We start from the raw sequence: 57,181 nt of genomic DNA, 5'->3' as shown, positions 1-57,181 counted from the left end.
TCGCTCGTATTTTTTCTTTTGAAGAAAATTTAGCCATAAAAAAGTGCACCTCCAATTGTTAGACTGTGTCTAACAATCGGGGTGCACTTCAGTTGGGCGGCTTTTTTCTTATTTATTTTCCTAATGAAATAATAATGAAGTTTCATTTCATATTGCGGTAGATGATAAAGAAGCGATACAAGGTCTTCCTTTGGAACGCAATGCGTGGGCTTGTGGTGATGGAAATGGTTCAGGTAATCGTAAATCCATTAGTGTGGAAATCTGTTACTCTCTAAGCGGTGGTAATAGATATTATAAAGCAGAAGATAATGCAGCTATCGTTGTAGCTCAATTAATGAAACAATACAATATTCCAATTAGTAAGGTTCGCACACACCAATCATGGAATGGAAAGTACTGTCCTCATCGTATGTTAGCTGAAGGACGCTGGAATAATTTTATTGAAAGAGTACAAAATTCATATAATGGGGGAGGAAGTAACGTGAGTGTTGATAATGGAGTTCGCGTGAAAACAGGAGGATTCTCAGATATTGAAGCTTCTAAAAAGCTACTAGAATATGCATTAGCTCGTAAATGGTGGGTAGAACCATTCGTAAATAATGGTGAGTTTTACTACATCACTGGTGGATTATACGAACCACAGCTTTCTGAATTTGAGAAATGGATGAAGGATAATGGTTGGTGGTGTACGAGGATATAAAGTACACCATAGCAGAGGCACAACATACTTATATTACGGATAGTAATACGTACGTGAATATGAAGTAATACGAAGAAAAGACCGCCTATTACGGGCGGTCGATTTTTACTAATTATTTTTTAATGCTTGTTTTAACGTTTCAACTGTTTGTTCAAGCCATTCTATAGGAGTAAGTTTTAAAGAAGGAAAATAAACTTCAGTATAATCTTTAATGAACTCTTCTTTTTCTTGTGTAGATAAATCACTTTTTAAAAATTCAGTTATGTACTTTATAGTATTTTCTATACACACTTTATGAGCTTCTTCTATAAATTCATTTAATGCTTTTTCTGCTGTTCCCATATCTTGATGAAATGTTCCATCTAAAAAATCACTTAATTCTTCATACATATAATCTTTATCATTCATAAGTATCCTCCTAAATTTCTATTTTACGGGATATCCTGTTCGAATATAATTTCCTTGCCCGTCTTTTTTTAAGATAATTTTAGCATTAGTTACTGCAATACAAAGTACACAATAGTAAAGGTAAAACATACTATGTTACTGTAAATGAAGCCTATGTAAACGTCTATTAACCTAGCAACAGCATGACGAAGAAACCGATTCCCACTAAAGAGTCGGTTTCTTACAATTATTATGTCAAACGTGTAATGCTGATACATATTATACGATAAACTCGAAATATTCCGGGAAATCAATGTTATTCATATTTTCTATACCACCATTTTCTTCTATGTGAGCATATATTTTGTGAATGCATTTATATAATAAGGAAATATGTTTCTCAGGCATATCATCTAGTAAAATAAATGCTTCCACACGGTTAGTTGCATTCTTTGCAACTTTAAAATTCCATCTACTATAAAGCTCTGGATTTAACATACAAGATTCAGTATCTGGACCGAAACTGTAAATCACATTTTCTTTATCCTCATTTTCTTTCATTATTGCTATTAGTGGATATCTCCCCATTGTTCTCAACACTCCTTAATCAAAAACTTTATCAAGAGGAACTTTTAAATGCTCATCAAAAGGTATCATTGGCTCAGTTTCAGGTGAATCCCATGGCCGTCCTGAATCAACTGTCTTACGATGTGCTGTTACATAATCAGTTTTAAAAATTCCTTCGAATCGAGATTCAAAGTATTCATGTTTAAGTAATTTTATATCATTTTCATGATGAATACCTTTTTCTAAACGCTGCCAAGCTCTTGCGATTCCATAATCAGGGTCAAATCTATCTATTCCTCGACTAAGAATATGTTCCTTCATAAAAACATGTTCTTTAATACGGTTGATTCTTTCCTCTTTCCAACCAGTATTTTTAGTGATTGCTGCAACGTCAGAATTTGAAGCCCTAATTTCATCATACATTTTTTCTACATGGCGAACACCATCATCATATTGGGTTAGATAATCTCTTGCTCCAGATTGAAGTAATTTTGCATCCTCAGCCATTTTTACTTCTGTAGATAAATCATGTGCTTTATCAGCCGTTTTAGCTACTTTGCGGTCTATGACAACAACCCTGGCACTACCCCCATACACTGGAATCTAAAACATTTGTAAAAAATAGCATAGTTATTACAAAACCTATATCGTTACCAATAAAAGACCTTGAAAGGCAAGCCAATCAAGGTTTCTAAATTTTTTTAAATGTCTAATAAAGTATTCACACCTACATTATTTACTAATAATTCGGTTAGCGAAGGTGCAATTTTCACTGCCTCCTCAACATCCAAATCTGCGAATCTGTTATAGTATATTCCAAAACCATCTTTACCCTGTAGATAGATTAATGCACCACCTCCTTCATCATCACCAATTGCGAGTGAATTCGGGAGATATTTCTGCACTTCATAAGTTTCATTCATTTCAATGCACCCCGAAGCTCCCCAAATTCGAATATAAATTTGGTCGTTAACATTAATTTCAATGTCTGAAGTTAGCTGAATTATTTCTATATATTCTGTAGGTACATCTATTGTCGAAAAATCCTGAAGCGCTTTAATTTCTTCTTCTTTCGAAGGAGATTTTTTGGCATCAATTCTATACACACTACTGATATTATCTAATCTGTTCATTAATAATCAATCCTTTCATATTTAACTCCTAGTTTATTTAGCATCTTGTATTGGTGTTCAAGAAATTGGCTAGTAGTATCACGTGAAAAACCAGCTTTAGTTAAATCGCCTACCATGATTATCTTATCAAAAAAAGTGCTAACAAGTTTGCAAACGAACTTGCTAACACCAATACGAAATAGACATAAAATATCGCTGATATGTCATCTTCAATAATAGCCATAATCAATTAGAACACACTAATCAGAAGTACTCATAAAATCATTAGCAATACATATCATATTATTGGAAAAGATATTGATGTTATAGGAAGTGAAAAGCTGAGCATTCTATTAAAAAGGATGTTCTTTTTTTGAAAGCAAATTATAAATAAAAATAGGATGAATGTTTTTAGACTTATTAGCTACTAGATTATAAAGTTAACTTGGGGGAGAGTATATGAAGGTTATCTTTAAGAGAGAAGGCGGAGGGAAAATATTTGAATCATCAGATGAAAATATAAGCGATCTATTAGCTGTATTAAAGGAAACAAAAGGGATTAAGATTGGGGTGGTTGAGTATAAAGTATTAGAATATAAATTGGAGTATTATCGGCATCCGAAAAAAGGAGAAACAGAGAGGGAGTTACATATTATAATGCAGCCTATACATATTAATTAAATGGTAGTGACAATAGTCGATTATATATCTTGTAGAGTAATATATACAGATTGGATTTAATGAATTTTAATAAAATTATGTATGAAAAAAGAGCGCCAAAAGCGCTTCTTTTTCATAGTAAACTATGAGGAATAAAGTGTTTTACATCATAAGCTTTTTAAGATTTGTGAGTTTGTTCATAATAAAAGTATATGCTTAAGTTGTTGGGGTGGTGATGAAGATAAGGAAAAAAGTAGGGGGATTGAAATTAAAAATAAATCATTTTGATATAGATGAAATTTGTATTCCGGAAAGAACGTTAGTCAGGATAGAAAAGTAAAGTTAGAAATATATTTTATTAGAAAAAAGCGACTTCACTTCAGGTGAAGTCGTTTTTGTAGTTGCTACACGTATTTTGTCTTGCGATAGGAAGTGTAAAAAACTTAATTGGTCAGGGTGAATAATCAATGGGAATGGACAAACTATATTGATTTAAGTTTCATTTTGTTAAAAAAATATGCATGTTCCTCTTTCTTAAGAACGTTAGTTCGTGTATAATTAGAACAAACGTTCTTTAGTTGGGGAGTCATAATTAATACCTACAATTCATGAATAATTGTAAGTTTGAACACTACTTATAAATAAGAGATGGACAGAGTGTATTTAAAAGTGAAATTTCTTTTTATATAGAATCGATAGATATAAAAAATCGAGGGGATAAAGAAAATGAATCAAGTAAAGATGCAGACAAAAGGAAGAGAGTGGGTTCCGTTTACAGTAATGTCGGAACAATTGCTTAGTATACGAGAGGGGATTAGAGAGAAATTAAGAGTAAAGAGACCGATATTAACGAATGAAGCGAAAGAGAGAATTTCTGATAAATTGTTAACTTCATTATTGTCTGAAGAAGAGATGTTAGTGACATATTTTGAAGAAGGGTACATACTTACAAGTTATATGACAGTGGTTCATATAAATCCAATTCAGCAGGATGTAGTTTGTACAGATGCTTTTTATAAAACGTATGTATTTTCTATTGTGGACATAATTGATGTAACATAAAAGAAGCTGGATTTTGAAATTTAGCTTCTTTTATTTTTCTTAGTAGAGATGAATAAGGAAATAGCCACATGAAAAAGCAGCTAGATACAAGCTAGCTGCTTAGCCCCAGGGAAAGGGAGAAAGAGATTGGTACTCAAAAAATCAACGATAGCTGTTTAACAGCCTGTGTATAGTATGGACAAATCTAAATATGTTATACAAAAAAGATTGAAGAATTGTTTAGGCCGTACCAACTTGGTTTTGATCTGCAAGGTCAGAATCGAATGTATTCGTTGCACTAACACCACTAAAAGTATTAACTACAAAACCAACGTTAGATGCGCCAGAGCCGTTATAAGCTTTCGTATTCTCTTTTGGAGAAACATTGTAGAAATCACCTAAGTTGAAAGATCCGTTACTATTTTGTACAACTAAATTGCCTACAACTGAGGGCATGATTTTCACCTACTTTTTAAGTAATTGTTAACACTACTATATGACGTTTTAGTCCAAAGGGTTCATTTAACAAATATTACGGAGTAGAAAAACGTTTGAGGCTTTGTTTAATCAACTTATCAAAAAGTATGTTAAAATTAACGAAGAGTTGAACATTAAAAAGAATAAATTTGTATAATTGATATATACGAAAAAAGAAGGAGGCAAAATGTTATAAATAATGTTATGAAAAAAGTAGATTTAACAGATGCAAAATCAAGTAATCTTGTTGCACTTATTTATAGTAATGATGTTACATTGGTTGAAAAAGCATTTTGTCCTAATGAAATAAAATTAAAGTTAAATGAAATAGCAATTTTATCGGCAATTAAAACAGCACATATTACGAAAGTATCTATAAGGAAAGAACTCGAAGTGATTTTTCATGATACCGGTGTTTTGTTAGTAAAACACAACGCGGATAATAATAGTAGTCAGTCTATAACAATGCATTTTGAACAATTTAAAAAGTTGCAAAATGAAATTGAGAATTTACATAAAAGTATGCAATTAGACTAAGTGAAAATTCTTCGATAGGGTAGGTTATATTATGTTGAAAAAGTGGATTGGAAAATATTTAGATGAATCGAACTGTAAACATAAATATAGCTTCATTAGGATGCAGGATAATGAAGATTATAAAAATGGTAAATTGGGTGTAGCCTATATTTATCGGTGTGAGAAATGCGGGAAAGAGAAAATAAAATTTAAAAATAATAATGATTTAAACATTGATTTTTTTGATTGATAAACAAAAAGAGAAAGTAAAATAGTATTCACTGTTTTGAAGGACAAGCATATATTAAAGTATATAAGAAGCATTTGCTAATTACATCTTCATCGAAAAACTCCTTGCCAAAAAAGAGCGCCTGAAAGGTGCTCTTTTTGTATCACCCTGCTATTTGTGGGCAGTAAGACTGGAAGCAAAGAAGTTAGGTAGGAGTAGGTCTGCCGATAAAAGTCCGATTGGTGAGGGCTAATAATCAGCGGGGGATGGGCAAAAACACCACTGATTAAAGTTTCACTATAGTAGCACATTATGTGATGCACAAAATTACATATGTAAAATAAAATAATGAATTAAAGGTGATATTTACTTATTTTAATTGCACAAGAAAATTTTATTATAGGTGATGGGAAATGAATCCACGCGGTTTAGAATTGACAGGGGCATGGTTTCAAGTAGGAGGAAATCTTACGGCAGCTATTGGAACAACAAGAGGATTTATAGGAGAAGAAAAGATTGAATCGGATCTGGTTATTGTAGGGAGTTCATTACAAGCCCTCGGCTATATATTACAAATTGTAGCATATATTAATACAAAAGATGAAGGTAAACGAGGGAATCAAGATGAACGTATGGATAATAAAAGTAAAGAGTTAGGGGAAACGGGGATTGAGCTATTAGCTTTAGGTAATATTTCAAATGTAATAGGAACGTATTTTAATGTAAATGAACAAACGCAAGAAAATGATTATCTTATAATTACAGGGAACAGTTTACAATCGATTGGAGCTTTTTTAGGAGTAGAAGTAGCCTTGCGTGAGGTGAATGCAATTCAGCGAGTCATTGTACTAGGGAATTCTATGCAAAGTTTAGGAGCGGGATTACAAGCGTATCAAGGTATTTACAATATATCAAAAGAAGAAAAGGATAATGAAGACTTCGGTAAAGATAAAGAGAATCAGCGCATAATAGGACTTATTGGTATTTGGATACAAGCAATAGGAACTGTTATTTCAGCAATTGGATTAACCGAAATAATAGAAGAAGAAAGATTAGAATCTAAGAAAAGACGTTGAGATACTCATTTCATTGTAATTTGGAGTATTTCAATTTTATAAGTGGGACAAGATTGATGTGATAATTCTTTTTGTAGGCTTTTTCATATGGGTGTAGAATATGTAAATAGAAGAAAAGGTGAATATTGCTACTGGATGTTAGTGAATGGTTTCTCATCTATTTGTACTTATATATCTGATATTCGTAATAATGAATTCTAATTTGCACTTGTGGAAATAAAATGATTTTGTAGGTTTGAAAGTGCAGGAAATGAATGGGTGAAAATTGAAAAATAAACATTAAGGGGGTTTTTAAGGCATGATGTACTTATTGGCAATTCTTCTTCCGCCGGTAGCTGTTTTATTGTGCGGAAAGCCGTTTCAAGCGATTATTAATTTCATTTTAACCCTAATATTCTGGGTTCCAGGAGCTATACACGCAGTTCTTGTTGTACATGATAAAAAAGCCGATCGGCGCCTAAAAAGACAAATTCAGGCGTATGATGAAATTAATAAGAGAAATAGAAGGTAAATGGATATTGAAAATATTAAAAAAGAAAGGGGAGTTTCCCTCCTTTCTTTTTTGTATGTTACTCAAGTTTAAATTTTAGTGTAGCGGAAAGAATTTTTAATATAAGTATTATGGTAATAACTTTTAGATTGCGCGTTTAAAAAGCCGGTGTAAATGCTTTCTGGTACGTTAAAGAAATCATACATACCATTCTTTAGTTGGATTCTTAAAATCATAGAAAAAGGGTTATAGCCAACAGCAACTATATTTTTTGATATAACGGGAGATAATTTCATCATTACGCAACTCCTTACTTTTCATTTAAGGTGTTTTCTTGTAGATAAGGGGATTGTGGTATTGAAATCCTTATAATTAAAGAGGTATTATACTTATATGTAAGATATTAAATGTTCGTTATGCGTAATTATAAGGAAGTTCACACGAAGTACATATAGTTGTGCTATTTTTATTTCACCTTTGATTTATTAATAAGAAAATATTGACCATTTGAAAAAAAGGTATATTATTTATACGAGGTATTAAAATTCACTTCTTACATTCTATGCTTAAAGGGGCAGTATTATTAGAAAAAATAGAGGTGAATATAGTTTGTATAAGAAGTATTCCAAAATTTATAATCTGTGAATTGGGAAAATATTGAATGCTTCCGGTTAAGAAACTTTCTAAATATAAGTATATTTGTGAAGGTGATCTCAATATTTTATGTAAATCAACGGGAGAATTGAAAGGCAGGAGAAAGTAACATGTCAGAAAATTATCGTTCTCGAGAGGAGCGACGACAAGTTCAAAAGAAAAAACAGCCAGCTTCTAAAGAAACAAAACCAAAAGGTAAAACATCGTTTTTTCGTAAGTTTTTAATCAGTTGTTTACTACTTGGTATTGTAGGTTTAGTGGCAGGGGTTGCTACCTTTTTCGTTATGATAAAGGATGCGCCAAAACTTGAGAAAGCAAAACTTGTTAATCCGTTATCCTCAAAAATTTATGATAAAGACGGGGAATTGGTATATGAATATGGGAAAGAAAAACGAACGAATGTTACGTATGATCAAATTCCTAAATTAGTAGAAAATGCATTTTTAGCGACAGAAGACGCACGTTTTTACGAGCATAGCGGGGTAGACTTTAAAGGTACTGCCCGTGCGGTTTTAGTCAGTCTTAAAGGAGATTATGGCTCTCAAGGTGGAAGTACGATAACGCAGCAAGTTATAAAAAACTACTTCTTATCGATGGACAAAACGCCAAAGCGTAAGGCTCAGGAAATATATTTAGCTTATAAGCTTGAACAACAGTATTCAAAACATGAAATATTAGAGATGTATTTAAATAAAATTAATTTAGGTAACCGTTCATATGGAATCGCAACAGCAGCGCAAAACTACTACGGTAAAGAATTGAAAGAATTAACATTACCAGAAGTTGCGATGCTTGCCGGTTTACCGAAAGCACCGAATAACTATGATCCAACGAAAAAAGAAAATGTTGAAAAGGCAACAGAAAGAAGAAATGTTGTACTAGGATTAATGAATCGACATGGTTATATTACAAAGGCAGAAATGGAAGAAGCATCAAAAGTTCCAGTAACAGAGGGGCTTAAGCCTGCAACTGCACTACAAGCGATGCCACATACTGCATTTATGGATGCAGTTGTGAAGGAAGTTGAAAAAGAAATACCTGATGTTAATATTGGATCTGACGGTTTAGAAATTTATACGACATTAGATCGGAAAGCACAGGATTATGCTGATCAGCTTTTAAATGCAAATATTATTAATTATCCAAATGAGAACTTCCAAGGGGCCTTCACATTTATGGATACGAAAACAGGAGAAGTACGCGCTATAGGTAGTGGTCGTGGGGAAAATAAAGCTGTATTTAAAGGACATAATATGGCAATTGAATTAGATCGCTCAGCAGGTTCTACGATGAAACCAATCTTTGATTACGCTCCTGCGATTGAATATTTAAAATGGGCTACTTATCATCAAATTGATGACTCTCCATTTAAATACTCAACTGGTCAAGAAGTAAGAAATGCAGATAGAAAATATTTAGGACAGGTTACAATGCGTGATGCATTAAAAATGTCGCGTAATATTCCAGCGATTAAAACTGCAAAAGAAGTGGGAATTAGTAAATCGAAAGACTTCTCTGAAAAATTAGGAATTACATTTAATTCGGCACCGACTGAATCAACAGCGATTGGTACAAATGAAGTGTCACCAACTGAAATGGCAGGTGCTTATGCGGCATTTGGTAATGATGGAAAGTATACAAAACCGCATTTTGTTAAGAAAGTTGTTTATCCAGACGGTAAATCAAAAAGCTTTGAGCAAAAGTCAAAACGAGTTATGGCAGATTCTACAGCATATATGATTACTGATATGCTTCGTTCTGTTGTTAATTCTGGTACGGGTACATCTGCAAATATAGATTCTTTAGATGTAGCTGGTAAAACAGGTACAACAAACTATTCTTCTAAACAAATAGCGCAGTATAATCTACCAGAAAGTGCAACTCGTGATAGTTGGTTTGCAGGATATACGCCGCAATATACGATGGCAGTATGGACTGGATATATGAAAGATAGTAAAGACGATTATATTAGTAGTAAAAATACAAAAATTGCTCAATTAATCTTTAAACAAATGATGAGCGAGTATGCTACAGATACATCGCGCTTTAAAATGCCAAGTAGTGTTATTCAAGAAGGTAGTGAGCTACGTATAAAAGGTGAAAAACGTGATTCATCTCCAAATACGAGCGTACCGGATACAACGGAACAACCAAAACAGGACCAACAGCAAAAAACTGAAGAAGAGAAAAATCAAGAGGAACTAAAGAAACAGGAAGAACTTAAGAAACAAGAAGAGCAAAAGAAGCAAGATGAACTTAAGAAGCAGGAAGAGCAAAAGAAACAAGAGGAACAGAATAAGCAAAATGAACAAAACAATGGAAATGGTCAAGGAACTCCAACCCCACCAACTAGTGGAGGTGGCCAAGGAACTCCAACCCCACCAACTAGTGGAGGTGGCCAAGGAACTCCAACCCCACCAACTAGTGGAGGTGGTCAAGGAACTCCAACCCCACCAACTACCGGCGGGAACACAGGAGAGGCTCCTTCCAATAATGGACAATAAATAATGTATTTAAAAAGCACCAAAGGTACCGGAAAAACGGTTCCTTTGGTGCTTTTTGTATTATAAAGAGTAATATTATTTTTAAATGTTAAAAGTACCATAGAAATTTTGAAAGTAAATTGACGGGAAATGATAAAAAATTTGAGTCGGAGGTATTGGATGGCTAGGGCTATAAAAAGTAGTACTACTAGGATGTGTACCATGATGCCAAAATGAAGGGGTGACTTGGTCAGTCGATTGATATTGTTGCCAAGCGGCAGGAAGTTCGATACCAACATCAGAACTAGCTGTATGAACGGCAGGAACATGTATTGAGGGAACTGATGGGACCGTAGCAGTTATTCTTGGTGATACCCACATGAAAACGATCACTCCTAAGTTTCAATGATAAAGTAGTATATTCTTTTAATACTTATAAAGGTACTTACATATAGGACTTTCGGTTAAAACATACGTACAAAGTCGTAAGACCAATGTGAATTGATGGTGGACTATTTATTATGAAAAGATACGTCTAATAGCGGAGGGAAAAGGAATATGAAAAATATACAATGGATGTGTTGATCGTAGTATTTTACGTGTTTATGGAGGGATTTTAATGGAACGATTATGGACGAAATCATTTATCCAAATGACTGTCGCGATGTTATTTTTATTTACAGGGTTTTATTTGCTTGTTCCAACGCTCCCGCTCTTTATTAAAGAAATAGGTGGGAATGAATCTCAAGTTGGACTGATGATGGGAATGTTTACGATAGCCGCAGTTGTAATTCGCCCGATTATTGGAGGTATGTTAGATAAATATGGTAGGAAATCTTTTATTATTTGGGGCCTTATCTTTTTTGGACTAACAATGTTTTCCTATAATTTAGCATCAACTATTTTATTCTTAGCGTTTTTACGTGTTATTCATGGGGTAACATGGGCCGTTTCTACAACGGCTGTTGGAACAGCAATAACTGATATTATTCCAGATTCACGCCGCGGAGAAGGAATGGGCTGGTATGGAATGTCGATGACAATTGCAATGGCGATCGGCCCGATGATTGGATTATGGGTTGTACAAAAGTATTCATTTCATGGTCTATTCTTATTAGCAACTCTTTTATCTTTTATGGCGGTCGTATTATCATTAATAACAAAGATGCCGTTTGCACCACAAAAAGAAAAAGGGAAAATTCAGCTGTTTGAAAAATCCGTTTTATCAATTACGATTGTTGTTTTCTTTTTATCTTTTGCATATGGAGGAATTACAACGTTTTTACCGTTATTTGCATCATCAATTGATGTGAATCCTGGCACATTCTTTCTTGTATATGCAATTGCCTTAACAATTGTAAGGCCAATTTCAGGTAAATTATTAGATAAATATGGAGAAGTATTTATCATACTCCCAACATTATGTATTACCATTTTAGCTATAGTTGTACTAACGATTTCAAATAGTGTAATGGGTGTAATTGTCGCAGCGGCATTATATGGTGTTGGATTCGGTTCAGCACAGCCCGCTTTGCAAGCAGCGATGCTTACAATTGTTGCTCCTAGTAAAAGAGGAGTTGCTAACGCTTCATTCTTTACCGCATTTGATTTAGGTATTGGATTAGGTGCGATTTTACTTGGATTTGTTTCACAAATATTTGGTTACCGCTTTTTATTCGCAGGTAGTGCAATTTCAGGATTAATAGCTTTAATTATATTTGTCATTTTTGTAAAACAGCGATTAGGAAAAAAAGAATTGGCGTAAAGATGAAAATTTCAATTGATCATGAAGCTCTACAATTGTTTAAGGAAGAATTGCGTATAAAGCATGATGAATCTATTCTATTTATCCCGCATTAACGAGCAGTAAGACCTCCACCTCAAAATTCTGCAAATGCAAGAAAGTTAGGCAGGAGATCAACTGCTCGTAAAAGCCCGATTGGTTCAACTAATAATCAGTGGGGGAGGGACAAAACCCCCACTGATTAAAGTTTCACTTTATTGTAAGATACGGAGGGAATAGCTCAATTCAGCCCGGATATTCTTTAGGGATTGCTACTGAGAAACCAGATGGGGATGTAGTATCAATTGAAATAGATGGTATTCGATTTTTTGTAGATTTTGATGACCTTTGGTATTTTCAAAACTATGATTTAGTTGTAAGTTATCATATAGAAACGGAAGAAATTCAATTTAATTATGTAAAATAATAACTTTATTAAAAATAAATAAATTTTATATAAGAATTATATTTAGGGAATTGTGAAATAAATATCATATGGAAACGAGCTGTATATGTGTACAGCTCGTTTTTTATTTGAAAAAGAAAATAGGGGGTAAAGCTATATTTTGTGGGATTTTATGGAATATCGTTATATTTTGGTTCAGAAAAAATAGTACAAAGTCGGTCCTTTCGTTATAAAATATAAAAATTATTTTTGGAAAATTGTATTATTACAGCAATAAAAGTATAGGAAACTTATCATTATAAAATAAATTGAAATCTTCTAAAAACTCTGATACATTGAAATAGAAATGTAGTTCCACAGTATTGTAAAGGCTTACAGTTATGTGCACGAAGATCTATTAGGATTGGAGGAAATAATGATGAAAGCTGAAGAAAAATTTTCCCCGGGATTAGATGGTGTAGTAGCAGCGGAGACGAAAATTTCGTTTCTTGACACAGTAAAAGGTGAAATTGTAATTCAAGGGTATGATTTAATCGAACTCTCAAAAACAAAAGAGTATTTAGACATTGTGCACCTATTATTAGAAGAACATCTACCAAATGAGGATGAGAAAGCAACACTTGAAAAGAAATTAAAAGAAGAATATGCAGTACCAGAAGGTGTATTCAACGTGCTAAAGGCATTGCCTAAAGAAACGCATCCCATGGATGGATTACGTACAGGTGTGTCTGCATTAGCTGGCTACGATAATGATATCGAAAACCGCTCGTTAGAAGTGAATAAAAGTAGAGGGTACAAGCTTTTAAGTAAGGTGCCTAACATTGTGGCGAATAGCTATCATATTTTAAATAATGAGGAGCCTATCGAACCTCTTCAGGAATTATCATACAGTGCGAATTTCTACTATATGTTAACTGGGAAAAAACCAACTGAACTTGAGGAGAAGATCTTTGATCGTTCCCTTGTTTTATATAGCGAACATGAAATGCCAAACTCTACATTTACCGCTCGCGTAATTGCATCAACACAATCAGATTTATATGGTGCTTTAACAGGTGCAGTTGCATCTTTAAAAGGAAGTTTACATGGTGGTGCGAATGAAGCCGTTATGTACATGCTATTAGAAGCTGGTAATGTTGAGAAATTTGAAGAGTTATTACAGAAAAAACTTTATAACAAAGAAAAAATCATGGGCTTTGGACATCGCGTGTATATGAAGAAGATAGATCCAAGAGCGCTTATGATGAAGGAAGCTTTAAAGCAGTTATGTGATGTAAAAGGTGATTATACACTATATGAAATGTGTGAAGCTGGAGAGAAGATTATGGAGAAGGAAAAAGGAATTTATCCGAATCTTGATTATTATGCTGCTCCAGTATATTGGATGCTTGGTATTCCGATTCAACTTTACACACCAATTTTCTTTAGTTCTAGAACAGTAGGACTATGTGCGCACGTTATTGAGCAACATGCGAACAACCGATTGTTCCGTCCGCGTGTAAACTACATTGGCGAGCGACATGTGCTTAGTAAATAAGAACAACTGGGGAGTTGTTAGCGCCGCCCGCCAGATGGGTGTTTGACCGACACCCATCATTAATAATAACGAATTTTCGACAGAAAGGGAAGAATAGCATGATTAAAACAAACGAAATTAAACAAAAAGATGCATTATTAGAAGAAATTACGGATTATGTATTAAATAAAGAGGTTACAAGTGCAGAAGCATTCAGTACTGCTCGCTACGTATTACTTGATACGCTTGGATGCGGAATTTTGGCACTACAATATCCAGAGTGTACGAAATTACTAGGACCAGTTGTACCAGGAACTATCGTGCCAAACGGTACACGTGTACCAGGTACGTCTTATGTGCTAGATCCAGTAAAAGGTGCCTTTAATATCGGATGTATGATCCGTTGGTTAGATTATAACGATACATGGCTTGCAGCAGAATGGGGACATCCATCTGATAACTTAGGCGGAATTTTAGCAGTTGCAGATTATATTAGTCGCGTTCGTATTTCAGAAGGAAAAGAACCTTTAAAAGTACGTGAAGTATTAGAAATGATGATTAAAGCACATGAAATTCAAGGTGTACTTGCTTTAGAAAATAGTTTAAACCGTGTTGGTCTTGACCACGTATTATACGTAAAAGTAGCAACAACTGCTGTAGTTGCGAAAATGCTTGGTGGAACACGTGAAGAAATCTTTAATGCATTATCACATGCATGGATTGATAATTCTAGTCTTCGTACATATCGTCATGCTCCAAATACTGGCTCACGTAAATCATGGGCAGCAGGTGATGCGACGAGCCGCGGTGTTCATCTTGCAATGACTGCTCTAAAAGGTGAAATGGGTTACCCAACAGCATTATCTGCGCCAGGATGGGGATTCCAAGATGTATTATTTAACAAGCAAGAATTAAAATTAGCTAGACCACTAGAGTCATATGTAATGGAAAATGTATTATTTAAAGTGTCATATCCAGCAGAATTCCATGCACAAACAGCTGCAGAATGTGCAGTGAAGTTGCACCCGGAAATTAAAGAAAGATTAGATGAAATTGATCGTATTACAATTACAACTCATGAATCAGCAATTCGTATTATCGATAAAGAAGGTCCATTAAATAACCCAGCTGATCGTGATCATTGCTTACAATACATTACGGCAATCGGTTTATTAAAAGGTGATATCGTTGCGGACGATTATGAGGATGCAGTAGCAAACGATCCACGTGTAGATGAATTACGTAATAAGATGGTTGTTGTTGAAAATAAACAGTACAGTTTAGATTACCTTGACCCGAACAAGCGCTCAATCGCCAACGCTGTTCAAGTTCACTTTAAAGATGGTACTGTAACAGAAAATGTGGAATGTGAATATCCACTTGGCCACCGTTTCCGTAGAGACGAAGCAATTCCAAAAGTTGTTCAAAAATTCACTGCAAATATGGCAGGTCATTATTCTAGTAAGCAGCAAGAACAAATTCATGAAGCTTGTTTAAATGAAGAGAAACTAGAAAATATGAATGTCAACGAATTTGTAGATCTATTCTTAATTTAATAATAGGGGGAATATAGAATGGCTTGGGTTGTGAATAAACAGTCAACACAAGAGGAGCTTGCGAATCGCTTCCGAGCTTTAGTAGAAGCAAATGAAATTTTGCAAATTCCAGGTGCTCATGATGCAATGGCTGCTCTTGTTGCGAAAAATACAGGTTTTTCAGCTCTTTATTTATCTGGAGCTGCTTATACTGCAAGTAAAGGACTACCAGATTTAGGAATCGTGACGTCTACTGAAGTAGCAGAGAGAGCAAGGGATCTAGTAAGAGCTACAGATTTACCAGTTCTTGTTGACATAGATACAGGATTTGGTGGAGTACTAAACGTAGCGAGAACAGCTGTAGAAATGGTGGAAGCGAAAGTTGCGGCTGTTCAAATTGAAGATCAACAATTACCAAAGAAATGTGGACATTTAAATGGTAAGAAACTTGTTACTACAGAAGAATTAGTTCAAAAAATTAAAGCGATTAAAGAAGTTGCACCAAGCTTATATATTGTAGCGCGCACAGATGCTCGCGGAGTAGAAGGATTAGATGCAGCGATTGAAAGAGCGAACGCATATGTAAAAGCAGGAGCAGATGCAATTTTCCCAGAAGCGCTTCAATCGGAAGAAGAATTCCGATTATTTACTAGCAAAGTGAATGCACCTTTACTAGCAAATATGACTGAGTTCGGCAAAACACCATATTATAGTGCGGAGGAATTCGCAAATATGGGCTTCCAAATGGTGATTTACCCTGTAACTTCACTTCGCGTTGCTGCAAAAGCATATGAGAATGTATTTACATTAATTAAAGAGACTGGCTCACAAAAAGATGCACTTTCTAATATGCAAACGAGAAGTGAGTTATATGAAACAATTTCATATCATGACTTTGAAGAATTAGATACTGGAATTGCAAAAACAGTATTATCTGAAGATCAATAGGTAGAAGGACTAAGGCGATGAGAATACATCTTTGGCAAAACGAAATGCTTGATGTGAAAATTCATCGCCTTCTGTTTTCAATAATAAGATATTCCACTCATCGTAGACGAGCATATGCAAAAAGCAATGAAGGCCGAAATGATAGGGGGATTCAGATGGAGAAAACGAAGTTACCATGGAATGAATTTTTTTCACTCAATAAAGATGTGAATAATACTTTCTTTACACCAGAAGATTTTTCAGGGGATGAAGATTTAATCGCAAAAACGACAGAACAATTCGTTAAGCAAGAAATTGTTCCGCAAGTTGAGAACATTGAACAACATAACTATAAAGTTTCTCGTCAATTATTTGAGAAAGCTGGGGAACTTGGATTGTTGAGTATCGAGGTCCCGGAAGAATACGGCGGGTTTGAGTTAGGAAAGGCAGTCTCAGGGCTTGTAGCAGAGAAAATGGGTTACGCTGGTGCATTTAGTGTTTCTTTTAATATACACGCAGGTGTAGGTACATTGCCTTACATATATTACGGAACGAAAGAACAGAAAGAAAAATATTTACCAAAAATTGCGTCAGGAGAATGGATTGGGGCTTATGCTTTAACTGAGCCAAATGCTGGCTCTGATGCATTAAGTGCAAAAACGAGTGCAGTATTGAATGAAGATGGTACAGCTTGGAAGTTAAATGGTGAGAAGCAGTGGATTACGAACGCTCATATGGCTGATGTATACGTTGTTTTTGCGAAGACAAATAAAGGAATGACAGCGTTTATTGTCGAAAGAACATGTGAAGGTGTATCAATTGGATTAGAAGAAAAGAAAATGGGGATTAAAGGTTCTTCAACGGCGACGCTTATATTAGAAGATGTTGTCATCCCTGCTGAAAATGTTTTAGGGGAAGTTGGAAAAGGGCATCACGTAGCTCTTAATATTCTTAACTTCGCTAGACTAAAACTTGCTTTTGGAAATATTGGAACAGCAAAACAAGCAATTGGCTTGTCAGTACAATATGGAAAAGAACGAAAACAGTTTCAAACTGAATTAGTGGACTTTACGATGATTCAAGAGAAAATTGCAAATATGATCATTGCTACATATGGAGCAGAAAGTGCAGCCTACCGTACAGCAGGTGTAATTGATGATGCAATTCATGAGAGTGATGAGGATCTTATGAAGAAAATGTCTCAATTTGCAATTGAATGTGCACTTAATAAAGTAAACGCTTCTGAAACACTTGGTCATATCGTAGATGAAGCTGTACAAATTCATGGTGGTTACGGTTATATGCAGGAATACGAAGTAGAACGATTGTATCGTGATGCTAGAATTAGTCGTATTTTTGAAGGAACGAACGAAATTAACAGATTAACAGTAGCTAAAATGTTAATGAAGCAAATCGAACAAATAGAAGATACTGAAATAGAACTTGATGTAGCAAATGTAGAAAGAAACCATCGTTACATTTTATTAGCGAAAAAATTGTTGAAACAATCTTTGAAAACGCTCTCTAAAACTCCAGGCTTAAAAATTGATCAAGAGCAAGAATATTCACGTGTATTATCAAATATGTTGACGGACGTGTACGTCATGGAATCAGCATTTTTACGTACGAGTAAAGCAATTAGTAAAAATGGTGAAGAAAAAGAGCGTACGAAACAAATGATAACTGATGTTATTTGTGAAGAAGGCTATCGTAAAGTAGAAGAAGCGGCGATTTCTATACTTTCAGCGGCTGTCACAGAAGAACAACATAGACACGTAATTTTAGCTGAAATCCGTCAATTATTAGTGCCTTTATACACGAACTTATTTACGAAAAAGAGAGATATTGCGAAAGTCATTATTAATCGCGGGAAATATATTGTGTAAATAGGAGGAAAGCGATATGAAAAAGATTGGTTTTATAGGTTTAGGTAACATGGGTCTTCCTATGTCTAAAAATTTAGTTAAATCAAGTTATACAGTATACGGAGTGGACTTGAATAAGGAGGCGGAAGCTTCTTTTGAACAAGAAGGCGGAATTATCGGTTTATCAATCTCAAAACTAGCAGAGACATGTGATGTGATTTTTACAAGTTTACCATCACCTCGTGCGGTTGAAGCGGTATATTTCGGAGCAGAAGGATTATTTGAAAATAGCCACCCTAATGTAGTTTTAATTGATACTAGTACAGTATCTCCACAATTAAACAAACAGTTAGAAGAGGCTGCAAAGGAAAAGAAAGTAGACTTTTTAGCAGCGCCTGTTAGTGGAGGGGTAATTGGAGCAGAAAACCGTACATTAACGTTTATGGTTGGTGGATCAAAAGAGGTATATGAGAAAACTGAATCTGTCATGGAAGTGTTAGGAGCGAATATCTTCCACGTTAGTGAACAAATTGATAGTGGTACAACTGTTAAATTAATTAACAATCTATTAATTGGTTTTTATACAGCTGGTGTGAGTGAAGCTTTAACATTAGCGAAAAAGAGCAATATGGACTTAGATAAAATGTTTGATATTTTAAATGTAAGTTACGGTCAAAGTAGAATTTATGAGCGCAATTATAAAAGTTTCATTGCAACAGAAAACTACGAGCCAGGATTTACTGTAAATCTATTAAAAAAAGATTTAGGCTTTGCAGTTGATTTAGCTAAGGAAAGCGAACTTCACTTGCCAGTAAGCGAAATGCTATTAAACGTATATGAAGAAGCGAGTGAGGCAGGATATGGTGAAAACGACATGGCTGCTTTATATAAGAAAGTTAGCGAACAATTAATTTCTAATCAAAAATAGTAGACTTATAAAAATCATAAAAAAGGAGAGAATATAATGATTACAACTGAAATTAAACGAGTAAAAAATCATATTAATGGCGAATGGGTAGAATCTACTGGTACTGAAGTAGAAGCAGTTCCGAATCCGGCAACTGGAAAAATCATCGCTTACGTTCCACTTTCTCCAAAAGAAGATGTAGAAAAAGCTGTTGAAGCGGCAAAAGCGGCATACGAAAAATGGTCTAAAGTACCAGTTCCGAATCGTTCAAGACAATTATATAAATATTTACAGCTTTTACAAGAAAACAAAGATGAGCTTGCAAAAATTATTACGCTAGAAAACGGTAAAACGCTAACGGATGCAACGGGCGAAGTACAGCGTGGTATTGAAGCGGTAGAATTAGCAACATCGGCACCAAATTTAATGATGGGACAAGCTCTTCCGAATATTGCTAGCGGAATTGATGGGTCGATATGGCGCTACCCAATCGGTGTTGTTGCTGGGATTACACCGTTTAACTTCCCAATGATGATTCCATTATGGATGTTCCCACTTGCAATTGCTTGCGGTAATACGTTCGTATTAAAAACATCTGAAAGAACGCCACTTTTAGCAGAGCGACTTGTAGAGTTATTCTATGAAGCTGGTTTTCCAAAAGGTGTATTAAATTTAGTACAAGGCGGAAAAGATGTTGTAAATAGTATTTTAGAGAATAAAGATATTCAAGCAGTTTCGTTCGTTGGTTCTGAGCCGGTGGCGCGTTACGTATATGAAACAGGAACGAAACATGGAAAACGTGTTCAAGCGTTAGCAGGTGCGAAAAATCATGCGGTTGTTATGCCAGATTGTAACCTTGAGAAAACGGTACAAGGTGTAATTGGATCTGCGTTTGCAAGTAGTGGAGAGCGCTGCATGGCATGCTCTGTCGTAGCAGTAGTAGACGAAATCGCTGATGAATTCATTGACGTACTAGTAGCAGAGACGAAAAAATTAAAAGTGGGTGATGGTTTCCACGAAGATAATTACGTTGGACCATTAATCCGTGAATCTCATAAAGAACGTGTTTTAGGCTATATTAATAGCGGGGTGGCAGATGGAGCAACTTTATTAGTAGATGGCCGCAAGATTAATGAAGAAGTAGGAGAAGGTTACTTTGTTGGTGCAACGATCTTTGATGGCGTAAATCAAGAAATGAAAATTTGGCAAGATGAAATCTTTGCTCCAGTATTAAGTATTGTGAGAGTAAAAGATTTAGAAGAAGGTATTAAACTTACAAATCAATCGAAATTTGCGAATGGTGCTGTTATTTATACGTCAAATGGTAAGCACGCACAAACATTCCGTGACAATATTGATGCTGGTATGATTGGTGTAAACGTAAATGTTCCGGCACCAATGGCATTCTTTGCATTTGCAGGAAACAAAGCTTCTTTCTTTGGAGATCTTGGTACAAATGGTACGGATGGCGTTCAATTTTATACACGCAAAAAAGTTGTAACTGAGCGCTGGTTTTAATAAAGTGCAACTTTAATCAGTGGGGATTTTCTCCGTCCCCCACTGATTATTAGTTGATCCAATCGGGCTTTTATGGTCAGCCCGACTCCCACCTAACTCCTTCGCATTCGCCGAATTTTGAGGTGGGAGTCATACTGCCCGCAAATAGCGGGATAAATAGTGTGTAAGTTGTTACATAAAAAACCACTCTTTTTAGAGTGGTTTTTTTATTGTGTATTAATTACTTTTTTCAAATGCTAATTTAATACCAAACCCAATTAAGACAATCCCTGTAATCCCTTGAATATAACGCTGTGTCTTCGGTTTTTTCATAAAAGCACTAATTTTATCAATTAAAAATATATAAAAAGCAAACCAAATGACTGTTAAAACGAGATAGGTAAGGCCCATTACGAGAAGTTGTATAAATGTATTATGATTTGGGTTTAAAAACTGAGGTAAAAAAGTTAAAAAGAACACTGCGACCTTAGGGTTTAATAAATTTGTAAGAAACCCTTGGCGAAAGCAAGATGTATGTTCATTGCCATTAATCATAGGGATCTCATTTTTATTTGCATCTTCTTTGTTTCTTACTGCTAAAAGGGCTTTTATACCAATATAGATTAAATATACAGCACCAACATATTTAAAAATAGAAAATAAAAGAGCAGACTTTACTATAAGTGCTGAAAGACCAATTACAGCTGCTAAAGTATGAATTAAAAGCGCAACACATGTACCGAGAACTGTTTTTACACCGCCGATTTTTCCAGCAACCAATGTGTTTTTTGTAGCCATTGCTGTATCAGGGCCGGGTAAAATAATAAGACAAATGGACATAATGATAAAAAGAAAATAATTTTCCATAAAGTATCCGCCTTTCTTTTTATTTTTAGAAAATTCGATTAACGTTAGTTTAGCACACATTGTATTTAAATAAAATTAAATTTTGTTTAAATATACTTAACAAAAAGAAGAGACCTTATACAGTAGCTGAGAATAAGCTACCATATAAGGTCTCTTTGTTTAAGCTTTAAGCAAGTTAAAGAAACGATTTACATCTTCTTCTGAAACATCACTTAATTGTTTATATTTATAATTTGGATTTTGATCTTTATCAACTACAACGGAGCGTACTCCTTCAAAGAAATCTTCATGTCTCATGAAGTTTTTAGCTAGTATAAGATCTGTTGCGAAACATTCTTCAACAGACTTATCTTGTCCATCAATAAATTGTTTTAATGTTACTTTTAGTGAAACAGGGGATTTTGATAATAGCGTTTCTTTCGTTTTTAGAGCAAATGAACTTTGATCTTTCTCTAATGATTGGATGATTTCTTCAATTGTATCGAATGCAAAATGTGAATTGATTACCTCTAATGAAGGAGAAAGCTCGCTTTCTAAGTTTGGAGCAGTTGCAAATGTACGAATGACTTCTTTTAAATTAGTATGTACATCTTCTTTATGCCAATTTACACTTTCAAGTTCAGTAAGGAAATTTGGTAATGTATCTGATGTCATAAAGTAGTCAGCAGCGTTTATAAATAATACGTCAGGACCTTTCAATAAAGATGCTGTTAAAGCAACATATCGGCCAGTATATCCAGGTGCTTTATTTAAGAAATAAGCAGCACCGACATCTGGGAAAAAGCCGATGTTCATCTCTGGCATTGCCCATTTTGTACGCTCTGTAACAATTCTATATGTAGCACCATTCGTCAGCCCGACACCACCGCCCATAACGATTCCGTCTAAACAAGCGATAATTGGTTTTTTGTATTGATAAATATATGTATCAATTTCATATTCCTCTTCAAAAAACTGCTCTGCATGTTGTAATGCAACTTCATTTGAACGTGCTTCATATAGCGTTTTAATATCACCACCTGCACAAAAACCTTTCGTTCCAGCTCCTTTTAAAACGATGAGTGCAATACGCTCATCTTGCTCCCATTCTTTAAGTTTTTGTCCAATTGGTTTTAACATGTCGTAGGATAAAGAATTGAGTGCTTTTGGACGGTTTAAAGTAATAGATGCAACGCCGTTTTCGCTAACAGAAAATAAAACGTGTTCAGTCATTATAAATCCTCCCTTATATATCTTCCTATTCTTATTTCTTGATACATACTGAAATGTCCTTTATAAAGTGAAACTTTAATCGGTAGAGGTTTTTCCATCACACTTATTATTAGCCCTCACCAATCGGATTTTTTACGGGCAATCTATCCCCCGCCTACTTATTTACCTCCTTCGAATTTTTAGGTGGGAGTATAGTTGCTTGCAAATATCGGGACAAATTTTGTCTAAAGCTGGTACTAAGTGTTTATATGTATCTCGCATATTTTGACGAGTTATATTTGCAGGATTTCAGTAGTGGAAGAGGAATATTACAACATTACTGTAAGTGCAATTATTTGAAAACATGGTGTTAAAGGCGCTATTATATGTATAACTTATATGGAGTTATTGCACCTGGCATAACAAACAATTGAAGAGTAGATGTAGAAAAAGTAGAAATAGCTGAATTGTCTAACTTTTAAAGGGTGGGAAGTTTGTATATAATTAGAAATAGAGAAAGGGGAGATCGGAATGCCAGGACCTTTACTGTTGTCGGTTATTATTTTGTCTTCTCTTATGGTAGGAATTACACAGTATTTTCATCATACAGATACGACAGAAGAAGTGAAGGATAAGGTGCGTCTCGTATTTCCGATTTTTATAGTATCTATTTCCATATGCTTTTTACTGAATAAAGATGGGTATATTGTGGCCGTATTCGCGTTTTTTGTAGCGATTGTTTTAATAACTGTATTGTACTATGTAATGAAAGAGTACTTACAAAAATAAGGATGCTTGAAAGAGCATTTTTATTTTTGTAAGTATAAAAATTTCACATACCGTATTTTATATAAAAAAATTAAAATATTTATAATTAAAAAAGTATGTACATCGCATTGTATAGACTTGTCAATCTTGCATAGCCACTATACTATTAAAATGTAGAGATTAGAAAAAAGGGGTTGTATCTAGAATGAAATTTGAGATGCACACGAAAATTATTTCGAATGAAAAAGAAATCAGATTACATATAGAAGAAAATCTATTTCAATTAATATTAGATGGTTATCATCTATTTACAGTTCAAGAAATATTACCTTTATATAAATCAAATCAGGAAAGAATAGGTAGTGCAATTGTTCAAAAGTTAGAGTGGGAGAACGGAAAAACTACACTAAACTATCAGCTTGTTTCACTACAATCAGTAAATTAAAAGGAGAAGGGAAATATGAAGTTTTTTCATACAGCGGATTGGCATTTAGGAAAGCTTGTTCATGGTGTGTATATGACTGAAGATCAAAAAATTGTGTTAGATCAGTTTGTACAAGCTGTTGAAGAAGAAAAACCGGATGCTGTAATTATTGCAGGAGATTTATATGACCGAGCAATTCCACCTACAGAAGCAGTAGACTTATTAAATGATGTATTACAGAAGATAGTTATTGATTTACAAACACCAGTAATCGCAGTGGCAGGTAACCATGATAGTCCGGACCGCATACATTTTGGTAGTAATTTAATGAAAAAACAAGGATTACATATTGTTGGACAATTTCAATTTCCATATAATCCAGTTGTTTTAAATGATAAATACGGCGAGGTTCATTTCCATCTCGTTCCGTATGCAGATCCAAGTATTGTTAGACATGTATTGAAAAATGAAGATGTTCGTTCTCATGATGATGCGATGCGTATTTTTATGAACGAACTTTCAGAAACGATGGATAAAGAAGCGAGACACATATTTGTAGGTCATGCATTTGTAACTTCTTCAGGAGAGGCAGAGGAAAATACGAGTGATGCGGAACGCCCACTTTCAATTGGTGGTGCTGAATATGTAAATAGCCATTATTTTGATAAGTTTCATTACACGGCGCTTGGCCATTTACATCAAGCGCATTTTGTACGTAATGAGACAATTCGTTATTCAGGTTCGCCACTTGCATATTCTATTTCTGAAGAAAAACATAAAAAAGGATATTATATTGTGGAACTGGATGAAAAAGGTGAAGCAACAATTGAAAAACGTTTACTTACACCGCGTCGTAAAATGCGTACTGTAGAAGCAAAAATAGACGATTTATTGCATCATCCAGTAAATGAAGATTATGTATTTGTGAAATTATTAGATGAAAATCCTGTCTTGCAGCCGATGGAAAAAATACGTTCTGTATACCCAAATGCAATGCATGTTGAAAGATCTATTCAAAGACGAGAGTTCACAGATGAAAATGAAGTAACTGTTTCAAGACATAAAACGGATGATTTATCTCTTTTAAAAGCTTTTTATAAAGAAATGAAAGGGCTAGAGTTATCAGAAGAGAAAGAACGTCTATTTTTAGATGTGTTGCAAACAGTGCAAGAACGGGAAGGTGAGCGAGGATGAGACCGATTCAGCTTATTATGACGGCATTTGGTCCATATAAACAGAAAGAAGTAATTGATTTTAACGACCTTGGAGAGCATCGTATTTTCGCTATTTCTGGTAATACTGGAGCCGGAAAAACAACGATTTTTGATGCGATTTGTTATGTGTTATATGGAGAAGCTAGTGGAGAAGAGCGTAGTGATACAAGCATGCTTCGTAGTCAATTCGCTGATGACAATGTTTATACAAGTGTGGAATTAACCTTTCAATTAAAAGGGAAAAGATATGAAATAAAACGACAATTGGGTCATAAAAAACAAGGAAATAAAACAATTACAGGACATGCAGTCGAATTATATGAAGTAATTAATGAAGAAAAGGTTCCTTGCGTCGATCGTTTCCATGTAACGGATGTAAATAAAAAAGTTGAAGATTTAATTGGATTAAGTAAACATCAATTTAGCCAAATAGTAATGTTACCGCAAGGAGAGTTCCGAAAACTATTAACATCTGAAACAGAAAACAAAGAAGAGATTTTACGTCGCATTTTTAAAACAGATCGTTATAAGTTAATGCGTGACTTACTTGATCAAAAACGCAAACAATGGAAAGACGTCTTACAAGAAAAACAAAAAGAACGAGAGCTATATTTCCGTAATGTCTTTAAATTACCAATACGTGATGGAGCATTATTAGAGACGTTAGCAGAGCAAGAGCATGTTAATACACATCAAGTAATAGAGGCATTAGAGCAAGAAACAACTGTGTATAAAGCGGAAGTTGAGCAATTACAAGTAGAACAAAATACTCAAACGAAGCAATTAAAAGAAGCAGAGACACGTTTTCATGCAGCAAAATCTGTTAATGAGAAATTTAACGATTTAGAACAAAAGAATGAGAAATATAACAATTTACAAGAAAACCGTACAGTAATCGAAATGAAAGAAAAGTCTTTTAAACGTGCGGAGCAGGCGAAGCGATTATTACCATTTGAGCAATGGTATGAGGAAGCGATGCAAAATGAGCAAAAATCTGAAAGCATATTGAAACAAATACTAGCAAATAAAGAACAAATTATGAAAAACTTCAAACTCGCCCAGGAGAAATATGAGGCGTTAAAGTATAAGGAATCTGAGCGAGAAGATGCGAAAAAGCAAGTTCAAAGATTAGAAGAGTTACAATCAATTATTGCATCATTATCTGAGAAAAAGTTGAATTTACAAAATGCTGAAATCCAAATAGGAAAATTAAAAGAAGGTATGCAGAAGCTAGATCAACAACTAGAAGAGCATACGAATAAAAAACAAATAATGTCTGGCGAATTACAGCAATTAGAAGCGGCGCTAGAGCAATATGTAGCTAAAGTAGAAGAACTAACGAATATGCGAGAAGATGCAAAAGTATTAAAGCAAGCATACGATGTTTGGCAAGAAAAACAAAAATATGGACAAGAAAAAGAAACTGCTTATAATAGCAGGCAAATGGTAGTTAGTTCATATGAAATTATGGAACGCCGGTGGCTAAATGAACAAGCTGGTATATTAGCTCATCACTTACATGATGGTGAGTCTTGTCCGGTATGTGGTAGTATAAATCACCCGAAAAAGGCTACAGAGCAAGGTGATACAATCGATGAAAAAGAATTAGACGTTTTAAGAGAAAAGAAAAATGTCGCAGAGAAATTGCATGTTCAATTAGAAGAGAAATGGAATTTCTATCGATCACAATATGAACAAGTGATAGAAGAGGTACTGAAGCGTGGATACCAATCAGAAAAATTAGTTGAAACATACAGTGCACTCGTGCAAAAAGGAAAGCAATTAGCAGCGGAAGTAAATACGTTAAAAGCAAGTGAAGAAGCGCGGAAGCAATTAGCAGCGAATATAAAAAGTGTAGAAGAAAAAATCGACAAATTGCAAGTTCAAAAACGTGAAGCAGAAACAATGATGCACCGCACAGAAATGGAATGTTTACAACTTCGTACGTCTTATGAACATGATAAGAAAAGTATTCCTGAAAACTTACAAACAGTAGAAGCTTGGAAAGTACAGTTTGATCATGCTACGCTAGAGCTTCGTTCTATGGAAGAAGAGTGGGCGAAAGTTCAAGAAGCATATCAGCATTGGCAAAATGAAAAAATACGTATACAAGCAGAACATGATAGTGCCTCTAAGCAATTTGATAGTGCAAAAGAGAAGAAGAAAGAGACTTTCACACGCTTTATGAAAGAGCTAGAACAAAGCGGATTTACAGATCAACAAACGTATACAGAAGCAAAATTAAAAGACGCTGAGATGGAAATATTACAACAAGAAATTCAAAGTTATTATTCGTCTCTTGAAGTACTTGTAAAACAAATTGAAGAATTAAGTATTGAATTAAAAGATAAAGAGTATATGGATATTACTTTCTTAGGTGAACAAATAAATGAATTGGAAATTAACCTAGATATTATAAAAGAAAAACGTCAACGCGCTCAAAATGCAGTAGCATATATTTCAGATTTACATGAAAACATTAGACGAATTGATGAACAAATTTATGACGAAGAAAAAGCGTTCCAAGAACTTGTTGATTTATATGAAGTAATGAAAGGGGATAATGAAAGTCGTATATCTTTTGAACGTTACATCTTAATTGAGTATTTAGAACAAATTGTTCAAATTGCAAACGAACGACTACGTAAATTATCAAATGGACAATTCTATTTAAAACGAAGTGAACGAGTTGAAAAGAGAAATCGTCAAAGTGGATTAGGCTTAGATGTATACGATGCATACACTGGCCAAACACGTGATGTAAAAACATTATCTGGCGGAGAGAAATTTAACGCATCACTTTGCTTAGCGCTCGGAATGGCAGACGTAATTCAAGCGTATGAAGGTGGTATTTCCATCGAAACGATGTTCATCGATGAAGGATTCGGCTCATTAGATGAAGAGTCTTTAACGAAAGCAGTGGATGCTTTAATCGATTTACAAAAATCAGGCCGATTTATCGGCGTAATTTCACACGTTCAAGAACTGAAAAACGCAATGCCAGCTGTATTAGAAGTAACGAAGCAGAAGGATGGGTGTAGTCAGACGAGGTTTGTGGTGAAGTAAGTTTGGAAAATAGAGTAGGAGCTCTATCGATACCCTTATTTTTATAGAAAGAACTAGCATCAAGCCGGTGTTATTTTGAAGTACGATTGCACTTCGAAGTAACACTGGCTTATTTATATAAAATTCTAATGTGAATCATCGACTCTTTCTAGTTTAAAAAACAATTTGGTATTTTAAATTTTTTTAATAAAAATCAGAGCCTTTTTATGGTATCTTTTACAGAAGTTTGGAAGGAGAGGGAGATGGAAATCGAATTCAAGTGTCTAATATAGCAAATAATTTTACTCTGTCTCTTAATGTTGATAGATTGGGTGGAAGAGAAGGAAAGCCTCAAGGTAAATCGAATTTTGATTTACCTGTTCAAAGTATACCAGCAAAACAAAGTGAGAAAGAAATTAATGTCAATAAAGATTTAAGCGCTATACGTACAAATGCAAAATTGGAAAAAGTCGTTGTAACGCCTCTTAGAATATATTTACAAGGAACTGCGTCAGAAAAAGGCGGTCCATTTGATTATCTTGTATTAGATGATAAAGAAGAAGAATCTGTAGAGGTCTTTAGAACGACATTCGGAGATAAAAAACTATATATCGTGAATCCAAATGCTGTGTATTATGATCAAGCGTTTACGGTTGAATTTAAATAAAGTTGTATAGATTAATGACTTTCGTTGAAAATAAAACGCCGTTTCTTTATTGGAAACGGCGTTTAAATGCTTGTAAAGAACAAATGATACAACTATGAGTTATCTGAAGAAGGTGGCGTATGTGATAATCGATTATAAGTTTTAAAAGCAGAAATTGCTGATATAACACCACCCGCTAAAAATAATGCTGATCCACCAACTAATATGATACGACTGACATATGTTTCTCGTGCTTCTTCAACTTCTTCTTGTAACATTGTAGGCATATGAATTCCTCCTTAACAAAATCTGTTTTGTAAATAGTATATACAAACGCCTAACATGTGTTAAAAATGAAGAAGTTGTATGTATAAGCATCTAGGTGAATTTAATGTTTGGCCAGTGTTACTATTAAGTTCAACGTTTCTGCACAGCTTCTGCATAAGTTTTAGTAGTTTATATGTCATGATATATTCATAAAGTGAAATATTTAATAATAATGATTAGAACGTTCGTTCATTATTAAGTGTGCTTATTGTTATTCTTTTGCATCAAAGCCCTCATCACACTACGAAGTATAACAAGAAGGGGATATGAACATGAAAAATCGAATTTTAAAACACCTACAAAGCATGAAAATGAATAAGAAAAGTCTAGGAGCCGTTGCATTGACGGCTGGAATCATCGGTACGACTCTTATTCCCCAAAATGCATATGCGCACGGTTTCGTTGAAAAACCTGGAAGTCGTTCTGCTTTATGTAGCCAAACTTACGGTGCACTAAACGTGAACTGCGGAAGTGTTATGTATGAATCACAAAGTTTAGAAGCTCCAAAAGGATTTCCACAAGGTGGTCCAGTTGATGGGCAAATTGCTTCGGCAGGTGGTAAATTTGATGGTATTTTGGATCAACAAACAGCAAATCGTTGGTTTAAAAATACGATAACTGGTGGAGAGAATACGTTTACATGGAAATATACAGCTCCCCACTTAACTAGCCAATGGCATTACTACATTACGAAAAAGAATTGGAATCCAAATAAACCGCTAACAAGAGCTGACTTTGAGCTAATTGGAACTGTGCAACATGATGGTTCTGCAGCTTCAAACAATTTAACTCACAAAATCAACGTGCCTACTGATCGCAGTGGATACCATGTGATTTTAGCGGTATGGGATGTAGCTGATACAGCAAATGCATTCTATAACGTAATCGATGTAAATCTAGTTAATAATTTAAAACCAGACACAGAAGCACCAAGTAATCCAAATGGGCTTCAGGCAACAAAAGTTACAGTAAATAGTGTAGAACTAACATGGAGCGCTTCTACGGATAATGTAGGGGTAAAAGGTTATCAAGTTCTACGTAATGGAGAGATTATTGATACAGTACCAGGCACTCATTTTATTGATAAACAATTACAACCAAGTACTGAATACTCTTATACTGTAAAAGCGATTGACGCAGCTGGAAATGTATCAAAAGAAAGCACAGCAGTTAAAGTGAAAACAGCAGTAGTGACTCCTGATACAGAAGCACCTACACAGCCAAAAGGGTTACACAGCATGGGAACGACCGCATCAAGTGTTGATCTAATGTGGAGTCCATCTGACGATAATGTCGGTGTAGACCATTATAATATTTACAGAGAAATTTCTGGTGTAATAAAGAAAGTTGGAACATCTAATTCTACTTCTCATATGGACAAAAATTTGCTTGCTAATACTACATATAAATATGCGGTTAAAGCTGTTGATGTAGCTGGAAACGAATCAGCTCAGAGTGATATATTCACAGTTACTACGAAAGATGAAAGCGTTTCATATGAAACTTGGGATGCAAAGAAGGCATATAAAAAGGGCGATAGAGTTGGAAGGTAAAATGTATGAAGCGGTTCAGAATTATCAGGGAAATGGGGATCCAAACTGGATTTATGCTTTATCATTATGGAAAACAGTGTAAGCTTTTACTGGATTTGAATTGAGATAATGATAGGGGCTTTGGTGCATAAGGTAATATGATAATTCACTTTAAAGTTTATACAAAAAAGACGACATTTGAAAATTGTCGTCTTTTTTGATATTAAGAACAAAGTGGAACTAATCCTAAACCAATTAAAAGACCTGCAACAGTAGCAGGGATGGGTACTAGAATTTGAATACCTTCGACAAATAAGAAATATTGGGCATTTACAATTTTAAAGCATACTAAATTTGGTATTTTCCATTCTCCTTTCTATAAAACTTAATATTGTTATGAATTAATTATAGAGAAATATAAAATGTCCCTTTAAACTATATTGGATTCTAAGTTATTTGAACAATCTTCACCATAAATTTATGCCAACTTCACATACACCACAAATTGAAATTGTAATATGTATATGTACCAAATAAATAAAATGAATATAGCATTTCTATTTTTAAAGAATTAAAATCCTATTATTCCTATATAAGGGTTTTGGTTGCATAATCAGGAGTGTATCTTTCTTTAGAGATGGATCTTAATAAAAAGGAATCAATATAAAAGGGGAATGTCTTATGACAACATATACGAGCGAGATAAAAAAAACTTTAGTTACTGAAGAAGATGTAGATATTTTGAAAATTATGGCGCATCCAATACGTTTACAAATTGTAAATGAATTAAGTGCCCGTAAAACTTGTAATGTATCGCAATTAACGGAGATATTAAATATTCCGCAATCGACTGTTTCGCAGCATTTATCAAAAATGAAAGGTAAAGTGCTAAAAGCAGAGAGAAGAGGATTAGAAATTTATTATTACATTAATAATTTAAAAGCAAGTAAGATTGTTAGTGTATTAGGATACATAAACTAATGGAATTTTTTCTGTACAAAATAGTCCCTCTGCTTTATAACAGAGGGACTATTTTGTATTTCATTATTTGTTTGTATTTAAGATTTTATAGTTTTTATGATTCACAATAGTTCGATCAAATTCAAAAGTACCACCATTTACATCTGTAATTTCAACTAAGACCGATTCAGTGTACAGTTTTAATACAGATCCAGTAATTTTTAAGTTATTTCGTTGAAAAAGTATAGTATCCCCTACGTTTGCTTTCATAGTACCTCCTCATAAAAGACAGAAATATTTGTTTATTATATATATTAAACCACGTATAGTTATATTAGTGAATATTTAGTTTTGTTTATCAATAAAAAATTTGTTATTTAATAAAAAATAATAGAGTAACAGTATGATAATAAATTGTAAATTTTCTATTTATGTGTAGAAAATTGTGAAAATCCACCGCGGTAATTCCGAATATTTTGCTAGAAAAATAAAAAAAGTGAAAGTGGAAATAGGCTTTATTCTCTGTTAATAATTGTATTAATATGTAGAACAAAGAGAGGGGGATTTGAGTACAAGTATTGTAATGAAAAGCCAGATTATAAGACTATTAAATGACCGGTTTCAAGAAATACGGCTGCAACATGTAAGTAGAACTGAAGAGTTAAAAAAAGAAATAGACAGTAAAATTAATAATATAGAAGAAGATCAAGAAAGCTGAATTTAATTATCGAGTGGCGTTATTTCATTATTGTTTATCTCAACCGATTTTAGCGATTTCTAATGCTTTGAAAGCGCAAGATTTTTTTGTAAGAGTTTAGAGTATGAAGTTAAAACTGCAGCGTGTAAAAATACTTTAGGAATGTGTTGTATAGCATTAGGACAATATGAGCTTGCAGAAGAATATTTAGTATCGGCGATGAATACATTTATAACCTTTAAAGAAGAACAACTAATAATAAAAGTTAAATGTAATTTAAGTTTATTATATGCAGAGAAAAATTTTTCAGAATTAGCTATCCAAAATTCGGAAAATCCTATAGTGGATATTGAGAAAGATTATAAAACAATATTTCAAATAGTACGTTCATTTACAAAGGCTGAGACTGATTTGATTTCTGCTCTGATGTTTTAGATGGTTTTTAAACAGATGCCTATATAGGCGGGAATTTTGAAAGTAATATTTTTGATGAACTGATTAAAGATGAAAATTTAGTTCGAGACTAAAGAGAACATTACAGGATTGTGACCATTACATTTTTAATGTAATGGTTTTTTGTGTTCGTTTAAACCCCGTGTAACTTCGAGAGTAAGTTATATATTAATTAGGGTGTTTTTTTGTTTGTACATAGTAATCAAAATTCTGAAGTCCAACCATGGGGTAACTCTACACATAACTTTTATGAAAGGCGTTTTAAAAATACCTGTAAGTCGCCCTTATGCAAAACAATACAAAAAGTTGTTACGCATTTAACAAGCAGTTTTTTGTATTTCATCCTTCGTTTTCTGTAACTGATTCCATATATTTGACGCCCTATCTTGTAAGTGCTTACATACACAGGAACATCCTATACAATAAAGTTGTTAAATCGAAAGAGGTGGCGAAAATGAACACAAAAAAAGCATATTTAGCGAATAGCATTGAAATAAAAAAAGGAGGAGGGATGGTATGAAAAAATCATCTGTTAATCCATGGCTTGTTGTCCTCGGCACAGTCATAGTACAAATGGGGCTTGGAACGATATATACATGGAGTTTATTCAATCAGCCTTTAGTGAGTAAATACGGTTGGAGTCTTAACGCTGTTGCTATAACCTTCTCAATTACTAGCCTTTCTTTAGCATTTTCAACTTTGTTTGCGAGTAAATTGCAAGAAAAATGGGGACTTCGTAAACTCATTATGATAGCTGGACTAGCATTAGGACTAGGATTAATACTTAGTTCACAAGCTTCCTCATTAATATTGCTTTATGTACTAGCAGGAGTTGTCGTAGGTTATGCAGATGGTACAGCATATATCACTTCACTATCGAATTTAATAAAGTGGTTTCCAGAGCGTAAAGGTTTAATCGCTGGTATTTCTGTCTCTGCATATGGGTCGGGTAGCCTAATCTTTAAATACATTAACGCACAGTTGATTGAATCAGTTGGTGTATCACAAGCGTTTATATACTGGGGCTTAATTGTTACAGCTATGATTGTGATTGGCGCTTGTTTAATCCATCAAGCTGCTGATCAACGGGCAGTTCATGAAACAAAAACGCAGGAATATACAACGAAAGAAATGCTAGGTACAAAAGAAGTATACTTATTATTTATTATGTTATTTACATCATGTATGAGTGGCTTATACTTAATTGGCATGGTAAAAGACATCGGTGTTCAACTTGTAGGGCTTAGTGCAACAACAGCAGCTAATGCGGTGGCTATGGTTGCAATCTTCAATACATTAGGTCGTATTATTCTGGGACCGTTATCAGATAAAATCGGCCGTTTAAAAATCGTTACTGGTACTTTTGTTGCTATGGCGACTTCAGTCTTGGTCCTAAGTTTCGTAGATTTAAATTATGGTATCTACTTCGTCTGTGTAGCAAGTGTAGCGTTTTGCTTTGGTGGAAATATCACTATTTTCCCAGCTATTGTTGGTGATTTCTTCGGCATGAAAAATCATAGTAAAAACTACGGAATTGTGTATCAAGGATTCGGATTTGGAGCGCTTGCAGGTTCCTTTATCGGTGCAATTCTAGGTGGATTCAAACCAACTTTCATGGTGATTGGCGTATTATGTGTCGTGTCATTTATTATCGCAATTTTAATTCAAGCACCAAATGAGAAAAAAGAAAAAGAAGAATATCGCAGCGTAGCATAAGTATTTAAATCTTCTATTACACTACTATAACTAAAAAGTAACCTATTAAATTTAAAGATATATAAATACCAAGAGTAAAGATAGTAAGGATTGATTATCCTTACTATCTTTTTTTATCTTTAAATTTAAATTAAAGATACATAGCAAAAATAGATAACTTACGATAGTGTCTGAATATTACGTGTATTCCTTTTGGTGGAGGACGTAGCCTCAGTGCGAGGATAGCACTCAATAGAACAAGAGTTTGATGACCTTGGCTTTAAGTGTATTTAAGGGAATTAGTAGCTAAATGACAATATCTCATAAAGAAAAAGCAATAAAGGATAAATGATATGAGGTTGTATCTTTAACAAAGAAATACTGGCCTCATATGTTTCATTATGAAATGAGCGGCGAGGCACAAGATGAAATACTAAAACAAATCGATTTAAAAAAAGAGAAAAGTAATTAAAAAGAAATCCGTTTTGATAAAACTTCTTTTAGTGGATTCTTCTTGTTTATTATAAATTAAGCGTTTATGATGTGGATTTGAAATAAAGTCGTACCGTTTATAAAAAAAGATGTGAGACTTTATCCCTTCAAGCAAGGAAATTTAGGTGGATTTTGATCAAACTTTTTTATAAAAACTAACCTTAAATATGCCAGATAAGAATCCATTTTGATCAATCCTTTTTCAAAATGGATTCTTTTTATTTATCGTACAATACCGATTTGAGGGGTGTTTTTAATCAAACTTTGTTTCAAACCTACATTAAAATGTTTGGATCAATAATATCTGATGTTTGCTTTGTTATGTCGATATTTACTTCTTTCATAGCTTTAATAGCATTAGGATTTACGCCATGTGCTTCGATTCCTGTGGAATATACATTCTCCCATAAAGAGGGCAACGAGTAAAGCGAAGCCTCCAGCAAAACCACAACTACCACCAAAGCCCATAATGGTTCCTCCTTTAAACAGGAGGGGAAAACATTGGGATACACATGTTTTTTGCAGTTTCACATTACTTTATGTTTTTAAATACTATATGGGCAGGTCCTTTTAAAAAAGAAAAGACACTCATAAGAGTGCCTATCTTTAGTAGGAACACTTTTTTTGATATATCATACAATAACCCAGAAAATAACTTGCTATTTCTTATAAAAAGGAGTATGACAATTATGACCATAACAGCCTTAATTACGATTTTGTTACTTTCATTATCCTCTAGTATAGATAATTTTGGAGTAGGGATATCTTATGGTATTCGTAATATTCGTATAGGTTTTTTAGCTAATTTTATAATTGCGATTATCGCTTTTGTTTTTAGTGAAATGGGTATTTTATTTGGACAATATATTTCAAAAGTTTTTCCTGGTACATTATCTGATGTTATTGGTACATTGTTTTTGTTTGTAATTGGTTTACGAATTATTTTAATGACAATTCCAAGAAAAAAGAAAGTTCATCAAGAAGTGCTTGATGAAGAGGAATCTGTTTCGAATGTTATCACTGGATATTTAAAATCTCCTGAAAAAGCCGATCTCGATAAATCAGGAAATATTAATTTTTTTGAGGCTATTGTTCTTGGTATTGCTATATCTATGAATGCTTTAACGAATGGATTAGGTGCAGGGTTATTAAAATTATCTCCATTCGCTATTTCATTATCAGCAGCCATATTCAGTTTTTTAACTGTTTGGTTAGGAGTTAAATTAGGAAAAAAGGTTGCAAATGTAAAAATTGGATCTTGGACATTAGGACAATTTAGCACAGCATTAAGTGGGTTTATATTATTATTAATCGCTGTACACAATTTGCTTTAAGTACAAATTGAGGTGAATACATTGGCGTTTTTTCAGCTTTATTATCAATTGTCATCATTGATTTAGTAATTGCTGGTGATAATGCTATTGTAATTGGTTTGATTGCAAGAAATTCACCAAAAAAACAACAGAAAAAAGCAATTTTTTTGGGAACAGTTGGAGCGATTATTATTTGTACACTTGCTACTTTAGTTGCTGTTTGGTTATTAAAAATTCCAGGTCTTATGTTAATTGGAGGGATACTAGTACTTTGGATTGCTTTTAAACTTGTAGCATTAACAGAAAATCCAAAAGAAAATAATGTTAATCCCAAAAATGTTTATGGACAGCAATTCGAGCCATTATCATGGCAGATATTTTAATAAATCTTGATAATGTATTAGCAGTAGCAGGTGCTTCACATGGTAACTTTCTATTAGTGCTTTTAGGATTAGTAATTAGTATTCCTATTGTAATTTTAGGGAGCAGTTTATTTATTAAATTTGTTGATCGTTTCCCTGTTATTATTTACATTGGGGGCGGTGTAATAGCATGGACTTCCGCTAAAATGATAATGCATGAACCTTTTTTAAAAGTGTATTTTTTAAATAATTCTTTTTTATATTGGGGGACTGTAATTTTAATGGTGAGAAGTGTGTTATTAGCTGGAAAGATAAAAAATTTAGTAATAAAAAAAGAAAATGCCATTGAAGAGAGATAAATGACAAGCTTTGTTACATAAGTAAGTGTAACAAAGCTTTTATTGTTACACTGACAAATGAAACAACTTTATTATTTGTAAACAAAAAAGCCTGTATCGATAATTACTTGGTAATTGAAGATATAGACTCTTAATTTCAGTGTTTAGTTGTTATATATGTTTAAATTTAATAGGGTACTTTTTTACGATACATAATAAAATTACGAAAGGCAAGTGGATGCCAAACCACTTGCCTTTTTTCTTTATGAACTATTTTATAAATTGTTTTTCCCTACCCAGGCTTAATAATCCTCGGAATTTTCCTGATACAAAAAGCGAGTGAAATATTTAATTGGATTATATTGAAATATTATAAAGTGATGCATAATGTATGAACCTCTTACTAAATCTTAGATTATACACATGACATTCATCGAGAAATGCAAGATGTAAAATGAGATATTTTCAGAAAAATATTGAGAAAAGAAAACTTAAATTTCGATAATGTATTATAGATGAAGAGATATACAGTTTTTCTTTTTGAATTTCCAAAAAGATGAGAAGGAATTATGGATTGAATTTTTATATAAGATTACATTTTAATGCTTATAAATGTAATCTTATATAAAAATGTAAAAACATTTTATCTGAAAAATAAAAAAAGATTGACAAGTTTATTGAGAAACATTATCATTTCAGTGTAAGAACAGTAAATGAAAATTATTATCAATGAATTTGATTTTGATGAAAAGTACACTTGACCAATTAGTTTAGTAAGTGTATTATTTTTTACAACGTAATTGATAATGAAAATCGTTATCGATTACGTTTCTTAATTAGATCAATTTTTATATGAAAGGATAGAGGAAATGAACTTAGGGGAATTTGATGGGAAAACCGTTTTAGTAACTGGCGCAGCCCAAGGTATAGGTATGGCTGTAGCAAAAACGTTTTTAGAAAGAGGAGCTACAGTTATTGCGGTTGATCAAAATGCAGAAGGGCTTAATAAGTACTTAAATCATTATGCATCAAATGAAACACGTATTAAGACGTGTTATTTAGATGTGAGTGATAGTGCCGCTGTTGAAGAGGGAGTAAACCGTATTGAAAATGATATAGCACCAATAGATATATTAGTAAATGTTGCAGGGGTTTTACGTATGGGAGCGATTCACTCTTTTAGTGACGAAGATTGGAATAAAACATTCTCTGTAAATACTACTGGAGTTTTCTATATGTCCCGAGCAGTAAGTAAACATATGATATTAAGAAAGTCGGGGGTAATTGTTACAGTTGGTTCAAATGCGGCAAAAACTCCGAGAATGGAGATGGCTGCGTATGCTGCATCAAAAGCTGCAACGACGATGTTTATGAAATGTTTAGGATTAGAACTTGCAGCATACAATATTCGCTGTAACTTAGTTTCTCCTGGTTCTACTGAAACTGAAATGCAACGATTACTATGGGCTGATGAGAATGGAGCTAAAAATATAATTGCTGGTTCTCAAAATACATATAGACTCGGAATTCCATTACAAAAAATTGCACAACCTTCAGAAATTGCTGAAGCAGTATTGTTTTTAGCTTCAAATAAAGCAAGTCATATTACAATGCACAATTTATGTGTCGATGGCGGAGCTACATTAGGAGTTTAATAAAAAATTCAGGAGGTTAATATATTATGAATGAACTTACAGCCGTAAAGGAACGGTCAGAAAAACTTTTAGAAGATTACAAGACTGAATCTTCATTCTTTTTCGCTTCACCAAATCGAACGATATTGACAGAAGGAGAGTTTACTACAGTAAAACATAGTGAAATCGAAAGCTTTCCAGAGCTTGTAAAGGCGGTATTAAGTAATGCAAAACAAGCTGGAAATCCAAATCCTATCGTTGTAGGTGCTTTACCATTTGATCGCAGGAAAGAAGTTCAACTTATTGTACCAGAACATAGTAGAATTACTGAGCGTTTACAGTTAGAGAAAACAAATGAGATAAAACGAAATGAGAAACTGGCATTTGAAATGACACCAGTCCCAGATCCTGAAGTTTATATGAATGGTGTGAAGCAAGGGATTGAAAAAATACAAGACGGAGATTTAAAGAAAATCGTTCTATCTAGATCGTTGGATGTTAAATCTACAGAGAAAATTGATAAACAAAAACTACTTCGTGAATTAGGAGAACATAATAAGCACGGATATACATTTGCTGTTAATTTGCCGAAAGATGAAAACGGGAACAGTAAGACGTTAATTGGAGCAAGTCCTGAATTGCTTGTTTCACGTAATGGTATGCAAGTAATTTCTAATCCGTTGGCTGGCTCAAGACCTCGAAGTGGAGACCCAGTGGAAGATAAAAGAAGAGCGGAAGAATTACTTTCTTCTCTAAAAGATTTACATGAACATGCGGTAGTAGTTGAAGCGGTTGCCGCTGCACTTCGTCCGTATTGTCATACATTACACGTTCCAGAAAAACCATCTGTCATTCATAGTGAAGCGATGTGGCACTTATCTACAGAAGTGAAAGGTGAACTTAAGGATCCAAATACGTCTTCTTTAGAATTAGCAATTGCCCTTCATCCAACGCCAGCAGTTTGCGGAACTCCAATGGAAAAAGCGAGAGAGGCTATCGAAAAAATTGAGCCATTTGATCGTGAATTCTTTACAGGAATGCTAGGATGGAGCGATCTAAATGGAGACGGCGAATGGATTGTTACAATTCGCTGTGCTGAAGTGCAAGAAAATACACTTCGATTATATGCAGGCGCTGGAGTTGTTGCTGAATCAAAGCCAGAAGATGAGTTAGCAGAAACGTCAGCTAAATTTCAAACAATGCTGAAAGCTTTAGGGTTAAGTGATAGTTCATTGAATGACAAGTAGGGGGAAGAATGAATGTTAGCAGGTTATACGGAATGGCCAAAAGAATTGGCAGGTCGTTATCGAGAAGAAGGATGTTGGCTTGGAGAGACGTTTGGCGCGATGTTAAGAGAACGCGCTGAAAAACATGGAGATCAAATTGCGATTGTAAGTGGTAATTCACATATAACGTATAGTGAACTTGATAAGAAGGTAGATCGTTTGGCTGCTGGTTTACTGAATTTAGGAATAAAGCAAGAGGACCGAGTTGTTCTTCAGTTACCTAATATTATAGAGTTTTTTGAAGTATGTTTCGCGCTATTTCGAATTGGAGCACTTCCCGTTTTTGCATTGCCTTCACATCGCAGTAGTGAAATTAGTTATTTTTGCGAGTTTGGTGAGGCGAGCGCTTATGTCATTTCAGATAAGGCACTTGGCTTTGATTACCGAAAACTAGCAAGAGAAGTGAAAGAGAAAATTCCTACTTTACAACATGTAATCGTAGTAGGGGAAGAAGAAGAATTTGTGAACATAAGTAATCTTTATATGGATCCGGTTCCATTATCAGAAGTTCAGCCAAGTGATGTTGCGTTTCTCCAATTATCAGGAGGGACAACAGGACTTTCTAAATTAATTCCTAGAACACATGATGACTATATTTATAGTTTACGTGTTAGCGCTGAAATTTGTAATTTGAATGCAGAAAGCGTCTATATGGCAGTTCTTCCAGTAGCACACAATTACCCGATGAGTTCTCCAGGAACATTTGGAACTTTCTATGCTGGTGGAAAAGTAGTATTGGCAAATGGAGGTAGCCCAGATGAGGCGTTTGCGCTTATAGAAAAAGAAAAAGTTACGATTACAGCTCTCGTTCCACCATTAGCAATGATTTGGCTTGATGCAGTAGATTCGCGTACTAACGATTTATCGAGTCTACAAGTACTTCAAGTAGGTGGAGCGAAATTTAGCGCTGAAGTTGCAAAGCGTATACGCCCTACATTCGGATGTACGTTACAACAAGTATTTGGTATGGCGGAAGGATTAGTAAATTACACAAGATTAGATGATCCAGAAGAAGTCATTATTCATACACAAGGTAGACCGATGTCTACATTCGATGAAGTCCGAGTTGTTGATGAATATGATAACGATGTAAAACCTGGGAAAGTAGGTAGTTTATTAACACGAGGGCCATATACAATTCGTGGTTATTATAAAGCGGAGGAGCATAATGCGCGATCATTTACAAAGGATGGCTTTTATCGCACAGGTGATCTTGTAAAAGTCAATGAACAAGGTTACATCATTGTAGAAGGAAGAGATAAAGATCAAATTAACCGTGGTGGTGAGAAGGTTGCTGCGGAAGAAGTTGAAAATCATCTATTAGCACATGATTCAGTCCATGATGTAGCAATTGTATCTATGCCTGATGATTATTTAGGTGAACGTACTTGCGCTTTTGTCATAGCTCGTGGACAAGCCCCAACTGTAAGTGAATTAAAAATATTTTTAAGAGAACGAGGTATAGCAGCTTATAAGATTCCAGATCGAATTGAATTTATTGAATCATTCCCGCAAACAGGTGTTGGAAAAGTAAGTAAAAAAGAATTACGTAAAGTCATTGCTGAAAAACTTAGAACAGTAAAACAAAAATAAAAATCGGAAGGAAGTGATTAGATGGCTATCCCATCTATTTCAGTATACAAAATGCCAGTTGAATCAGAACTACCAAAAAATAAAGTGAATTGGACACCAGATCCGAAACGTGCCGTTCTTTTAATCCATGACATGCAAGAGTATTTTCTTGATGCGTATAGTGATAAAGAATCGCCAAAAGTAGAACTGATTTTAAATATTAAGGTGATAAGAGAAAGATGTAAGGAACTTGGTATACCAGTTGTTTATACAGCACAACCTGGTGGACAAACGTTAGAGCAGCGGGGGTTATTACAAGATTTTTGGGGTGACGGTATCCCTGCTGGACCAGATAAAAAGAAAATTGTTGATGAACTTACTCCTGATGAAAATGATATATTCCTAACAAAATGGAGATATAGTGCATTTAAAAAGACAAATTTATTAGAAATTTTAAATGAACAAGGACGAGATCAACTTATCATTTGCGGTATTTATGCGCATATTGGCTGCCTTTTAACAGCTTGTGAAGCGTTTATGGATGGTATTCAGCCATTCTTTGTAGCAGATGCGGTAGCTGATTTTTCACTTGAGCATCATAAACAAGCATTGCAGTATGCATCTGATAGATGTGCAGTTACGACTGCAACAAACTTACTGTTAAAAGATTTACAAAGTATAAAAGGTGATGAGAGTGAAGGAATCACTTTACAGGAAGTGCATGAACTAGTTGCACAATTACTCCGTGAGCCAGTAGAGAGTATTGAGGTTGATGAAGATTTATTAAATAGAGGACTTGATTCGGTCAGAATTATGAGTTTAGTAGAGAAGTGGCGTCGCGAAGGGAAGGAAATCACTTTTGCAGATTTAGCAGAACGTCCAACTGTTGCCGATTGGTACCGCTTATTATCTTTACAAACAGAACAGGTGCTGTAACAAACAGATTACATAATAAAGGGGTAGTAAAGAATGCCTAACAGTCAAAAGATTCGTCATTCGTTATCATCTGCGCAGTCTGGTATGTGGTTTGCGCAGCAATTAGATCCACTTAATCCGATTTATAATACTGGGGAATATGTAGAAATAAACGGAACGATTAATCAAGAAATTTTCGAATTAGCTGTACGTAAAGTTGTAACGGAAGCAGAAGCACTTCATGTTCGTTTCGAAGAGGATGAAATCGGCCCATGGCAAGTTATTGAGGGATCGTCAAAGTTTCATATGCATTTTATTGACGTTCGTAAAGAAAAAAATCCTGAAGAAGTTGCTAAGGTATGGATGAAAAATGATTTATCTATGCCCGTGGATTTAACAGAAGATAAATTATATACTGAAGCACTTATTCAAATTGAAAATAATCGTTTCTTTTGGTATCAGCGTATCCATCACATTGTGATGGATGGCTATGGCTTTTCACTTCTTAGCCAAAAGGTAGCCAAAGTATATACATCACTTATAGATGATAAACAAGAGAATGAAAAGCCATATGGTTCTCTAACGAAAATTGTAGAAGAAGATAATGAGTATCGAGGGTCTAAACAGTTTCAGGAAGATCGTACTTTTTGGCTAGAAAAGTTTGCAGATGAACCGGAAGTGGTAAGTTTGGCAGAACGAGCACCGAGAACTTCAAATGGATTTTTACGAGAAACGGCTTATTTATCTAGTTCCAGTACGAAAACTTTACTAGAAGATATAAATATTTCGTTAACGAGCTGGCCGGAATTTGTTGTCGCTGTAACAAGTATTTATATGCATAAATTAACAGGTTCCACTGATATTGTTTTAGGTTTACCGATGATGGGGCGTCTAGGTTCTGTATCCATTCACACTCCAAGTATGGTAATGAATTTAGTTCCACTTTGTCTCACTGTAACTCCAAATATAACTCTTGCGGAATTAATACAGCAAGTATCTAAAGAAATTCGAGACGTACGTCGTCATCATAAATATCGTCATGAGGAATTAAGAAGAGACTTAAAGTTACTAGGTGAAAATCAAAGGTTGTTTGGGCCGTTAGTGAATGTTATGCCTTTTGATTACGGGCTTAACTTTGCTGGAAATCGTGGTGTTACACATAACTTATCAGCAGGACCTGTCGATGATTTATCGATAAATGTATATAAACGCTTCGATGAAAATGAGTTAATGATTCATTTTGATGCGAATCCGGAAGTATATAGTGTCACGGAACTAGCATTGCATAAAGAAAGATTTATGAATTTATTAGAATTAGTGATAAATAATTATCAAAAAGACGAGTCGATTGGAAAAATAAACATTACTCTTCCTGAAGAAAGTCATAAAATTTTATTGGAATGGAATGAAACAAAGAAAACTGAAGAGCTAATCACTGTACCTATATTATTTGAAAAACAAGTACAAAAAAATCCAAATAAAATAGCGGCTACTTGTAACGGAATAAAACTTACGTATAAAGAGCTAAATGAAAGAGCGAATGAACTAGCACACTATTTAGTAGAAGAAGGAATACGACCAAATCAGTTTGTAGCTTTAGTATTTCCAAGATCATTAGAAATGGTAGTTAGTATGCTAGCTGTTCTAAAGGCTGGTGCAGCATATTTACCAATAGATCCAGAATACCCAGTCGAGCGAATTCATTATATAGTAAATGATGCAAAACCAGTTTGTATCATAACACATTCAGCTGTTTCATCCGCTTTCGTTATAGAAAATGATATTAAAAAAATAGTATTCGATAGCGAAGAAACAAAACTAGCGTTAAAAACATATTCTCATATGAATATACCATTTAAGAATGATGGATCACTTCTAAACCCAGCTTATACAATTTACACTTCAGGATCAACAGGAAATCCAAAAGGTGTAATTGTTCCTATGAAAGGTTTAAGTAACTTCTTATTAGCTATGCAAGATATGTTTTCATTAAATGAAAACGATCATTTATTAGCAGTTACAACGTTTGCGTTTGATATTTCTGCTCTAGAAATTTATTTACCTCTCATTAGTGGTGCAAGTATAACAATTGCTCAAAAAGAGGTAATCCAAGAACCTGCTGCGTTAACGACACTTTTACAAGAAGAAAGAGCGACAATTATGCAAGCTACACCGACGTTGTGGCAGGCGTTAGTAACTGAATATCCAGAGAGGCTACAAGGACTAAACGTGCTCGTTGGTGGTGAAGCTTTTCCAGCACATTTAGCAAATAAATTAAAAGAATTAGGTTGCTCTATAACTAACTTATATGGACCAACTGAGACGACTATTTGGTCTACTTTCATGAATATTGATGAAAGCGAAAATGGTATACCTCCTATTGGAAAGCCAATTTGGAATACAGAAGTGTATGTATTGGATGCAGGGTTACAACCAGTTCCACCTGAAGTTGTCGGTGAATTATATATTGCAGGGAAAGGGCTTGCGAACGGATATTTAGGAAAACCTGAGTTAACGGCTGAACGGTTTGTTGCAAATCTTTATGGAAAACCGGGAGCACGTATGTACCGCACAGGTGATCTTGTAAAATGGCGTAACGATGGTGTGTTAGAGTACATGAGTCGCGCAGATCATCAAATTAAAATTCGTGGTTTCCGAATTGAATTAGCTGAAATTGAAACGGTATTACAACGACATGAAAATGTTCAACAAGCGGTAGTAATGGTACGAGAAGATCGCCCAAATGATAAACGAATCATTGCGTATATCGTTGCCGAAGAGAAGGAAACGATTAGTCTTTCAGAAATTCGTTCTTATGTTTCAGAAAGTTTAGCGAATTATATGGTGCCATCGGCATTTGTTGTGCTAGAAGAATTACCATTAACACCAAATGGTAAGGTTGATAGAAAGAAATTACCTGCTCCAGATTTTAATGGAATGAACAATGAGAGAGTTGCACGAAACCCGAAAGAAGAAATACTATGTGATTTATTTGCAGAGGTACTTGGTGTTTCGCATATTAGCATTGATGATAATTTCTTTGAAATGGGTGGCCATTCGCTTCTTGCATCTCGTTTAATGGTAAGAATTCGTGAAACGTTAAGTGTGGAATTAGGAATCGGAAAACTATTTGAATCACCAACTGTTGCTGAATTAGCGAGACAATTGGATCGTGCAAAAAATGCAAGACCAGCTATTAAGAAAGGAAGTAGACCAAGTGAAGTTCCGCTTTCATTTGCACAGCGCAGGTTATGGTTCTTAAATTGTTTAGAAGGTCCAAGTCCTACTTATAATATTCCGTTAGTCATTCGTATGTCTGGAAAATTGAACGAAGAAGCTTTACAAGGTGCCTTTTATGATGTAGTGAAGAAACATGAAACACTTAGAACAATTTTCCCTAACGTATTAGGTAGTTCATATCAGAAAGTTTTAGAGATGGAAAACTTAAATCTAGAAATGATTATAACAAAAACATGTAAAGATGAATTAGAAAGTGTGCTTTCAGAGGCGGTAAGATATAGCTTTAACCTCGATGTTGAGCCAGCAGTTCGTTTACAACTTTTTAAAGTGAGTGAAAACGAACACGTATTACTAATTCTTTTGCATCATATTGTTGGAGATGGATGGTCATTACAACCGTTAACGAGAGATTTTACAGCAGCTTATAAAGCAAGGTGTAAAGGTGATAGTGTCCAACTAGAAACACTTCCAGTTCAATACGCAGATTATTCACTTTGGCAACAGCAACTACTAGGTGATGAAACTACACCAGAGAGTCTTATTTCAACACAATTAGATTTTTGGAAAGAAGAGCTAAAAGGTTTGCCAGATCAAATGGAGTTACCTACAGATTTTCAGCGTCCAATTGAAACGAGTTATCGCGGGGAAACAATTCATTTTCATATAAATGAAGATATGCATAGTAGGTTAGTAGGGCTCGCTCGTAAAAATGGAGTTAGTTTGTTTATGGTGTTGCAAGCAGGACTAAGTGCGCTGTTTACACGATTAGGTGCTGGTACTGATATACCAATTGGAAGTCCAATTGCCGGAAGAAATGATGATGCGCTATCAAATATAGTTGGTTTATTTGTAAATACATTAGTGTTACGTACGAATACATCAGGAGATCCAAGCTTTAAAGAATTATTGAATAGAGTGAAGCAGGTAAACCTTGCAGCTTATGAAAATCAAGATGTTCCATTCGAACGACTCGTTGAAGTGTTAAATCCAGTACGTACTCGAAATAGTCATCCACTGTTTCAAGTTATGTTAGCTTTCCAAAATACACCAGAAGCAACGTTTGATGTACCAGATTTAGAAGCGACCCTTGAAATTCAAAGCGTTGGCTCTGCAAAATTTGATTTAACATTTGAAATTAGTGAGAGTACCGGAGTTGATGGTATTCCAAACGGCTTACAAGGTTTGTTGGAGTTTAGTACTGATTTATACAAACGTGAAACGGTTCAAAAATTAGTAGAACGATTCATTCTGCTACTAGATGACGCAGCGAATCACCCGGATCAATCAATTGGCAGATTAGAAATTTTAACTTTAGCAGAGCGAAATACAGTTTTAGAAAAGTGGAATGGTGGTTTTCAAATTGTACCTGAAATGACATTGCCACAATTATTTGAAAAGCAAACTCATGTAAGTCCAAATTCTATTGCTGTCGTCTTTGAAAATGAAAAGTTAACTTATAAAGAGTTAAATAGAAAAGCGAATAAAATAGCTCGTTTGTTAATAGCAAAAGGAGTCGGTCCTGATCAACTCGTTGCTTTAGCGATGCCGAGATCTTTAAATATGGTTGTGAGCTTACTAGCTGTTCTTAAAGCTGGTGCGGGATACCTTCCGTTAGATCCGGATTATCCGTCAGATCGTATTTCATTTATGCTACACGATGCGAAACCATCATGTGTTTTAACAAATTCAGATGTGGAAATTGAATGTGATGAGGAACTAAAGATTTTAGTTGATGATGTGAAAGTAATAGGAGAAATAGAGAAATATAGTGAAGACAATATTGATGAAATGGAGCGCATTAAGCCTTTATCTCCTTCACATATTGCTTATGTTATTTATACGTCAGGCTCAACAGGTAGACCGAAAGGTGTTATGATACCACATCATAATGTAGTAAGACTTTTAGGAGCAACTGATCATTGGTTCCAATTTGATTCGGAAGATGTGTGGACAATGTTCCATTCATATGCTTTTGATTTCTCAGTTTGGGAAATTTGGGGACCTTTATTATACGGGGGACGCCTTGTTGTAGTACCGCACACTGTTAGTCGTTCGCCGAAAGAATTTTTACAGCTCCTTGTTAAGGAAAAGGTCACTGTTTTAAACCAAACACCATCTGCTTTTTATCAATTGATGCAAGCGGATCGCGAACATGAAGAAATCGGTCAAAAACTATCTTTACGATATGTTGTTTTTGGAGGAGAAGCGCTTGAACTGAGTCGATTAGAAGATTGGTATAGTCGTCATCCTCATAACTCACCGAAGCTTATTAATATGTACGGTATTACAGAGACGACGGTACATGTTAGCTATATTGAGTTAGATGAAACTATTGTCTCTTTACGAGCAAATAGTTTAATTGGATGCAGTATACCGGATCTTAAAGTATACGTACTAGATAACTATTTACAACCAGTGCCACCAGGGGTAGTTGGAGAAATGTATGTTGCAGGTGCAGGGCTCGCTCGTGGATATTTAGGAAGAGCAGGATTAACTGCTGAACGTTTTATCGCAGATCCATTTGGTAAGCCAGGTACAAGAATGTATCGTACAGGAGACTTAGCGCGCTGGCGTCAAGATGGTACGTTAGATTATATAGGACGTGCAGATCATCAAATTAAAATTCGTGGATTCCGAATTGAATTAGGGGAAATAGAAGCGGTTATAATGAAACATCCTCAAGTTGAACAAGTAGCTGTTATTGTACGGGAAGATCAGCCAGGGGATAAACGATTAGTTTCTTATATCGTCGCATCAAATAATGAAACGCTTGATTCGAATGAAATGCGTCAGCATGCTGGAGGTAGTTTGCCAGATTATATGGTTCCGTACGCTTTTGTAGTAGTAAATGAGTTACCTTTAACTCCAAACGGTAAATTAGATAGAAAGGCATTGCCAGCTCCAGAATTTATTGCATCATCTTCTAGCCGCGGACCAAGAACACCACAAGAAGAAATGTTATGTGACTTGTTTACAGAAGTTTTAAGTGTGCCTCAAATTGGAATTGATGACGGATTCTTTGATCTTGGTGGTCATTCACTTCTTGCAGTGCAACTTATGAGTCGCATTAAAAAGGCACTTGGAGTTGAACTGAATATTGGAACTTTATTTGCAGCACCTACTGTTGCAGGGCTTGCTGAAAGACTTGAAATGGGGAATGGTCAAAGTGCACTTGATGTGTTGCTTCCATTACGAGCAAGCGGAGATCAATTACCACTATTTTGTGTACATCCAGCAGGTGGATTAAGTTGGTGTTATGCAGGACTTATGAAATCTTTAGGAACAGATTATCCAATCTATGGTGTACAAGCACGTGGTATCGCTAAAAATGAAGAACTTCCAAAAAGCTTAGAGGAGATGGCGGCGGATTATTTGAAACACGTTCGTGAAGTACAGCCTCAGGGACCATATCGTTTACTCGGTTGGTCGCTTGGAGGAAATGTTGTTCATGCCATAGCGGCGCAACTACAAAATGAAGGGGAAGAAGTAGAATTACTCGTTATGCTTGATTCTTATCCTGGTCACTTCTTACCGAATACGGAAGCACCTACTGAAGAAGAAGCGTTAATCGCATTACTTGCTTTAGGTGGATATGATCCAGATAACATGGATGGTAAACCACTTACCATCGAAAGCGCGGTTGAAATACTTCGTAATGATGGAAGTGCGTTAGCGAGTCTTGAAGAAGAGACTATTTTGAACTTGAAAGAAACATATGTGAATTCGGTAGGGTTGTTAGGGAAATACGTACCGAAAGTTTACAACGGGGATATTTTATTCTTTAGATCTACTGTTATACCAGACTGGTTTGATCCTATTTCTCCAAATACGTGGCTAAATTATTTAGACGGGGAAATCGTGCAGCATGACATTAATTGTAGACATAAAGATTTATGTCAGCCAGGCCCGCTTACAGAAATTGGGCAAGTGCTAGCGAAATATTTGCAGAAAAAGAAAGGGGTAAGTAGAGTATGACGAATCCGTTTGAAAATGATAATTATAAATATAAAGTATTAAAAAATGAGGAGGGCCAGTACTCACTCTGGCCTGTCTTTCTTGATGTACCTATTGGTTGGAATGTCGTACATGAAGAAGCTAGTAGGCAGGTTTGCTTAGAATATGTTGAATTTAATTGGAAAGATTTGAGTCCAAAAAGTAATCAAGTTAGTGAAAAAACATTAGTAGGAAAACGATAATGAAAACAAAGATAAATCCAAAAGTAGTTGTAAGTATCGTTTATATAACAGCGATGTTTATGGCTGCAATGGATGCAACAATTGTGAATGTAGCACTGCAAACGATAAGTAAAGAACTACAAGTACCTCCATCTGCAATGGGAACGGTAAATGTTGGTTATCTAGTTAGCTTAGCTATTTTCCTTCCGATTTCCGGTTGGTTAGGAGATCGCTTTGGTACGAAAAGAGTATTTCTAACTGCTCTTTTTGTATTTACAATTGCATCTGCATTATGTGGAATTGCAAATGATATTACTTCATTAAATATTTTTCGTATCATTCAAGGTGCTGGTGGAGGACTTTTAACACCAGTCGGGATGGCGATGTTATTTCGAACATTTTCACCAGAGGAAAGACCAAAAATTTCTCGATTTATTGTACTTCCAATTGCTGTGGCACCAGCGATAGGACCAATTATTGGCGGTTTCTTTATAGATCAGATGTCTTGGCGCTGGGCATTTTATATTAATCTACCGTTTGGTATCGTTGCATTACTATTTGGTCTTCTATTTTTAACAGAGCATGTTGAAAAATCAGCTGGTCGCTTTGATTCTATCGGTTTTGTTCTTTCGGCACCAGGATTTGCGATGCTCATCTATGCACTTAGTCAAGGGCCATCAAAAGGTTGGATTTCTCCAGAAATTATGAGTACCGGGATAGCTGGGACTATATTCATTACATTGTTTATAATTGTAGAACTTAGAGTAAAGCAACCGATGTTAGATTTACGCTTATTAAAAGAACCGGTCTTTAGAAAAATGAGTCTTATTTCATTGTTTTCATCAGCTGGGTTACTAGGAATGTTGTTTATTTTTCCACTTATGTATCAAAATGTGATAGGAGTTTCCGCGCTAGAATCAGGTCTTACGACATTCCCGGAAGCGATTGGATTAATGATTTCTTCACAGATTGTGCCATGGTCTTATAAGAAATTAGGAACCCGAAAGGTAATCTCTATTGGATTAATATGTACCGCGGTTATATTTGTTTTATTAAGTTTTGTAAATCACGATACGAATCCATGGCAAATACGGGCATTATTGTTTGGCATAGGCATTTTCTTAGGTCAGTCTGTCGGTGCAGTTCAATTTTCTGTTTTTAACAATATCGCACCATCTTCTATGGGGAGAGCAACTACTATATTCAATGTGCAAAACCGATTAGGATCTGCTATAGGAGTTGCTGTTTTAGCTAGTATACTATCTGGTTTTGGAAGTAATAATGTACAGAATAATGCTCAATCAGATTTCTTGCCATATCAAGCGGCATTAATTGGATCAGCAATATTTTTACTCATAGCATTACTATTTTCTTTACGTATTTCCGATAAAGAGGTAATGTCAAAGAAGAATAAAAAGCCGTTATCTGTATTACAAAAAGGGAAAGAAGTTGTAAATAAATGAGTTGCAGCACGCTAATACTCTTTTAAAATAAAGCGATATTGGTATTTAAAAGGAGAGAGTTTACATGATAGGGAGTAAAGTTGTAGATTCTGTACCAACTCTAAATGAGAATGGTTGTCAAATTTGGTGGGCAAGAATTTCAGATTTACAATCATGGCACTACAATTTACTAAATGATGTAGAGCGAGAGAAAGCAAATTCATATCATCATTCGGCAGATCGTGCACGTTTTATAATAGGGTGCGTAATTAGTAGATTAGTACTCGGAAAGATACTTTCCATGTCGCCAGTTCAAGTACCGATTGATCGAATGTGCCCAGTATGTAAGTTGCAACATGGTAGACCGCAATTACCAGAAGGTATGCCGCAATTATCAGTTTCACATTCGGGTGAGTGGGTTGTCGTTGCATTTACAAAATTTGCACCTGTTGGTGTTGATGTTGAACAAATGAATCCAAATGTAGATGTTATGAAAATGGCAGAGGGCGTATTAACAGACATTGAAATAGCACAAGTTATGAAATTACCTGATGAACAAAGATTAGAAGGATTTTTAACATATTGGACTCGAAAAGAAGCCGTACTGAAAGCGACTGGTGAAGGACTATTGATTCCACCGGTACATATTACAGTATCAGCTCCAAATGATCCTCCAAAATTGTTAGTTTTTAAGGATAAGCAAGAGATAGCGAAAAATACAATGATGGAAGATATAAGGCCAAGTGTAGATTATATGGCTGCAATTGCAATATTCAGTAAAGAAGTAACTGAAATTAAGCAGTTAGACGCGGTATCGCTTTTAAATAATAAATAAGTTTAATAAAACATTTTATAGAAGAGGTGTTCCTCATGTTAGTAGCGGAAAATAGAAAAAATGAATTAACTTATAATATACAAGCAATTAAAAATATTTTATTTTCTGGAGATACATCATCTATTCTTGCTTTAGAAAAGCTTTTGAATGATACAGTTCAGTTTGATGTTCTCGAACAAGAGCTACTTGATAGACAGTACATTCCGAAAGAAGCAAAGAATTTCTTTGATAAAAACGGAACATTTCTATACCGTGTATCTAATGTTATTTATAAAGGAAAGATTTTATCTGAAAATCTAATTTTTGCGGACACTTCGTTTTTACCGGATACAATAAAGAGTGAATTAGAGAGTGGAAATATTCCAGTTGAAAAGCTTATAGAAAAGATGGAAGTAAGAAGAAACGTATTATATGAAGGATATCAACCATCTGGAAATATTATCGAATTGTTTGATGGATGTTCTGTTGCGGCAAATGTATATCCAACTAGAAAATATCAAATTGTAAGTAACTGCAAATGTATATTTTATATTTGTGAAGTGTATCATGCAGAGAATATAAAGGAACTACTAAAATAAGAAATAAACAAGAAACCAGCCTATAAAATGGCTGGTTTCTTATTTATTTGACAGCTTCTTTTAATTCTTTACCTGCTTTAAATGCTGGAACTTTACCAGCAGCAATCTGAATTTCTTCTCCGGTTTGCGGATTACGCCCTGTACGAGCAGATCTTTCACGTACTTCAAAAGTTCCAAAGCCGATCAGTTGAACTTTATCGCCAGATTGTAATGCATTAGCAATTGTGTCAAATACGGATTGTACAGCTGCAGAAGCATCCTTTTGAGAAATATCAGCTGACTGTGCTACGTTTTTAATTAGTTCTGTTTTGTTCATTTTTTCACCTCATAATAAAATTTTTTGAATGAAAGTTTTAGTATAATAAGTAGAAAGAAAGGAATAAGTTTCACTAATAGAAAAAATGCTGAATCCTATAAGTATCTTAATTTCGTTGAAAGAAACTGAATCCCTGCAATTAAGGGGATTTATTATGATTTGATGTATACAAAAAGTTTTTAAATAAGGTTGAGGGGGAGAATATTTCTATGATCTTTCGTGAAAAGAATGAGAAAGAGATGATATTAATTCGCCAACACGATCATGGATTTTTAGCTGGAGAAATTGCCAGCTATATAAAAGATGACTTCTTTGAAGAAAAGTTATATTTTAAGGAAAGTATAAATGCGATTTATGAACATGATAGAGGATGGATTGGACTAGATAAAGTTCCGATTTTGAATGACGAAAAAAATATTCCATATACATTTATGGATTGTCCTAGTTCATTACGTTTTGTGTTCTATACAATCGGTTTGAATGAAATTGAAGCTTCAAATCTATACGGGGCGTTGCTTTGTAGTAAACACTTTTTGTCATTTCCACTAAATGAGGAAGATGAAGTGATGATGTCTTTTTATAAACAAGAATTGGATCGACAAAAAAGAATTCTGAAAATGCTAACAAAAAAACAACAGGTTATGTTTGATAAACATTATAGACTATTAAAGTTTTGTGATGAATTATCTTTATATACATGTATGAATAGGCCAGGTGTAAAAAAGGAAGATGAAATTGATTTATTTAAAGAGGGTTTTGAGGGAACAGAAATGTTCAATGAAAATAATGATAAGCGTTTAATTGCTGAATGGACAGATAAACAAACAATTCGAGTTAAGCCATTTCCATTTAAAAAGGAATTTGAAACATATGTGAAATATAAAGCTATAAGCAAGCGTTTAATTGAAGAAATAGGAATTGCAAAAGCTGATAGAGAATCGGAAGTTCAGAAGCAAACGATATATTTTATACAATAAAGAGGGGCATAACAAGAAAAAGGAATGATCTCACTTTATGAGCCATTCCTTGTAGAAATAAATTAACTTGCACGTTTTTTATTAAATTCCTTCAATTTCTCTGCTTGTAAAAAGCGATTGGTTTCAGCGACAACGATACCACTTAATCCAATTAGACCAATTAAGTTTGGAATCGCCATAAGTCCATTCGCAATATCTGCAAAAGTCCATACAACACCTAATTTTAAATTAGCACCAATAGCAATCATAACGATAAAGATTGCTTTATAATATCGTACAGCACCTTGTCCGAATAAATAAGCTACACACTTTTCACCGTAATACGACCAGCCTAAAATAGTAGAGTAGGCGAATAATATAATGGCGATACCGAGAATCATACTACCAGCAGTGCCGAATACAGATTGGAATGCTAATGTTGTAGCTTCAACGCCAGTTTTACCTGATTTCCACGCACCTGTTGTAATTAATACAAGTCCTGTAATTGTACATACAATAAATGTATCTAGAAAGGTACCAGTCATAGAAACTAAAGCTTGTTTTGCTGGGGAATCTGTTTTTGCAGCCGCAGCAGCAATTGGTGCACTACCTAAACCAGCCTCGTTAGCAAATACTCCGCGCGCCATTCCTATTTGAATTGCAGATGCAACAGTTGCTCCGATAAAACCACCAGCCGCCGCTGTCCCTTGAAATGCACCAGAAAAAATAAGTGAAAATGCTTCTGGGATTTGATCAAAGTGATAAAAGATAATAATAAGGCCAGCGATTATATAAAAGAAAGCTTTAATAGGAACGATATATCCAGTAACTTTACCGATCTTTTTTACACCGCCTAAAATAACGATAGCGATTAAGAATGACATGAGTATACCAGTTAATGCAGGAGGGAAAGAGAAGTTGATTCGCATTGCCTCTGCAACTGAATTAGATTGAACCATATTACCGATACCGAAAGAAGCAGTTGTACCGAATATAGCGAATAAAACAGCTAGCCATTTTTTGCCTAAACCACGTTCTAAATAATACATTGGTCCACCGGAGTATTCACCATTTTCATTACTAACACGGTATTTCACCGCAAGGATTGCTTCGGCATACTTTGTTGCCATTCCAAATAAAGCGGTAATCCACATCCAAAAGATTGCGCCGGGTCCACCGATTGTAACAGCAGTTGCTACACCGGCTATATTTCCCATACCAATCGTTGCGGCCATAGCTGTCATGAGCGCTTGAAAGTGACTAATATCTCCAGAAGATGATGTATCTTCTGATTTTTTAAATGCTAGTTTGTGAGCGTATAATAGTTTACTAAACTGTAAACCTTTTAAACGCATTGTGAGAATGATACCCGTACCAACGAGTAATAACAAAGTCGGTAATCCCCACACATACTGATTAATTTGTTCTAATACTTTACTTACTGTCTCCATCTTTATTCTCCTTTTTTAGAAAAAATAAAAACCACTTCAAGTAAATGAAATGGTCTCTGGAGAAACAAGGGATAGAAAAATAAACCGATACAAATCGGCATTTTCTTTCGCTTGTCTCTGTCCTTTTACCTGAGAGATTATCCGCTAATGTAGCGGATTTGCTCCTTCGGTGCTCGTTTTCCTCCGCGCTATACAAAAGCGAGAGGGAGTCTCTCCAGAGATTCGTCCCCATGCAGTTCTACTTGTAACCAAGACCTGAGAGTTTCAAAGTTGGTTCAGCAACTTTTTGCCCCGTCGGTAGATCAATAGACCTTCTCCTGAATGGTTCATCCGAATTATAAAATTAATAACTAAATGCATTGATTATAAGTATATATAATCAATAAACACATTATAGATACACAATAAGTGAATTGCAATCATTTTTTATTTTAAAATAGTAAACAAACTTATTTTTTGGATATCCCTAATTTATCTTCTATTTCATTTAATGTAGATAATGCAATGACAATATGTTGATCAGCAAGCCCTAAAGCATGTTTAGTATTTTCAATTGTTTCATTGACCGGAGTAGAGTTATTGTATCCATCTATGATCAAACCCGCTGCATTTTTCATGAAATTCGCTGCAGCTTTAAATTCAGTTGTGAAATAAATTAGTTGTTCTTGTATATGTGCATCTGTTATGTTTTCCTCAGTTTTTATACTGTCTATTTCTTTAATTATTACTTCATATTGTTTGGAAATAGCATTCATTGTAACTAATAGTTTATTTTTGTCTACTGAATCTCCGTAAGTATTAATCTCTTCCCAAGCAGGCAACCAATCTTTTTCAATTACAGTATTATAATTAGTAGTTAATTCATTAATTTTAGGTTGCAATGTAGTCCGGAAAGTTGTTGTATCAACGGTTTCTACAGTTACTGTTTCATTGCTTTTTTGATTTTTAGTTGTGTAGACAATAGTACCGACAATAATAGCAATAGAAACAAAAAGCAACCATTTGTTAAAAAGTAATTTCTTCAAGGTGTAACGCCTCCAAATTATAAAAACTCATAATTATAATATATAACAATAATGTTGTTAAAAGTAGTAAAATGATAAAGATAATATGTGAAAAAAGGGGATTTAAAGTGGAAACGAAAAGAAAAAGACGAGCTTCGAGTATTGCAATGGTCATTTTATTAGTTGGTTTATTTGCGCTCATATATATGAACAAAGAATCAATAATTGAAGATTTTCCAGTACCAATGTCTGCAATACATATTAACGATGATAACGAAGAGAATTATAAATATATAAGTGTAATGCCTATTACGAAGGCAAGTGGATGGGAGAACTTAGGGGAAAACGGGCATACTGTTAGTTTTAAAAAAGGGGATCGGATAGTAACTGTATTACATTATCCAGGAGAAATTACCTATTACTTATTTGAAAAGTAAATGGAATGAGCCATAGACAATGCGGTTTTACTAAGTTGTTTATGGCTATTTGTATTTAGAAAAACATTGAAAATTTAAGTTCAATCTATAATAAGAAGGTGTTTTGTTTTATAGAAGAGAGTACAAAAATGGTATAAGAAAATATAAGGGGATATATTCTATGAAGAACGAAGCCATACGTGCGGTTG

General features: G+C 34.6%; 49 protein-coding genes, 7 pseudogenes and 1 riboswitch (1 of these 57 only partly in view). Of the genes and pseudogenes, 40 read left to right on the top strand and 16 right to left on the bottom strand.

All coding sequences use genetic code 11. The features are described 5' to 3' along the window. Window positions 1–127 precede the first annotated feature (127 nt). Window positions 128–700: pseudogene (locus MR109_RS30230) on the top strand (peptidoglycan recognition protein family protein); the annotation flags it as partial. A 108-nt stretch (window positions 701–808) separates the two neighbouring features. Here MR109_RS30230 and MR109_RS16810 read toward each other — a convergent pair. Further along, window positions 809–1,108 carry a contact-dependent growth inhibition system immunity protein gene (locus MR109_RS16810; RefSeq protein WP_025149338.1) on the bottom strand — a complete coding sequence of 100 codons (300 nt, stop codon included), beginning with the start codon at window positions 1,106–1,108 and terminating at the stop codon, window positions 809–811. Between the two features lie 95 nt (window positions 1,109–1,203). On the opposite strand from MR109_RS16810, the pseudogene MR109_RS16805 reads away from it, so the two are divergent. Continuing rightward, window positions 1,204–1,278: pseudogene (locus tag MR109_RS16805) on the top strand (N-acetylmuramoyl-L-alanine amidase); the annotation flags it as partial. A gap of 88 nt (window positions 1,279–1,366) precedes the next feature. Here MR109_RS16805 and MR109_RS16800 read toward each other — a convergent pair. The 3 genes from MR109_RS16800 to MR109_RS16790 form a co-directional block, all read right to left on the bottom strand. Continuing rightward, a complete protein-coding gene (locus tag MR109_RS16800) occupies window positions 1,367–1,675 on the bottom strand; it encodes a hypothetical protein (RefSeq protein ID WP_025151296.1) in 309 nt (102 codons plus the stop codon). 15 nt (window positions 1,676–1,690) lie between these two features. After that, window positions 1,691–2,161 (bottom strand): hypothetical protein, encoded by a 471-nt coding sequence (locus MR109_RS16795; RefSeq protein ID WP_242273160.1) that lies wholly within the window; start codon window positions 2,159–2,161, stop codon window positions 1,691–1,693. 194 nt (window positions 2,162–2,355) lie between these two features. After that, window positions 2,356–2,787 carry an SMI1/KNR4 family protein gene (locus MR109_RS16790; RefSeq protein WP_242273158.1) on the bottom strand — a complete coding sequence of 144 codons (432 nt, stop codon included), beginning with the start codon at window positions 2,785–2,787 and terminating at the stop codon, window positions 2,356–2,358. Window positions 2,788–3,225: 438 nt separating this feature from the next. Between MR109_RS16790 and MR109_RS16785 the strand changes: the two genes are divergently transcribed. Both MR109_RS16785 and MR109_RS16780 read left to right on the top strand, forming a co-directional pair. Then, the gene (locus MR109_RS16785; protein WP_242273155.1) at window positions 3,226–3,447 is read left to right on the top strand and encodes a hypothetical protein; all 222 of its coding nucleotides are present in this window, start codon (window positions 3,226–3,228) and stop codon (window positions 3,445–3,447) included. Between the two features lie 705 nt (window positions 3,448–4,152). Continuing rightward, a complete protein-coding gene (locus MR109_RS16780; protein ID WP_242273153.1) occupies window positions 4,153–4,488 on the top strand; it encodes a YolD-like family protein in 336 nt (111 codons plus the stop codon). Window positions 4,489–4,707: 219 nt separating this feature from the next. On the opposite strand, the gene gerPF is transcribed toward MR109_RS16780, so the two are convergent. Then, window positions 4,708–4,923, bottom strand: a complete 216-nt coding sequence (gene gerPF, locus MR109_RS16775) for a spore germination protein GerPF (protein ID WP_001141569.1) — start codon at window positions 4,921–4,923, stop codon at window positions 4,708–4,710. A 213-nt stretch (window positions 4,924–5,136) separates the two neighbouring features. Here gerPF and MR109_RS16770 point away from each other — a divergent pair, with 213 nt between their 5' ends. The 4 genes from MR109_RS16770 to MR109_RS16755 all read left to right on the top strand — a co-directional run bounded on the left by MR109_RS16770 (window position 5,137) and on the right by MR109_RS16755 (window position 7,276). Further along, on the top strand, window positions 5,137–5,481 hold the full coding sequence (locus MR109_RS16770; RefSeq protein WP_002171833.1) for a hypothetical protein: 345 nt from the start codon (window positions 5,137–5,139) through the stop codon (window positions 5,479–5,481). Window positions 5,482–5,512: 31 nt separating this feature from the next. Further along, window positions 5,513–5,710, top strand: coding sequence for a hypothetical protein (locus tag MR109_RS16765; protein WP_098474551.1), 198 nt, complete (start codon window positions 5,513–5,515; stop codon window positions 5,708–5,710). Window positions 5,711–6,102: 392 nt separating this feature from the next. After that, complete coding sequence (locus MR109_RS16760; RefSeq protein ID WP_098474550.1) at window positions 6,103–6,765, top strand: DUF6944 family repetitive protein; 663 nt, start codon at window positions 6,103–6,105, stop codon at window positions 6,763–6,765. A 298-nt stretch (window positions 6,766–7,063) separates the two neighbouring features. Beyond that, the gene (locus tag MR109_RS16755; RefSeq protein ID WP_002171836.1) at window positions 7,064–7,276 is read left to right on the top strand and encodes a YqaE/Pmp3 family membrane protein; all 213 of its coding nucleotides are present in this window, start codon (window positions 7,064–7,066) and stop codon (window positions 7,274–7,276) included. 68 nt (window positions 7,277–7,344) lie between these two features. On the opposite strand, the gene MR109_RS16750 is transcribed toward MR109_RS16755, so the two are convergent. Then, complete coding sequence (locus tag MR109_RS16750; RefSeq protein ID WP_141548711.1) at window positions 7,345–7,554, bottom strand: KTSC domain-containing protein; 210 nt, start codon at window positions 7,552–7,554, stop codon at window positions 7,345–7,347. Window positions 7,555–8,019: 465 nt separating this feature from the next. Between MR109_RS16750 and MR109_RS16745 the strand changes: the two genes are divergently transcribed. Next, window positions 8,020–10,413, top strand: a complete 2,394-nt coding sequence (locus tag MR109_RS16745; protein ID WP_242273151.1) for a transglycosylase domain-containing protein — start codon at window positions 8,020–8,022, stop codon at window positions 10,411–10,413. Between the two features lie 81 nt (window positions 10,414–10,494). Here MR109_RS16745 and MR109_RS16740 read toward each other — a convergent pair whose 3' ends face one another. Next, on the bottom strand, window positions 10,495–10,773 hold the full coding sequence (locus MR109_RS16740) for a hypothetical protein (RefSeq protein ID WP_242273148.1): 279 nt from the start codon (window positions 10,771–10,773) through the stop codon (window positions 10,495–10,497). A gap of 238 nt (window positions 10,774–11,011) precedes the next feature. Between MR109_RS16740 and MR109_RS16735 the strand changes: the two genes are divergently transcribed. The 8 genes and pseudogenes from MR109_RS16735 (at window position 11,012) to MR109_RS16695 (ending at window position 20,849) form a co-directional block, all read left to right on the top strand. Then, the gene (locus MR109_RS16735; RefSeq protein ID WP_242273146.1) at window positions 11,012–12,157 is read left to right on the top strand and encodes an MFS transporter; all 1,146 of its coding nucleotides are present in this window, start codon (window positions 11,012–11,014) and stop codon (window positions 12,155–12,157) included. 232 nt (window positions 12,158–12,389) lie between these two features. Next, window positions 12,390–12,602 (top strand): annotated as a pseudogene (locus MR109_RS16725) (HesB/YadR/YfhF family protein); the annotation flags it as partial. Window positions 12,603–12,996: 394 nt separating this feature from the next. After that, a complete protein-coding gene (gene mmgD, locus MR109_RS16720; RefSeq protein ID WP_242273144.1) occupies window positions 12,997–14,118 on the top strand; it encodes a citrate synthase in 1,122 nt (373 codons plus the stop codon). Between the two features lie 98 nt (window positions 14,119–14,216). Then, complete coding sequence (prpD, locus tag MR109_RS16715; protein WP_000598132.1) at window positions 14,217–15,653, top strand: 2-methylcitrate dehydratase; 1,437 nt, start codon at window positions 14,217–14,219, stop codon at window positions 15,651–15,653. Window positions 15,654–15,671: 18 nt separating this feature from the next. Continuing rightward, entirely contained in the window at window positions 15,672–16,580 is a 909-nt protein-coding gene (gene prpB / locus MR109_RS16710) for a methylisocitrate lyase (protein WP_002031847.1), read from the top strand. Window positions 16,581–16,735: 155 nt separating this feature from the next. Beyond that, window positions 16,736–18,445: an acyl-CoA dehydrogenase family protein gene (locus tag MR109_RS16705; protein WP_242273140.1), complete on the top strand. Its 1,710-nt coding sequence runs from the start codon at window positions 16,736–16,738 to the stop codon at window positions 18,443–18,445. A 16-nt stretch (window positions 18,446–18,461) separates the two neighbouring features. After that, on the top strand, window positions 18,462–19,352 hold the full coding sequence (locus MR109_RS16700; RefSeq protein ID WP_242273138.1) for an NAD(P)-dependent oxidoreductase: 891 nt from the start codon (window positions 18,462–18,464) through the stop codon (window positions 19,350–19,352). Window positions 19,353–19,388: 36 nt separating this feature from the next. Then, window positions 19,389–20,849, top strand: a complete 1,461-nt coding sequence (locus MR109_RS16695; protein ID WP_071719900.1) for a CoA-acylating methylmalonate-semialdehyde dehydrogenase — start codon at window positions 19,389–19,391, stop codon at window positions 20,847–20,849. Between the two features lie 216 nt (window positions 20,850–21,065). On the opposite strand, the gene MR109_RS16690 is transcribed toward MR109_RS16695, so the two are convergent. Then, window positions 21,066–21,695, bottom strand: a complete 630-nt coding sequence (locus MR109_RS16690; RefSeq protein ID WP_178940020.1) for a LysE family translocator — start codon at window positions 21,693–21,695, stop codon at window positions 21,066–21,068. Window positions 21,696–21,854: 159 nt separating this feature from the next. Further along, a complete protein-coding gene (locus MR109_RS16685) occupies window positions 21,855–22,907 on the bottom strand; it encodes an enoyl-CoA hydratase/isomerase family protein (RefSeq protein WP_242273136.1) in 1,053 nt (350 codons plus the stop codon). A gap of 510 nt (window positions 22,908–23,417) precedes the next feature. Here MR109_RS16685 and MR109_RS16680 point away from each other — a divergent pair. The 5 genes from MR109_RS16680 to MR109_RS16660 all read left to right on the top strand — a co-directional run bounded on the left by MR109_RS16680 (window position 23,418) and on the right by MR109_RS16660 (window position 29,004). Beyond that, window positions 23,418–23,675: a hypothetical protein gene (locus tag MR109_RS16680; protein ID WP_071719897.1), complete on the top strand. Its 258-nt coding sequence runs from the start codon at window positions 23,418–23,420 to the stop codon at window positions 23,673–23,675. Window positions 23,676–23,859: 184 nt separating this feature from the next. Next, complete coding sequence (locus MR109_RS16675) at window positions 23,860–24,099, top strand: DUF2584 family protein (RefSeq protein ID WP_002171871.1); 240 nt, start codon at window positions 23,860–23,862, stop codon at window positions 24,097–24,099. A gap of 15 nt (window positions 24,100–24,114) precedes the next feature. Beyond that, window positions 24,115–25,272 carry an exonuclease SbcCD subunit D gene (locus tag MR109_RS16670; protein ID WP_071719896.1) on the top strand — a complete coding sequence of 386 codons (1,158 nt, stop codon included), beginning with the start codon at window positions 24,115–24,117 and terminating at the stop codon, window positions 25,270–25,272. Continuing rightward, window positions 25,269–28,358, top strand: a complete 3,090-nt coding sequence (locus tag MR109_RS16665; RefSeq protein ID WP_242273133.1) for an AAA family ATPase — start codon at window positions 25,269–25,271, stop codon at window positions 28,356–28,358. The genes MR109_RS16670 and MR109_RS16665 overlap by 4 nt, the downstream gene beginning before the upstream one ends. A 259-nt stretch (window positions 28,359–28,617) precedes the next feature. After that, window positions 28,618–29,004, top strand: a complete 387-nt coding sequence (locus tag MR109_RS16660) for a hypothetical protein (protein ID WP_242273131.1) — start codon at window positions 28,618–28,620, stop codon at window positions 29,002–29,004. A gap of 92 nt (window positions 29,005–29,096) precedes the next feature. On the opposite strand, the gene MR109_RS16655 is transcribed toward MR109_RS16660, so the two are convergent. Then, on the bottom strand, window positions 29,097–29,270 hold the full coding sequence (locus MR109_RS16655) for a hypothetical protein (RefSeq protein ID WP_002171875.1): 174 nt from the start codon (window positions 29,268–29,270) through the stop codon (window positions 29,097–29,099). A gap of 312 nt (window positions 29,271–29,582) precedes the next feature. Here MR109_RS16655 and MR109_RS16650 point away from each other — a divergent pair. Together MR109_RS16650 and MR109_RS16645 are read left to right on the top strand one after the other, a co-directional pair. Beyond that, a pseudogene (locus MR109_RS16650) lies at window positions 29,583–30,945 on the top strand (lytic polysaccharide monooxygenase). Window positions 30,946–31,523: 578 nt separating this feature from the next. Continuing rightward, a complete protein-coding gene (locus MR109_RS16645; protein ID WP_002171877.1) occupies window positions 31,524–31,823 on the top strand; it encodes an ArsR/SmtB family transcription factor in 300 nt (99 codons plus the stop codon). 63 nt (window positions 31,824–31,886) lie between these two features. Here the strand turns inward: MR109_RS16645 and MR109_RS16640 are convergent, their stop codons facing one another. Then, window positions 31,887–32,072, bottom strand: a complete 186-nt coding sequence (locus tag MR109_RS16640; RefSeq protein WP_002148107.1) for a YkvS family protein — start codon at window positions 32,070–32,072, stop codon at window positions 31,887–31,889. A 313-nt stretch (window positions 32,073–32,385) separates the two neighbouring features. On the opposite strand from MR109_RS16640, the gene MR109_RS16635 reads away from it, so the two are divergent. Then, window positions 32,386–32,520, top strand: coding sequence for a response regulator aspartate phosphatase (locus tag MR109_RS16635; RefSeq protein WP_242273182.1), 135 nt, complete (start codon window positions 32,386–32,388; stop codon window positions 32,518–32,520). A gap of 948 nt (window positions 32,521–33,468) precedes the next feature. Further along, a complete protein-coding gene (locus tag MR109_RS16630; RefSeq protein WP_098306529.1) occupies window positions 33,469–34,668 on the top strand; it encodes an L-lactate MFS transporter in 1,200 nt (399 codons plus the stop codon). Between the two features lie 752 nt (window positions 34,669–35,420). Here the strand turns inward: MR109_RS16630 and MR109_RS16625 are convergent. Together MR109_RS16625 and MR109_RS16620 are read right to left on the bottom strand one after the other, a co-directional pair. Then, window positions 35,421–35,537 (bottom strand): annotated as a pseudogene (locus MR109_RS16625) (arsenate reductase); the annotation flags it as partial. A 7-nt stretch (window positions 35,538–35,544) separates the two neighbouring features. Beyond that, window positions 35,545–35,607 (bottom strand): annotated as a pseudogene (locus MR109_RS16620) (YjcZ family sporulation protein); the annotation flags it as partial. 221 nt (window positions 35,608–35,828) lie between these two features. Between MR109_RS16620 and ytaF the strand changes: the two are divergent. From ytaF to MR109_RS16565, 11 genes and pseudogenes are all read left to right on the top strand, one after another. Beyond that, a complete protein-coding gene (gene ytaF / locus MR109_RS16615; RefSeq protein WP_002171883.1) occupies window positions 35,829–36,473 on the top strand; it encodes a sporulation membrane protein YtaF in 645 nt (214 codons plus the stop codon). A 20-nt stretch (window positions 36,474–36,493) separates the two neighbouring features. Next, a pseudogene (locus MR109_RS16610) lies at window positions 36,494–37,173 on the top strand (TerC family protein). A gap of 848 nt (window positions 37,174–38,021) precedes the next feature. Beyond that, window positions 38,022–38,807 carry a 2,3-dihydro-2,3-dihydroxybenzoate dehydrogenase gene (locus tag MR109_RS16605; RefSeq protein WP_242273129.1) on the top strand — a complete coding sequence of 262 codons (786 nt, stop codon included), beginning with the start codon at window positions 38,022–38,024 and terminating at the stop codon, window positions 38,805–38,807. A gap of 26 nt (window positions 38,808–38,833) precedes the next feature. Continuing rightward, complete coding sequence (dhbC, locus tag MR109_RS16600; RefSeq protein ID WP_242273127.1) at window positions 38,834–40,033, top strand: isochorismate synthase DhbC; 1,200 nt, start codon at window positions 38,834–38,836, stop codon at window positions 40,031–40,033. A 12-nt stretch (window positions 40,034–40,045) separates the two neighbouring features. After that, window positions 40,046–41,665 (top strand): (2,3-dihydroxybenzoyl)adenylate synthase, encoded by a 1,620-nt coding sequence (locus MR109_RS16595; RefSeq protein WP_242273126.1) that lies wholly within the window; start codon window positions 40,046–40,048, stop codon window positions 41,663–41,665. Between the two features lie 21 nt (window positions 41,666–41,686). Next, window positions 41,687–42,580: an isochorismatase family protein gene (locus MR109_RS16590; RefSeq protein ID WP_071719885.1), complete on the top strand. Its 894-nt coding sequence runs from the start codon at window positions 41,687–41,689 to the stop codon at window positions 42,578–42,580. A gap of 33 nt (window positions 42,581–42,613) precedes the next feature. Then, window positions 42,614–49,774: an amino acid adenylation domain-containing protein gene (locus MR109_RS16585; RefSeq protein ID WP_242273123.1), complete on the top strand. Its 7,161-nt coding sequence runs from the start codon at window positions 42,614–42,616 to the stop codon at window positions 49,772–49,774. Beyond that, entirely contained in the window at window positions 49,771–49,995 is a 225-nt protein-coding gene (locus tag MR109_RS16580) for an MbtH family protein (RefSeq protein ID WP_002171891.1), read from the top strand. Before MR109_RS16585 ends, MR109_RS16580 begins: the two co-directional genes overlap by 4 nt. Further along, window positions 49,995–51,437, top strand: coding sequence for an MDR family MFS transporter (locus tag MR109_RS16575; protein ID WP_242273121.1), 1,443 nt, complete (start codon window positions 49,995–49,997; stop codon window positions 51,435–51,437). Before MR109_RS16580 ends, MR109_RS16575 begins: the two co-directional genes overlap by 1 nt. A gap of 64 nt (window positions 51,438–51,501) precedes the next feature. Then, the gene (gene sfp, locus MR109_RS16570) at window positions 51,502–52,251 is read left to right on the top strand and encodes a 4'-phosphopantetheinyl transferase Sfp (RefSeq protein WP_178940008.1); all 750 of its coding nucleotides are present in this window, start codon (window positions 51,502–51,504) and stop codon (window positions 52,249–52,251) included. Window positions 52,252–52,286: 35 nt separating this feature from the next. Next, a complete protein-coding gene (locus MR109_RS16565) occupies window positions 52,287–52,829 on the top strand; it encodes a hypothetical protein (RefSeq protein ID WP_025150726.1) in 543 nt (180 codons plus the stop codon). A 43-nt stretch (window positions 52,830–52,872) separates the two neighbouring features. On the opposite strand, the gene MR109_RS16560 is transcribed toward MR109_RS16565, so the two are convergent. Next, complete coding sequence (locus MR109_RS16560; protein WP_001043905.1) at window positions 52,873–53,145, bottom strand: HU family DNA-binding protein; 273 nt, start codon at window positions 53,143–53,145, stop codon at window positions 52,873–52,875. 209 nt (window positions 53,146–53,354) lie between these two features. Here MR109_RS16560 and MR109_RS16555 point away from each other — a divergent pair, with 209 nt between their 5' ends. Further along, window positions 53,355–54,122: a DUF3891 family protein gene (locus MR109_RS16555; RefSeq protein ID WP_071719880.1), complete on the top strand. Its 768-nt coding sequence runs from the start codon at window positions 53,355–53,357 to the stop codon at window positions 54,120–54,122. Between the two features lie 62 nt (window positions 54,123–54,184). On the opposite strand, the gene MR109_RS16550 is transcribed toward MR109_RS16555, so the two are convergent. Continuing rightward, window positions 54,185–55,552: an alanine/glycine:cation symporter family protein gene (locus tag MR109_RS16550; RefSeq protein ID WP_025150724.1), complete on the bottom strand. Its 1,368-nt coding sequence runs from the start codon at window positions 55,550–55,552 to the stop codon at window positions 54,185–54,187. Window positions 55,553–55,659: 107 nt separating this feature from the next. Next, a riboswitch (glycine riboswitch) is annotated at window positions 55,660–55,780 on the bottom strand. A 221-nt stretch (window positions 55,781–56,001) separates the two neighbouring features. Further along, complete coding sequence (locus tag MR109_RS16545) at window positions 56,002–56,577, bottom strand: hypothetical protein (RefSeq protein WP_242273119.1); 576 nt, start codon at window positions 56,575–56,577, stop codon at window positions 56,002–56,004. 71 nt (window positions 56,578–56,648) lie between these two features. Here MR109_RS16545 and MR109_RS16540 point away from each other — a divergent pair, with 71 nt between their 5' ends. Then, a complete protein-coding gene (locus MR109_RS16540) occupies window positions 56,649–56,993 on the top strand; it encodes a hypothetical protein (protein WP_142322863.1) in 345 nt (114 codons plus the stop codon). A 160-nt stretch (window positions 56,994–57,153) separates the two neighbouring features. Continuing rightward, on the top strand, window positions 57,154–57,181 hold the start of the coding sequence (locus MR109_RS16535) for a DUF4440 domain-containing protein (protein WP_002171900.1). It continues 359 nt past the right edge of the window; the window shows 28 of its 387 coding nt (coding positions 1–28); its start codon is at window positions 57,154–57,156; its stop codon lies off the right edge, out of view.

This window comes from Bacillus cereus group sp. BfR-BA-01310 (assembly GCF_022664325.1).
Lineage (GTDB): Bacteria > Bacillota > Bacilli > Bacillales > Bacillaceae_G > Bacillus_A > Bacillus_A paramycoides.
Note: the sequence above shows the minus strand (reverse complement) of the source record. Positions and strands in the feature narration are given on the sequence as shown.

What these genes read in the sequence shown, in the direction of transcription:
- MR109_RS16810 (WP_025149338.1), bottom strand. Translation starts at nt 1,108, where the DNA reads ATGAATGATAAAGATTATATGTATGAAGAATTAAGTGATTTTTTAGAT.
- MR109_RS16800 (WP_025151296.1), bottom strand. Translation starts at nt 1,675, where the DNA reads ATGGGGAGATATCCACTAATAGCAATAATGAAAGAAAATGAGGATAAA.
- MR109_RS16795 (WP_242273160.1), bottom strand. Translation starts at nt 2,161, where the DNA reads ATGGCTGAGGATGCAAAATTACTTCAATCTGGAGCAAGAGATTATCTA.
- MR109_RS16790 (WP_242273158.1), bottom strand. Translation starts at nt 2,787, where the DNA reads ATGAACAGATTAGATAATATCAGTAGTGTGTATAGAATTGATGCCAAA.
- MR109_RS16785 (WP_242273155.1), top strand. Translation starts at nt 3,226, where the DNA reads ATGAAGGTTATCTTTAAGAGAGAAGGCGGAGGGAAAATATTTGAATCA.
- MR109_RS16780 (WP_242273153.1), top strand. Translation starts at nt 4,153, where the DNA reads ATGAATCAAGTAAAGATGCAGACAAAAGGAAGAGAGTGGGTTCCGTTT.
- gerPF (WP_001141569.1), bottom strand. Translation starts at nt 4,923, where the DNA reads ATGCCCTCAGTTGTAGGCAATTTAGTTGTACAAAATAGTAACGGATCT.
- MR109_RS16765 (WP_098474551.1), top strand. Translation starts at nt 5,513, where the DNA reads ATGTTGAAAAAGTGGATTGGAAAATATTTAGATGAATCGAACTGTAAA.
- MR109_RS16760 (WP_098474550.1), top strand. Translation starts at nt 6,103, where the DNA reads ATGAATCCACGCGGTTTAGAATTGACAGGGGCATGGTTTCAAGTAGGA.
- MR109_RS16755 (WP_002171836.1), top strand. Translation starts at nt 7,064, where the DNA reads ATGATGTACTTATTGGCAATTCTTCTTCCGCCGGTAGCTGTTTTATTG.
- MR109_RS16750 (WP_141548711.1), bottom strand. Translation starts at nt 7,554, where the DNA reads ATGATGAAATTATCTCCCGTTATATCAAAAAATATAGTTGCTGTTGGC.
- MR109_RS16745 (WP_242273151.1), top strand. Translation starts at nt 8,020, where the DNA reads ATGTCAGAAAATTATCGTTCTCGAGAGGAGCGACGACAAGTTCAAAAG.
- MR109_RS16740 (WP_242273148.1), bottom strand. Translation starts at nt 10,773, where the DNA reads ATGTGGGTATCACCAAGAATAACTGCTACGGTCCCATCAGTTCCCTCA.
- MR109_RS16735 (WP_242273146.1), top strand. Translation starts at nt 11,012, where the DNA reads ATGGAACGATTATGGACGAAATCATTTATCCAAATGACTGTCGCGATG.
- mmgD (WP_242273144.1), top strand. Translation starts at nt 12,997, where the DNA reads ATGATGAAAGCTGAAGAAAAATTTTCCCCGGGATTAGATGGTGTAGTA.
- prpD (WP_000598132.1), top strand. Translation starts at nt 14,217, where the DNA reads ATGATTAAAACAAACGAAATTAAACAAAAAGATGCATTATTAGAAGAA.
- prpB (WP_002031847.1), top strand. Translation starts at nt 15,672, where the DNA reads ATGGCTTGGGTTGTGAATAAACAGTCAACACAAGAGGAGCTTGCGAAT.
- MR109_RS16705 (WP_242273140.1), top strand. Translation starts at nt 16,736, where the DNA reads ATGGAGAAAACGAAGTTACCATGGAATGAATTTTTTTCACTCAATAAA.
- MR109_RS16700 (WP_242273138.1), top strand. Translation starts at nt 18,462, where the DNA reads ATGAAAAAGATTGGTTTTATAGGTTTAGGTAACATGGGTCTTCCTATG.
- MR109_RS16695 (WP_071719900.1), top strand. Translation starts at nt 19,389, where the DNA reads ATGATTACAACTGAAATTAAACGAGTAAAAAATCATATTAATGGCGAA.
- MR109_RS16690 (WP_178940020.1), bottom strand. Translation starts at nt 21,695, where the DNA reads ATGGAAAATTATTTTCTTTTTATCATTATGTCCATTTGTCTTATTATT.
- MR109_RS16685 (WP_242273136.1), bottom strand. Translation starts at nt 22,907, where the DNA reads ATGACTGAACACGTTTTATTTTCTGTTAGCGAAAACGGCGTTGCATCT.
- MR109_RS16680 (WP_071719897.1), top strand. Translation starts at nt 23,418, where the DNA reads ATGCCAGGACCTTTACTGTTGTCGGTTATTATTTTGTCTTCTCTTATG.
- MR109_RS16675 (WP_002171871.1), top strand. Translation starts at nt 23,860, where the DNA reads ATGAAATTTGAGATGCACACGAAAATTATTTCGAATGAAAAAGAAATC.
- MR109_RS16670 (WP_071719896.1), top strand. Translation starts at nt 24,115, where the DNA reads ATGAAGTTTTTTCATACAGCGGATTGGCATTTAGGAAAGCTTGTTCAT.
- MR109_RS16665 (WP_242273133.1), top strand. Translation starts at nt 25,269, where the DNA reads ATGAGACCGATTCAGCTTATTATGACGGCATTTGGTCCATATAAACAG.
- MR109_RS16655 (WP_002171875.1), bottom strand. Translation starts at nt 29,270, where the DNA reads ATGCCTACAATGTTACAAGAAGAAGTTGAAGAAGCACGAGAAACATAT.
- MR109_RS16645 (WP_002171877.1), top strand. Translation starts at nt 31,524, where the DNA reads ATGACAACATATACGAGCGAGATAAAAAAAACTTTAGTTACTGAAGAA.
- MR109_RS16640 (WP_002148107.1), bottom strand. Translation starts at nt 32,072, where the DNA reads ATGAAAGCAAACGTAGGGGATACTATACTTTTTCAACGAAATAACTTA.
- MR109_RS16635 (WP_242273182.1), top strand. Translation starts at nt 32,386, where the DNA reads ATGAAAAGCCAGATTATAAGACTATTAAATGACCGGTTTCAAGAAATA.
- MR109_RS16630 (WP_098306529.1), top strand. Translation starts at nt 33,469, where the DNA reads ATGAAAAAATCATCTGTTAATCCATGGCTTGTTGTCCTCGGCACAGTC.
- ytaF (WP_002171883.1), top strand. Translation starts at nt 35,829, where the DNA reads ATGACCATAACAGCCTTAATTACGATTTTGTTACTTTCATTATCCTCT.
- MR109_RS16605 (WP_242273129.1), top strand. Translation starts at nt 38,022, where the DNA reads ATGAACTTAGGGGAATTTGATGGGAAAACCGTTTTAGTAACTGGCGCA.
- dhbC (WP_242273127.1), top strand. Translation starts at nt 38,834, where the DNA reads ATGAATGAACTTACAGCCGTAAAGGAACGGTCAGAAAAACTTTTAGAA.
- MR109_RS16595 (WP_242273126.1), top strand. Translation starts at nt 40,046, where the DNA reads ATGTTAGCAGGTTATACGGAATGGCCAAAAGAATTGGCAGGTCGTTAT.
- MR109_RS16590 (WP_071719885.1), top strand. Translation starts at nt 41,687, where the DNA reads ATGGCTATCCCATCTATTTCAGTATACAAAATGCCAGTTGAATCAGAA.
- MR109_RS16585 (WP_242273123.1), top strand. Translation starts at nt 42,614, where the DNA reads ATGCCTAACAGTCAAAAGATTCGTCATTCGTTATCATCTGCGCAGTCT.
- MR109_RS16580 (WP_002171891.1), top strand. Translation starts at nt 49,771, where the DNA reads ATGACGAATCCGTTTGAAAATGATAATTATAAATATAAAGTATTAAAA.
- MR109_RS16575 (WP_242273121.1), top strand. Translation starts at nt 49,995, where the DNA reads ATGAAAACAAAGATAAATCCAAAAGTAGTTGTAAGTATCGTTTATATA.
- sfp (WP_178940008.1), top strand. Translation starts at nt 51,502, where the DNA reads ATGATAGGGAGTAAAGTTGTAGATTCTGTACCAACTCTAAATGAGAAT.
- MR109_RS16565 (WP_025150726.1), top strand. Translation starts at nt 52,287, where the DNA reads ATGTTAGTAGCGGAAAATAGAAAAAATGAATTAACTTATAATATACAA.
- MR109_RS16560 (WP_001043905.1), bottom strand. Translation starts at nt 53,145, where the DNA reads ATGAACAAAACAGAACTAATTAAAAACGTAGCACAGTCAGCTGATATT.
- MR109_RS16555 (WP_071719880.1), top strand. Translation starts at nt 53,355, where the DNA reads ATGATCTTTCGTGAAAAGAATGAGAAAGAGATGATATTAATTCGCCAA.
- MR109_RS16550 (WP_025150724.1), bottom strand. Translation starts at nt 55,552, where the DNA reads ATGGAGACAGTAAGTAAAGTATTAGAACAAATTAATCAGTATGTGTGG.
- MR109_RS16540 (WP_142322863.1), top strand. Translation starts at nt 56,649, where the DNA reads ATGATAAAGATAATATGTGAAAAAAGGGGATTTAAAGTGGAAACGAAA.